The 55,213-nt window shown below is 59.8% G+C and carries 57 protein-coding genes and 3 pseudogenes; 22 read left to right on the forward strand and 38 right to left on the reverse strand.

Translation table 11 applies throughout. The features are described from left to right. Positions 1–400 precede the first annotated feature (400 nt). Positions 401–1,612 carry an MFS transporter gene (locus A6U98_RS01550; protein WP_064647456.1) on the forward strand — a complete coding sequence of 404 codons (1,212 nt, stop codon included), beginning with the start codon at positions 401–403 and terminating at the stop codon, positions 1,610–1,612. 25 nt (positions 1,613–1,637) lie between these two features. On the opposite strand, the gene A6U98_RS01555 is transcribed toward A6U98_RS01550, so the two are convergent. Then, on the reverse strand, positions 1,638–2,261 hold the full coding sequence (locus A6U98_RS01555) for a metalloregulator ArsR/SmtB family transcription factor (RefSeq protein ID WP_064647458.1): 624 nt from the start codon (positions 2,259–2,261) through the stop codon (positions 1,638–1,640). A 101-nt stretch (positions 2,262–2,362) separates the two neighbouring features. Here A6U98_RS01555 and A6U98_RS01560 point away from each other — a divergent pair, with 101 nt between their 5' ends. After that, entirely contained in the window at positions 2,363–3,787 is a 1,425-nt protein-coding gene (locus tag A6U98_RS01560) for an MFS transporter (RefSeq protein WP_064647460.1), read from the forward strand. On the opposite strand, the gene A6U98_RS01565 is transcribed toward A6U98_RS01560, so the two are convergent. The 4 genes and pseudogenes from A6U98_RS01565 to A6U98_RS01580 form a co-directional block, all read right to left on the reverse strand. Continuing rightward, on the reverse strand, positions 3,771–4,766 hold the full coding sequence (locus tag A6U98_RS01565) for an NAD(P)H-quinone oxidoreductase (RefSeq protein WP_064647462.1): 996 nt from the start codon (positions 4,764–4,766) through the stop codon (positions 3,771–3,773). The genes A6U98_RS01560 and A6U98_RS01565 overlap by 17 nt on opposite strands. Positions 4,767–4,892: 126 nt before the next feature. After that, positions 4,893–6,755: pseudogene (locus A6U98_RS01570) on the reverse strand (EAL domain-containing protein). A gap of 113 nt (positions 6,756–6,868) precedes the next feature. Beyond that, positions 6,869–7,108, reverse strand: a complete 240-nt coding sequence (locus A6U98_RS01575) for a type II toxin-antitoxin system ParD family antitoxin (RefSeq protein ID WP_064647464.1) — start codon at positions 7,106–7,108, stop codon at positions 6,869–6,871. A 200-nt stretch (positions 7,109–7,308) separates the two neighbouring features. Continuing rightward, positions 7,309–7,857, reverse strand: a complete 549-nt coding sequence (locus tag A6U98_RS01580) for an HdeD family acid-resistance protein (RefSeq protein ID WP_064647466.1) — start codon at positions 7,855–7,857, stop codon at positions 7,309–7,311. A 137-nt stretch (positions 7,858–7,994) separates the two neighbouring features. Here A6U98_RS01580 and betI point away from each other — a divergent pair, with 137 nt between their 5' ends. From betI to betA, 3 genes are all read left to right on the forward strand, one after another. Continuing rightward, a complete protein-coding gene (gene betI / locus A6U98_RS01585; RefSeq protein WP_197496324.1) occupies positions 7,995–8,630 on the forward strand; it encodes a transcriptional regulator BetI in 636 nt (211 codons plus the stop codon). A gap of 1 nt (position 8,631) precedes the next feature. Further along, the gene (betB, locus tag A6U98_RS01590) at positions 8,632–10,095 is read left to right on the forward strand and encodes a betaine-aldehyde dehydrogenase (protein ID WP_064647470.1); all 1,464 of its coding nucleotides are present in this window, start codon (positions 8,632–8,634) and stop codon (positions 10,093–10,095) included. Positions 10,096–10,290: 195 nt separating this feature from the next. Then, positions 10,291–11,943, forward strand: coding sequence for a choline dehydrogenase (gene betA, locus A6U98_RS01595; protein ID WP_064647472.1), 1,653 nt, complete (start codon positions 10,291–10,293; stop codon positions 11,941–11,943). Here betA and A6U98_RS01600 read toward each other — a convergent pair whose 3' ends face one another. The 5 genes from A6U98_RS01600 to A6U98_RS01620 form a co-directional block, all read right to left on the reverse strand. Beyond that, positions 11,944–12,243, reverse strand: coding sequence for a type II toxin-antitoxin system RelE/ParE family toxin (locus tag A6U98_RS01600; RefSeq protein WP_064647474.1), 300 nt, complete (start codon positions 12,241–12,243; stop codon positions 11,944–11,946). Continuing rightward, a complete protein-coding gene (locus A6U98_RS01605; RefSeq protein WP_003546405.1) occupies positions 12,240–12,521 on the reverse strand; it encodes a YlcI/YnfO family protein in 282 nt (93 codons plus the stop codon). Before A6U98_RS01605 ends, A6U98_RS01600 begins: the two co-directional genes overlap by 4 nt. Before the next feature lie 89 nt (positions 12,522–12,610). Beyond that, positions 12,611–13,084 carry a DUF6644 family protein gene (locus tag A6U98_RS01610; protein ID WP_064647476.1) on the reverse strand — a complete coding sequence of 158 codons (474 nt, stop codon included), beginning with the start codon at positions 13,082–13,084 and terminating at the stop codon, positions 12,611–12,613. A gap of 19 nt (positions 13,085–13,103) precedes the next feature. Continuing rightward, positions 13,104–13,451, reverse strand: coding sequence for a DUF6152 family protein (locus tag A6U98_RS01615; RefSeq protein ID WP_064647478.1), 348 nt, complete (start codon positions 13,449–13,451; stop codon positions 13,104–13,106). Positions 13,452–13,796: 345 nt separating this feature from the next. Next, the gene (locus A6U98_RS01620) at positions 13,797–14,243 is read right to left on the reverse strand and encodes an Rrf2 family transcriptional regulator (RefSeq protein WP_003557582.1); all 447 of its coding nucleotides are present in this window, start codon (positions 14,241–14,243) and stop codon (positions 13,797–13,799) included. Between the two features lie 420 nt (positions 14,244–14,663). Between A6U98_RS01620 and A6U98_RS01625 the strand changes: the two genes are divergently transcribed. The 5 genes from A6U98_RS01625 to A6U98_RS35425 all read left to right on the forward strand — a co-directional run bounded on the left by A6U98_RS01625 (position 14,664) and on the right by A6U98_RS35425 (position 19,867). Beyond that, positions 14,664–15,422 carry a phosphoadenylyl-sulfate reductase gene (locus A6U98_RS01625; protein WP_064647481.1) on the forward strand — a complete coding sequence of 253 codons (759 nt, stop codon included), beginning with the start codon at positions 14,664–14,666 and terminating at the stop codon, positions 15,420–15,422. 114 nt (positions 15,423–15,536) lie between these two features. Next, positions 15,537–16,490, forward strand: coding sequence for a sulfate adenylyltransferase subunit CysD (gene cysD / locus A6U98_RS01630; RefSeq protein WP_064647483.1), 954 nt, complete (start codon positions 15,537–15,539; stop codon positions 16,488–16,490). 1 nt (position 16,491) lies between these two features. Further along, positions 16,492–17,988, forward strand: a complete 1,497-nt coding sequence (cysN, locus tag A6U98_RS01635; RefSeq protein ID WP_064647485.1) for a sulfate adenylyltransferase subunit CysN — start codon at positions 16,492–16,494, stop codon at positions 17,986–17,988. 418 nt (positions 17,989–18,406) lie between these two features. Further along, complete coding sequence (locus A6U98_RS01640; protein WP_064647487.1) at positions 18,407–19,048, forward strand: peroxiredoxin-like family protein; 642 nt, start codon at positions 18,407–18,409, stop codon at positions 19,046–19,048. A 414-nt stretch (positions 19,049–19,462) separates the two neighbouring features. Further along, positions 19,463–19,867, forward strand: coding sequence for a GFA family protein (locus A6U98_RS35425; protein WP_082933828.1), 405 nt, complete (start codon positions 19,463–19,465; stop codon positions 19,865–19,867). Between the two features lie 189 nt (positions 19,868–20,056). Here A6U98_RS35425 and A6U98_RS01645 read toward each other — a convergent pair whose 3' ends face one another. The 8 genes from A6U98_RS01645 to A6U98_RS01680 form a co-directional block, all read right to left on the reverse strand. Continuing rightward, positions 20,057–20,611 (reverse strand): flavin reductase family protein, encoded by a 555-nt coding sequence (locus A6U98_RS01645; RefSeq protein ID WP_156667805.1) that lies wholly within the window; start codon positions 20,609–20,611, stop codon positions 20,057–20,059. A 92-nt stretch (positions 20,612–20,703) separates the two neighbouring features. Then, complete coding sequence (locus tag A6U98_RS01650) at positions 20,704–21,501, reverse strand: GntR family transcriptional regulator (protein ID WP_082933829.1); 798 nt, start codon at positions 21,499–21,501, stop codon at positions 20,704–20,706. Continuing rightward, complete coding sequence (locus A6U98_RS01655) at positions 21,498–21,998, reverse strand: nucleoside deaminase (protein WP_064647491.1); 501 nt, start codon at positions 21,996–21,998, stop codon at positions 21,498–21,500. Before A6U98_RS01655 ends, A6U98_RS01650 begins: the two co-directional genes overlap by 4 nt. Positions 21,999–22,022: 24 nt before the next feature. Next, complete coding sequence (locus tag A6U98_RS01660) at positions 22,023–23,105, reverse strand: ABC transporter ATP-binding protein (RefSeq protein WP_064647493.1); 1,083 nt, start codon at positions 23,103–23,105, stop codon at positions 22,023–22,025. A 12-nt stretch (positions 23,106–23,117) separates the two neighbouring features. Beyond that, complete coding sequence (locus A6U98_RS01665) at positions 23,118–23,933, reverse strand: ABC transporter permease (RefSeq protein WP_064647495.1); 816 nt, start codon at positions 23,931–23,933, stop codon at positions 23,118–23,120. After that, a complete protein-coding gene (locus A6U98_RS01670; RefSeq protein ID WP_082933830.1) occupies positions 23,933–24,859 on the reverse strand; it encodes an ABC transporter permease in 927 nt (308 codons plus the stop codon). The genes A6U98_RS01665 and A6U98_RS01670 overlap by 1 nt, the downstream gene beginning before the upstream one ends. A 30-nt stretch (positions 24,860–24,889) precedes the next feature. After that, positions 24,890–26,023, reverse strand: a complete 1,134-nt coding sequence (locus tag A6U98_RS01675) for a spermidine/putrescine ABC transporter substrate-binding protein (protein ID WP_064647497.1) — start codon at positions 26,021–26,023, stop codon at positions 24,890–24,892. Positions 26,024–26,335: 312 nt separating this feature from the next. Further along, on the reverse strand, positions 26,336–27,202 hold the full coding sequence (locus A6U98_RS01680) for a LysR family transcriptional regulator (RefSeq protein WP_064647499.1): 867 nt from the start codon (positions 27,200–27,202) through the stop codon (positions 26,336–26,338). Positions 27,203–27,271: 69 nt separating this feature from the next. Between A6U98_RS01680 and A6U98_RS01685 the strand changes: the two genes are divergently transcribed. Next, positions 27,272–28,246 (forward strand): quinone oxidoreductase, encoded by a 975-nt coding sequence (locus A6U98_RS01685; RefSeq protein ID WP_064647501.1) that lies wholly within the window; start codon positions 27,272–27,274, stop codon positions 28,244–28,246. A gap of 13 nt (positions 28,247–28,259) precedes the next feature. On the opposite strand, the gene A6U98_RS01690 is transcribed toward A6U98_RS01685, so the two are convergent. The 11 genes and pseudogenes from A6U98_RS01690 to A6U98_RS37460 all read right to left on the reverse strand — a co-directional run. Further along, positions 28,260–28,763, reverse strand: coding sequence for a hypothetical protein (locus tag A6U98_RS01690; RefSeq protein WP_064647503.1), 504 nt, complete (start codon positions 28,761–28,763; stop codon positions 28,260–28,262). 555 nt (positions 28,764–29,318) lie between these two features. Further along, complete coding sequence (locus A6U98_RS01695; RefSeq protein WP_064647505.1) at positions 29,319–30,500, reverse strand: cellulase family glycosylhydrolase; 1,182 nt, start codon at positions 30,498–30,500, stop codon at positions 29,319–29,321. A gap of 16 nt (positions 30,501–30,516) precedes the next feature. Continuing rightward, the gene (locus tag A6U98_RS01700) at positions 30,517–31,896 is read right to left on the reverse strand and encodes a hypothetical protein (protein WP_064647507.1); all 1,380 of its coding nucleotides are present in this window, start codon (positions 31,894–31,896) and stop codon (positions 30,517–30,519) included. Positions 31,897–31,898: 2 nt separating this feature from the next. Beyond that, positions 31,899–32,900 carry a glycosyltransferase gene (locus tag A6U98_RS01705; RefSeq protein WP_064647509.1) on the reverse strand — a complete coding sequence of 334 codons (1,002 nt, stop codon included), beginning with the start codon at positions 32,898–32,900 and terminating at the stop codon, positions 31,899–31,901. Further along, complete coding sequence (locus A6U98_RS01710; RefSeq protein WP_064647511.1) at positions 32,893–33,720, reverse strand: hypothetical protein; 828 nt, start codon at positions 33,718–33,720, stop codon at positions 32,893–32,895. The genes A6U98_RS01705 and A6U98_RS01710 overlap by 8 nt, the downstream gene beginning before the upstream one ends. Then, the gene (locus A6U98_RS01715) at positions 33,717–34,604 is read right to left on the reverse strand and encodes a DUF6492 family protein (RefSeq protein WP_064647513.1); all 888 of its coding nucleotides are present in this window, start codon (positions 34,602–34,604) and stop codon (positions 33,717–33,719) included. The genes A6U98_RS01710 and A6U98_RS01715 overlap by 4 nt, the downstream gene beginning before the upstream one ends. Continuing rightward, positions 34,601–36,700 (reverse strand): hypothetical protein, encoded by a 2,100-nt coding sequence (locus tag A6U98_RS01720; protein WP_064647515.1) that lies wholly within the window; start codon positions 36,698–36,700, stop codon positions 34,601–34,603. Before A6U98_RS01720 ends, A6U98_RS01715 begins: the two co-directional genes overlap by 4 nt. Beyond that, complete coding sequence (locus A6U98_RS01725) at positions 36,687–37,847, reverse strand: glycosyltransferase family 4 protein (RefSeq protein WP_064647517.1); 1,161 nt, start codon at positions 37,845–37,847, stop codon at positions 36,687–36,689. The genes A6U98_RS01720 and A6U98_RS01725 overlap by 14 nt, the downstream gene beginning before the upstream one ends. 26 nt (positions 37,848–37,873) lie before the next feature. Continuing rightward, a complete protein-coding gene (locus A6U98_RS01730; protein WP_018241135.1) occupies positions 37,874–38,647 on the reverse strand; it encodes a glycosyltransferase family 2 protein in 774 nt (257 codons plus the stop codon). 116 nt (positions 38,648–38,763) lie between these two features. After that, on the reverse strand, positions 38,764–40,020 hold the full coding sequence (locus tag A6U98_RS01735) for a polysaccharide biosynthesis/export family protein (protein ID WP_245304475.1): 1,257 nt from the start codon (positions 40,018–40,020) through the stop codon (positions 38,764–38,766). 285 nt (positions 40,021–40,305) lie between these two features. Then, positions 40,306–40,447: pseudogene (locus A6U98_RS37460) on the reverse strand (IS5/IS1182 family transposase); the annotation flags it as partial. Between the two features lie 218 nt (positions 40,448–40,665). Between A6U98_RS37460 and A6U98_RS01740 the strand changes: the two are divergent. Further along, a complete protein-coding gene (locus A6U98_RS01740; protein WP_064647521.1) occupies positions 40,666–41,619 on the forward strand; it encodes an NmrA/HSCARG family protein in 954 nt (317 codons plus the stop codon). Between the two features lie 60 nt (positions 41,620–41,679). Here the strand turns inward: A6U98_RS01740 and A6U98_RS01745 are convergent, their stop codons facing one another. The 3 genes from A6U98_RS01745 to A6U98_RS01755 all read right to left on the reverse strand — a co-directional run bounded on the left by A6U98_RS01745 (position 41,680) and on the right by A6U98_RS01755 (position 44,090). After that, the gene (locus A6U98_RS01745) at positions 41,680–42,600 is read right to left on the reverse strand and encodes a LysR family transcriptional regulator (RefSeq protein WP_064647524.1); all 921 of its coding nucleotides are present in this window, start codon (positions 42,598–42,600) and stop codon (positions 41,680–41,682) included. A 97-nt stretch (positions 42,601–42,697) separates the two neighbouring features. Then, positions 42,698–43,297 carry an NAD(P)-binding domain-containing protein gene (locus A6U98_RS01750; RefSeq protein ID WP_064647526.1) on the reverse strand — a complete coding sequence of 200 codons (600 nt, stop codon included), beginning with the start codon at positions 43,295–43,297 and terminating at the stop codon, positions 42,698–42,700. Between the two features lie 40 nt (positions 43,298–43,337). Next, the gene (locus A6U98_RS01755; protein ID WP_064647528.1) at positions 43,338–44,090 is read right to left on the reverse strand and encodes a 3-oxoacyl-ACP reductase family protein; all 753 of its coding nucleotides are present in this window, start codon (positions 44,088–44,090) and stop codon (positions 43,338–43,340) included. A gap of 112 nt (positions 44,091–44,202) precedes the next feature. On the opposite strand from A6U98_RS01755, the gene A6U98_RS01760 reads away from it, so the two are divergent. Further along, on the forward strand, positions 44,203–45,132 hold the full coding sequence (locus A6U98_RS01760; RefSeq protein ID WP_064647530.1) for a LysR family transcriptional regulator: 930 nt from the start codon (positions 44,203–44,205) through the stop codon (positions 45,130–45,132). A gap of 15 nt (positions 45,133–45,147) precedes the next feature. Here the strand turns inward: A6U98_RS01760 and A6U98_RS01765 are convergent, their stop codons facing one another. After that, the gene (locus A6U98_RS01765) at positions 45,148–46,185 is read right to left on the reverse strand and encodes a LacI family DNA-binding transcriptional regulator (protein WP_064647532.1); all 1,038 of its coding nucleotides are present in this window, start codon (positions 46,183–46,185) and stop codon (positions 45,148–45,150) included. Between the two features lie 552 nt (positions 46,186–46,737). Between A6U98_RS01765 and A6U98_RS01770 the strand changes: the two genes are divergently transcribed. Next, positions 46,738–48,243 carry a DegQ family serine endoprotease gene (locus A6U98_RS01770; protein ID WP_064647534.1) on the forward strand — a complete coding sequence of 502 codons (1,506 nt, stop codon included), beginning with the start codon at positions 46,738–46,740 and terminating at the stop codon, positions 48,241–48,243. Between the two features lie 144 nt (positions 48,244–48,387). Here A6U98_RS01770 and A6U98_RS01775 read toward each other — a convergent pair whose 3' ends face one another. After that, positions 48,388–48,762: a hypothetical protein gene (locus tag A6U98_RS01775; RefSeq protein WP_064647536.1), complete on the reverse strand. Its 375-nt coding sequence runs from the start codon at positions 48,760–48,762 to the stop codon at positions 48,388–48,390. Between the two features lie 69 nt (positions 48,763–48,831). Then, entirely contained in the window at positions 48,832–49,236 is a 405-nt protein-coding gene (locus A6U98_RS01780) for a hypothetical protein (RefSeq protein ID WP_064647539.1), read from the reverse strand. Positions 49,237–49,427: 191 nt separating this feature from the next. On the opposite strand from A6U98_RS01780, the gene A6U98_RS01785 reads away from it, so the two are divergent. The 8 genes from A6U98_RS01785 to A6U98_RS01815 all read left to right on the forward strand — a co-directional run bounded on the left by A6U98_RS01785 (position 49,428) and on the right by A6U98_RS01815 (position 52,866). Continuing rightward, positions 49,428–49,730 (forward strand): hypothetical protein, encoded by a 303-nt coding sequence (locus tag A6U98_RS01785; RefSeq protein WP_018449489.1) that lies wholly within the window; start codon positions 49,428–49,430, stop codon positions 49,728–49,730. Positions 49,731–49,918: 188 nt separating this feature from the next. Then, a complete protein-coding gene (locus A6U98_RS01790; RefSeq protein WP_064647541.1) occupies positions 49,919–50,182 on the forward strand; it encodes a DUF1488 domain-containing protein in 264 nt (87 codons plus the stop codon). Positions 50,183–50,261: 79 nt separating this feature from the next. Next, positions 50,262–50,624: a hypothetical protein gene (locus A6U98_RS01795; RefSeq protein WP_064647543.1), complete on the forward strand. Its 363-nt coding sequence runs from the start codon at positions 50,262–50,264 to the stop codon at positions 50,622–50,624. 71 nt (positions 50,625–50,695) lie between these two features. Further along, entirely contained in the window at positions 50,696–50,842 is a 147-nt protein-coding gene (locus tag A6U98_RS37030) for a hypothetical protein (protein ID WP_017959492.1), read from the forward strand. A 187-nt stretch (positions 50,843–51,029) separates the two neighbouring features. Beyond that, positions 51,030–51,476: a pyridoxamine 5'-phosphate oxidase family protein gene (locus tag A6U98_RS01800; RefSeq protein WP_064647545.1), complete on the forward strand. Its 447-nt coding sequence runs from the start codon at positions 51,030–51,032 to the stop codon at positions 51,474–51,476. Between the two features lie 209 nt (positions 51,477–51,685). Then, entirely contained in the window at positions 51,686–51,922 is a 237-nt protein-coding gene (locus A6U98_RS01805) for a hypothetical protein (protein WP_018241121.1), read from the forward strand. Between the two features lie 120 nt (positions 51,923–52,042). Beyond that, on the forward strand, positions 52,043–52,225 hold the full coding sequence (locus tag A6U98_RS01810; RefSeq protein ID WP_064647578.1) for a DUF3606 domain-containing protein: 183 nt from the start codon (positions 52,043–52,045) through the stop codon (positions 52,223–52,225). Between the two features lie 440 nt (positions 52,226–52,665). After that, positions 52,666–52,866, forward strand: a complete 201-nt coding sequence (locus tag A6U98_RS01815; protein WP_064647547.1) for a hypothetical protein — start codon at positions 52,666–52,668, stop codon at positions 52,864–52,866. A 702-nt stretch (positions 52,867–53,568) separates the two neighbouring features. On the opposite strand, the gene A6U98_RS01820 is transcribed toward A6U98_RS01815, so the two are convergent. From A6U98_RS01820 to A6U98_RS01830, 3 genes and pseudogenes are all read right to left on the reverse strand, one after another. After that, positions 53,569–53,754 (reverse strand): hypothetical protein, encoded by a 186-nt coding sequence (locus A6U98_RS01820; RefSeq protein ID WP_018241117.1) that lies wholly within the window; start codon positions 53,752–53,754, stop codon positions 53,569–53,571. Between the two features lie 272 nt (positions 53,755–54,026). After that, positions 54,027–54,455, reverse strand: a complete 429-nt coding sequence (locus A6U98_RS01825; protein ID WP_064647549.1) for a hypothetical protein — start codon at positions 54,453–54,455, stop codon at positions 54,027–54,029. Positions 54,456–54,462: 7 nt separating this feature from the next. Continuing rightward, a pseudogene (locus tag A6U98_RS01830) lies at positions 54,463–54,692 on the reverse strand (hypothetical protein). Between the last annotated feature and the right edge of the window lie 521 nt (positions 54,693–55,213).

The raw sequence follows: 55,213 nt of genomic DNA on the forward strand, positions 1-55,213 counted from the left end.
ATCGCTCATAAGCACGGTGAATCATCGACGATCATTACCGTCAAGACTAAGTTAGCGCCTATGGGGCTTGACCCGAGGATCTACGCTGGCCTCGACTGGTAGCGGGCATGGATCCTCGGCTCAAGGCCGAGGATGACGGAGAGTGGGGTGAGCTTTGTGGCCAGTACAGCAACGTTAGAGGGAATCGGAGCGGAAGTGCGCCCCTCCCAAGCCTCGAGTTTGGACGCATCGAGACATCTGGTCGCGAAATTCTGAAATAGGGGTTCAGCCCCGCTGCAGGCTCGGACGGACGATCACATCGTCCAAACATTCATCACATAAATTGACCGAAGCAATCTAAAACTGTCGTTTCTCTGATAGGTCCGATGCAGCTAAGAGTGGTGCATCAGGAACCGCCCCCATGCCATCCACCTTTTCCTTGATCCTACGCGACAACAGGATCCGCATCCCAACCGTGACACTCGTCGCGCTCGCCTTTACCTATGCTTCGACCGCGCCCTATCAGTCGATCATCGGGATCAACGAACTCGGCTTGAGCAATGGCGCCTATTCGGCGTTGGTGTTCTTCTCGGCGATCGTCAACGTGACGACGAGCCTGACGCTCGGCATCTGGTCGGACAGGCTGAAGGAGCGCCGGCCGCTGGTGCTGGGGCTTTCCGTCGCCGGCATGCTCGGCTTCGGATCGATCGCGATCATTCATAGCCCCGTTGTCTTCATCTTCTCCACGCTGTTGCTGGTGCCGATGAGCAATTCCACCTATTCGCTGCTGTTTGCCAGCCTACGCGCCAGGACCAACCAGATGGACCGCGGCCAGGGTGCGGCGATCACCGCAACGGTGCGGGCGCTTTTTTCCGGCTCATGGGCGCTGGCGCCGGGGTTGATCGGCCTCTATCTCGTCAGTTCACCGTCGATGACGCCGGCCTATGGGATCGCGGCATTGGCAAGCTGCACCTGCTTCTGCCTGTATTTCTTCTTCGCACCCGGAAATGGCTCAGGCGGCCCTGCCCCCAATCCAGTCGGCTTCCTTGCTTCGCTGAAACGGATTTTCGTGCCGCATGTGCTGTCGCGCGTCATCGTCATGGCGATGCTATTCGGGCTGCAGCGGCTAAACTCCATGCTCCTGCCACTGATCATCATCCATGCCGCCGGCGGCACCGTGGTCGATGTCGGCTTCATGGCCGGCTTGACGGCCTTGCTCGAGATGCCGTTCATGATGATGTGGGGTTTTGCGCAGCGCCGCTTCCGAAGCGCGCATGTGCTTGCCTTCGGCGCGCTGATCTATTGCGTCTATCTGCTGCTGCTCGGCTTTGCTTCCGCACCCTGGCACGTCTATGCACTGCTCCTCTTCAATGCCTGCGGGGCGGCAGCGATCCTCAGCGTGCCGATCACCTATCTGCAGGACCTGATCGCGGACCGGCCGGGGCTTGGAACCTCGCTGATCTCGCTGAACACGTTCATTGGGGTTGGCATCAGCGCCGGTCTCTTCGCCTTCGGCACGGCGATCACCGATTATTCCGGCACCGCCTTCGTCGGCGCGGCCGCGGGTCTCGCATCGATCGGAGTGCTGCTCTATCTCGAAAGCAGCAGGCGGCAGGCGCGACAGCCGGCGTGATACGCGACGTTCCGATCGACAGGCTTCAACCTGGCATGATGCGGTAGGCGCAGCGGCGGGCGCCGGCGAGGATATGTTCGCTGCGCTCGACCTTAGCACCGAGGACGGCGCGAAAGGTTTCGAGTTCGGAGCGGCAGAAGCCGGCACAGGCAGTAGCGGCGGCGCAGATCGGGCAGTGGTTTTCGACCAGCATGAAGGATCCGTCCGCTTGCCTCCAGTGATCGGCCATATAGCCCTCGCGGGTGCGGATGCCGGCAAGGCCTTCGATGCGCGAGGCAAGGTCATGCGCCCCGCTGAGTTCCTGCCGATAGCGCTGCAGCGTCTCGGCCTCGCGGGCGGAGATGACCGTATCGAGGGCTGCGGCCCCGAGCTGTTCGACGAGCGTGCCAAAGAGATTTGCCGTCAGCTCGGCATGGCCATCCGGGAACTGGCGGTTGCCGCTGGCCGTGAGGTGCCAGAGCTGGCGCGGCCGGCCCCTGCCCACGCCGGCAACGGTGACTGGTTCCACCAGCCCCTCCTCCGCCATTTTCGACAGCTGCTGGCGGGCGGCCTCGCCCGATATGCCGAGCGCATCGCCGATCGCAGCGGCGAGCTGCGGCCCGTCGGTCTTTATCAGGATCAAGATCCGGTTGGCTGGGGACTGGCGCATATTTTCCAAGTCAAGTCTTGTTTTAATCGAGGTGGCATGCAATTTTCCAATTTATAACTTGGAAAATAATCCTTCGCCAGCAAAAATCTCGGGGTCCTCCCATGTCGAATATCGACCAGACAGCAACCATCCCCAGCGCCAGCTCCATCTTCCGCCTCTTCCTGCCCGAGCATCTGCCGGCAACATTGATGCTGGCCGGCGGCGTGACGCTCTATGCGGTGGAGAGCTACATCATGGCGACGATCGCGCCTTCGATCGTGCGCGATATCGGCGGGCTCGCGCTGTTTTCCTGGGTCACCAGCCTGTTCGTCGCCGCTGCCGTACTCGGCTCGATCTTCGTCGCCATGCGGCCGCGCGGCATCGGGCTTCGATCCGTCTACGTGATCGCGGCGCTGGTCTTTGGCGTCGGCAGCCTGATTGCCGCAGCCGCACCATCGATGCCGGTCGTGCTGATCGGACGCGCGGTGCAGGGTCTGGGAACTGGCGCACTTGCAGCACTCGGCTATGCCTTCATCCGCTTCGTCTATCCCGAGCCGCTATGGCCGAAGGCATCGACGCTCTATGCGGCAATCTGGGGGGTCTCGACCGTCATCGGGCCGACGCTCGGCGGCTTCTTTTCTTCGGGCCACGCCTGGCGCTACGCTTTCATCGTGCTGGTGCCGCTCGGGCTGCTGATGGCATTCCTGGCGCCACGGCTTCTGCCCGAGGTCGAGGACGACCGCGAGCAGGAGAAGACCCCGGTTGCCCAGATCGGACTGCTGCTTGCGGCCGTGCTGATGGTCAGTGCGGCCGGCGCGATCGAGACGACAGCCACGAAGGTCGCGCTGATCGCGGCTTCGGTCGTCGCGGTCGCCGGCATGATCTTCATCGAGGGCAGAAGCCCGAACCGCCTGCTGCCCTCCGGCGCCGTCAGCCTTTCCCAGCCGATTTCACGGGTCTATCTGGCGATGCTTGCCATGACTGTCGTTCTCGTCAGTGACGTCTTCATTCCCTATTTCCTGCAGACCCTGCACGGGGTGCCAGCGATCGTCTCGGGCTATCTCGTGGCGCTCGTCGCCCTCGGCTGGACCTTCGCGGCCTTCCTCAGCGGCTCGTGGGCCGGCGGCCGAGCCTATTGGGCAATCGCCCTTGGCGCCCTCATCCAGGCGGCGGCGACTGCTTGCCTCGCCGTCTTCCTCGCCAAGGACAATCCCGATGGGCATATGCTGATCATCGTGTCGGCGGCGATCGGCATGTTCATGATGGGCTTCGGCATCGGTCTCGGCTGGGCGCATCTCGTCGCCATGGTTTTGAGGCTCGTCGCCGACAACGAGAAAGACAAGGCTTCTGCCGCGATCCCGACAATGAGTTCGCTCGGTGGGGCGTTCGGGGCCGCCTTTGCCGGCGTGATCGCGAATGGCGCCGGCCTCGTTCATCCCGGCGGCATACCAGGCGCGCTGTCGGCGGCGCACTGGCTCTATCTGCTGATGGCGCTGCCCGGTGTTCTCGCGGTCGCGGTGTCGCTAACGCTCAGACGCGCAGCATGATCTTGCCGACATGGCTGCCGTCTTCCAGCAGCCGGTGGGCTTCGACGACCTCGTCGAAGGCAAAGACCTTGTGGATGACGGGGCCGACGGTGCCGGCTTCCAGCAGCGGCCAGACTTCCGAGAGCAGATCGTCGCGGATGGCGCGTTTTTCTTCCGCCGTGCGCGGCCGCATGGTCGAGCCGGTGACCGTCAGGCGCTTGACCATGATCGGCGAGAGATTGACCTTTTCGGCGACAGCGCCGCCGAGGAAGGCGATGATCGACAGGCAGCCGTCCCTCGCCAGCGAGGCGATGTTGCGCTCGAAATAGGAGGCGCCGATCATGTCGAGGATGATATCGACGCCGTGGCCGGTCTCGGCCTTGATCACCTCGGCGAAGTCCTCGGTTCTGTAATTGATCGCGCGTTTGGCGCCGAGCCTCTCGCAGGCCTCGCATTTCTCCTTCGAACCCGCCGTTGCGTAGACCTCGGCGCCGAAGGCACGGGCGAGCTGGATCGCCGTCGTGCCGATGCCGCTGGAGCCGCCATGGATCAGCACCGTTTCGCCTTCCGTCAGCCCGGCCATCTGGAAGAGATTGGCCCAGACGGTGAAGAAGGTCTCAGGCAAAGCTGCCGCCTTTACCGCGTCATAGGCCTTGGGAAAGGGCAGGATCTGGCCTGCCGGCAGCAGGCAATATTCGGCATAGGCGCCGCCATTGGCGAGGCCGCAGACCTTGTCGCCGACGCCATAGCCGCTGACGCCCGGGCCGACGGCGACAATTTCGCCCGACAACTCCAGGCCGAGGATCGGGCTCGCATCCTTGGGCGGGGGATAGCTGCCCTGGCGCTGGGCAATATCGGGGCGGTTGACGCCGATCGCCTCGGCCCGCACCAGAACCTGCCCGTCTCCAGGTATCGGAAGCGGGCGCCTGCCGATCGTCATCACCTCCGGCCCGCCGAAGGACGGCAGATTGACGAAACGCATATCCTGAGGCAATGGCATGACCGGCTCCTCCCTGGAGCAGTTCAGCTTTTGGTGGAAGTGCGCGGAACCGCTCTGGCTTTTTGTCTAAAACACAGGAAGTAAATCAGCCCCGCAGGCTTGGGAAGACTTGATGTGGCAGAGGCGTCAATTCGCCTCGCCCAGCAGGTGGAAGACCAGGCCTTCCTCGCTGTCTTTGGCGGCCGACTTGATGATGGCGATTTCGGCGCTGACGCGGTTGATATCGTCGATGACGAGGCCTTCCGGCAGTTCGATGACCCCGATCGAGCAGCGCATCAGCGGGAACAAAGCTTCGGCGCCGGTGCGGTCGTGACCGAGGATGCGGCCGGCGGCGCGATCCTCGTCGGAATAGAAATCCCGCACATCGTCGTGGAAATCGCTGATCAGCCGGTCGAGGATCTCCGTCAGCTCTTCCTTGGTCCAGCCGACGACACCGATGAAGAAATCGTCGCCGCCGACATGGCCGAGGAAATGGCGCTCGGCGAAGAAATAGCGGCGCATCAGCGCGGCAAACAGCGAGATCGCATGGTCACCGAGATGGAAGCCATAGGCATCGTTGAACGGCTTGAAATTGTCGAAGTCGCAATAGCAGAAGTGGCGGAGCGCATCGCCGTCACGGCCGGACTGACGCATGAAATCGCGGATGGCGCGATTGCCCGGCAGGCCGGTCAGCGGGTTCTGGTCCTGCGCGGTCTTCAGCTGTTTCTCGTTGATGACCTTGATCAGCGAGGCGGCGGAGACGACGCCGGCATAACGCATATTGTCGGTCAGGATCAGGCAGTTGCTGCCTTCCATATTGGCGAAGATCGCCATCAGCTGCTCGGCGTCGCTGTCGAGGCCGACGATCGGCGCCATCTCGACGAAATGCGAGATGCTGCGCTCGTACATCTTGTTCTTCAGGAGATCGCGGCCGAAGGGCTGGTAGATATATTCCTTGAGGTGATGCTCGTGAATGATGCCGCGCGGCTCGTCATTGGCGTTCAGGACGGGAAAGAAGGCCTGGCGCGGATTACGCCGGAAGAGTTCGAAGACGCTGTCGATGCTGTCATTCTCGTAGACCGTCGGCAGCAGCTCGATCTGTTTGCGAATGAGGATTTCGTCGAGCGACTGGCTGCCCCGCTTGCTCTTGCCGAGCTCCTGCAGATGCGGGAAGGACGGCGCCAGCTCTGAGATATGCGTGGTCGGGCGGGAGATAAACCAGCCCTGGACGAGGTCGACGCCATATTCGCGGCAGGTGATGAATTCGGCCTCGGTCTCGATGCCTTCGGCGATGACGCGCGTGCCGAGCACATGGGCGATGTTGACGATGCTCTTCAACAGATGGCGCTTGCGCGGGCTGCGGTCGATCTCGGCGACGAAATGGCGGTCGATCTTGAGATAATCGACGGCATAGTCGCAGAGTAGCTTCATCTCGCCGTGACCGACGCCGAAATCGTCGATCGCCAGCTTGAAACCGGCCTTGCGCAGCCTGGAAACGAGGCCGGAAAATTCCGGCACGCTGGTATTGTCGAAACGCTCGGAGAATTCGAAGCAGACGGAAGACGGCGGAATATTGGCCTTGCGCAGATGCTGCAGCAGGCTCTCGGCCAGGTGTTCGCCATGCGGGATGAGCCGGACATCGAGATTGAGGAACAGCGTGGACGTGGAGAAATTCGACAGCGTCGCGAATTTGGCAAGCGCGCGGCTGGCGACCATCTGTTCGAGCTGCAGCAGCTGGCCGGCCTGGTGAGCCTCGTCGAGGATGTCTAGGGGCGTATCATAGCCGATGCGTTCCTGGCCGCGCATCAGGGATTCATAGCCGAAAACCGTGCCGGTGCCGGCCTCGACGATCGGCTGGAAGGCATTCTCGACCACGAGCTTGGCAAGGGTGCGATCTGATCGCTGGCGTAGCGGCGCAGGACATCCGGCGCGACGGTGGCAGCCAAGGACATGCTGGTCTTCATTGTGGGCCGATCTCCACTGTGACTTGTTCTTTTTCGTCCGGAACATGCCGCAGAAGGATCAATGAACTCTTTCGCCAGTGTGAAAGTTTTATGAAACGCGCAAGAGCATCCTGCGCGTTCCGCGTTTATTCAATTTTTCCAATGCAATCAAATGCTTGTTCAGGCGGAGCGACGGCGCTCCGCTTCGTGATCGGCGAACATGTCGGCGACGCATCTGCCGCCGGATGGAGCGCCGTCGTCGAGAACATCGTCCCGGAACTCATTGAGCTTGCGGTTGGTATCCCACAGGCGCAGCGCCTCGCGGACGACCTCGCTGCTCGAGGCATAACCGCCATTGTCAACGGCGGCGCGGATGCCCGCTGCCTGTTGCGGAGAGATGGAAACGGTGACCATCGGCATGAACTTCCTCCCTTTTCTGATCAGGCAGAACCCTGCCTCTGGGGGACGCATGACCATTTTCAGCATTCTCGGCGATCTCGCCGGTGCCTTGGTGCATTCGCACATAGGACCGTCCGCGTGCGCTGGGATCGGCCCATAACCCCTTAAGTCTAATCCCCTGTCATAGTCTTGTCAAAAAAGAACGGCCGCTCTCCACAATCTCAACTGCGGATGCCGAGGGCGAAGGCGATCATCGTCGAGCCCTGGACGATGAGATCGGCCGCCAGGAATAGGCCGAGGATCCACAGGCTGTTCACCGGCCAGCCGAGCGCGATGACGAAACCCGCAAGGGCGGTGATGACGCCGCTTGCGACTATCCAACGCCAGCCCTTGGTGGGCTTCATGCGCATGCCGACCCAGGTGCGGAAGACGCCGGCGATGACCAGTGCGAGCGAGAGAAACAGCGTCAACGCCGCCGAGGTCAGGATCGGATTGACAAAGGCGCAGATGCCGGCAAGCACATAGAGCAGGCCGCTCAATATCCAGAACAGCACATGATCCCAGCCGCGCACCTGGAAGGCATGGACGAGATAGATCACGCCGCCGAACAGCATCAGCATGCCGACATAATAGACCGAGACGACAGTGGCGAGCATCAGATTGCCGAGCGCGATCAGACCGCAGACGAGCAGCAGCACGCCGAGGCCGGCGAACCAGACCCATTTCGACTGCAACGAAGATGTCGGTGTTCCCTCGAAGACATCGGCCATGATCCACCTCCTGAGATTCCGAATATGTTGCAGCAATTCGGCAGGGAAAGATCTGCGCCCGGTCAAATCGCGAAAGATTTTTATTGATTGATCAGTCAATCAAAAATAACCTGCCGCTGATTTCAAGGAGTGGTTTGTTGCCGAAGGTCGGAATGGAGCCGGTGCGCCGCAAGGCGCTTGTCGATGCAGCGCTGCGGGTGATCGGCGATCACGGCTCGCTTGCCGTCACCATGTCCGACATCGCCCGGCAGGCCGGCGTGTCGCCAGCCCTGGCGCATCATTATTTCGGCAGCAAGGAGCAATTGCTGATCGAGACCATACGCTCGCTTCTAAGACAATTGCGCAACGATACGGTGACGGCGCTTGCGGCCGCCAGGACGCCGCGCGCCCGGCTTTCGGCCGTCATCCGCGTCAGCTTCCACGCCGATCAGTTCGCGCCGGAGACGATTGCCGCCTGGCTTGCCTTTTATGCCGAAGCGCAGCGCTCGGAAGAGACGCGGCGCTTTCTGGTGATCTATGCGCGGCGGCTGCGCTCCAATCTGCTGGCCGACCTCAAGGCCCTGTTGCCAGCTGACGCCGCAGAACGCATCGCCGAAGGCGCAGCGGCGATGATTGACGGGCTCTATATCAGGCAAAGTCTGAAATCCGCGCCGATCGGCATTGAAGCCTCGATCGCGCTGACGGAAGATTATCTGAATGCGCTTTTGGCCACCGCCTCCCCCTCTCCCGGAGGGAGAAGGAACGACCACATCGAACCACCCAAGGACAAATGACATGAAAGCCCAGCCGAAAGCCTCGCACTTCATCGACGGCGAATATGTCGAGGATACAGACGGCACCGTCATCGAGAGCCTCTATCCCGCGACTGGCGAGGTGATCGCCCGGCTGCATGCTGCAACGCCCGCGATCGTCGAACGGGCGATCGCCGCGGCCAAACGCGCCCAGCCGGAATGGGCGGCGATGAGCCCGATGGCGCGCGGGCGCATCCTGAAGCGGGCAGCCGACATCATGCGCGAGAGAAACCGGGCGCTTTCCGAACTCGAGACGCTCGACACCGGCAAGCCGATCCAGGAGACTGTTGTCGCCGACCCGACCTCGGGTGCGGATGCCTTCGAATTCTTCGGCGGCATCGCGCCGGCCGGTCTCAACGGTTCGCAGATCCCGCTCGGCCAGGACTTTGCCTATACCAAGCGCGTGCCGCTCGGCGTCTGCGTCGGCATCGGCGCCTGGAACTATCCGCAGCAGATCGCCTGCTGGAAAGCTGCGCCGGCGCTTGTCTGCGGCAATGCCATGGTGTTCAAACCGTCCGAGAACACACCGCTCGGGGCGCTGAAGATCGCCGAGATCCTGCACGAGGCGGGCCTGCCGAAGGGGCTTTTCAATGTGATCCAGGGCGACCGCGACACCGGGCCGCTGCTGGTCAACCATCCTGATGTCGCCAAGGTGTCGCTGACCGGCTCGGTGCCGACCGGCCGCAGGGTCGCGGCGGCTGCCGCCGGCAACCTCAAGCACGTGACGATGGAGCTCGGCGGCAAGTCGCCGCTTGTTGTATTCGACGACGCCGATCTCGATTCCGCGGTCGGCGGCGCGATGCTCGGCAATTTCTATTCGACCGGCCAAGTCTGCTCGAATGGCACGCGCGTCTTCGTGCAGAAGGCGATCAAGGACGAATTTCTCAAGCGGCTGAAGGTCCGCACCGAGGCGATGCTGATCGGCGACCCGATGGACGAGGCGACGCAGGTGGGCCCGATGGTCTCCTGGGCGCAGCGCGAGAAGGTGATCTCCTACATCGAGAAGGGCAAGGCCGAGGGCGCAACACTGATTGCCGGCGGCGGCATTCCGAACAACGTCTCCGGCGAGGGTTATTATGTGCAGCCGACGGTGTTTGCCGATGTCACCGACGACATGACCATCGCCCGCGAGGAGATCTTCGGCCCGGTCATGTCAGTGCTCGATTTCGAAGCCGAGGACGAGGTGATCGCGCGCGCCAATGCCAGCGAATTCGGCCTTTCCGCCGGCGTCTTCACCGCCGACCTCACCCGCGCCCACCGCGTCGTCGACCGGTTGGAGGCGGGCACGCTCTGGATCAACACCTACAATCTCTGCCCGGTGGAAATCCCCTTCGGCGGCTCGAAACAATCCGGCTTCGGCCGCGAGAATTCGCTGGCCGCGCTGGAGCATTATTCCGAGCTGAAGACGGTCTATGTCGGCATGGGGCCCGTCGTGGCGCCTTATTGAGGAAGTGAAGACCCCTCCCCAACCCCTCCCCACAAGGGGGAGGGGCTAGCCTGCGGCACCGTCGCACTTCGACCGCACCCGCCGTTGCGTTGATCGCGTGGCGAGGCGGCGCGGCAGGTTAAGCCCCTCCCCCTTGTGGGTAGGGGTTTGGGGCGGGGTCTTTGGCACCGTTGCAAAAGAATCTAAGGGAACGTCATGCAACAAGCAGATTTCGTCATCATCGGCTCGGGCTCCGCCGGCTCCGCCCTCGCCTACCGCTTGTCGGAAGACGGCAAGAACAGTGTCATCGTCATCGAGGCGGGCGGCAGCGATTTCGGGCCGTTCATCCAGATGCCGGCAGCGCTTGCCTGGCCGATGAGCATGAAGCGGTATAACTGGGGTTATCTGTCCGAGCCGGAGGCGAACCTCAACAACCGGCGCATCACCGCGCCGCGCGGCAAGGTGATCGGCGGCTCCTCCTCGATCAACGGCATGGTCTATGTGCGCGGTCATGCCGAGGACTTCAACCGCTGGGAGGAGCTCGGCGCCAGCGGCTGGGCCTATGCCGACGTGCTTCCCTATTACAAGCGGATGGAGCATTCGCATGGCGGCGAAGAAGGCTGGCGCGGCACGGACGGGCCGCTGCATGTCCAGCGCGGCGGCTTCACCAACCCGCTGTTTCGCGCCTTCGTCGAGGCCGGCAAACAGGCGGGTTTCGAGACGACGGAGGATTATAACGGCAGCAAGCAGGAAGGCTTCGGGCTGATGGAGCAGACCATCTTCGGCGGCCGCCGCTGGTCTGCCGCCAATGCCTATCTGAAGCCGGCGCTGAAGCGGGACAATGTCAGGATCGTCTACGGCTTTGCGCAGAAGATCGTGATCGAGGACGGACGGGCGACCGGCGTCGAGATCGAACGCAACGGCAGAACAGAGGTGGTGAAGGCAAACCGCGAGGTGATCGTCTCTGCCTCCTCCTTCAATTCACCCAAGCTCTTGATGCTGTCGGGCATCGGTCCCGGAGAACACCTGCAGGATATGGGCATTGCGGTGAAGGCCGACCGGCCGGGCGTCGGCGCCAATCTGCAGGACCATATGGAATTCTACTTCCAGCAGGTGAGCACCAAGCCGGTGTCGCTCTATTCCTGGCTGCCGTGGTTCTGGCAGGGGGTGGCCGGCGCGCAATGGCTGCTCTCGCGCGGTGGGCTCGGCGCTTCCAACCAGTTCGAAGCATGCGCCTTCCTGCGCTCGGCGCCGGGGCTGAAGCAGCCCGACATCCAGTATCACTTCCTGCCAGTGGCGATCAGCTATGACGGCAAGGCGGCGGCGAAGAGCCACGGCTTCCAGGTTCATGTCGGCTACAACCTGTCGAAATCGCGCGGCAGCGTGAGCTTACGCTCGGCCGACCCCAAGGCCGATCCGGTGCTGCGCTTCAACTATATGAGCCATGCCGAGGATTGGGAGAAATTCCGCCACTGCGTGCGCCTCACCCGCGAAATCTTCGGGCAGAGCGCCTTCAACGACTATCGCGGGCCGGAGATCCAGCCGGGCGAAGGCGTGCAAAGCGACGAGGAGATCGACGCCTTCCTGCGCGAACATCTGGAAAGCGCCTATCACCCTTGCGGCACCTGCCGGATGGGCGCCAAGGACGATCCGATGGCGGTGGTCGATCCGCAAACGCGGGTGATCGGCATCGAGGCCTTGCGTGTCGCCGACAGCTCGATCTTCCCGCACGTCACCTATGGCAACCTGAACGGACCGTCGATCATGACCGGAGAGAAGGCGGCCGACCATATCCTCGGCAGACAGCCGTTGGCGCGCTCGAACCAGGAACCCTGGGTCAACCCGCGCGCGGCCGTCAGCGACAGATAGTCAGTGGTAATCTTCTTCGCGCTGGTGACGGACGGCGAGGACAATGACGCTGGTTTCGCTCATCAGTTTGAAAAGAATGACATATCCGGCTGAACCGAATGGTACGACTAGCTCGCGCAGCAAAGGATCATCCGCAGAGGCGCGTCTGGCCATAAGCGGGAAATCCTGAAGTATCATCAGAGCTTTCTGGATGGCGTTGATGGCACGTTCCGCCAAATCCGGATCACGTTCGATCAGAAAATCGGCGAGCCGGTCCAGATCTTCATGGAAGGTCTGGGTGTACTTTAGCTCGAAGGTCATTTCTGCTGTGCAGCTTTACGGGCTTTCGCCTTTTCAAGCTTTTTGCGCATCAACTCCTGAATGTCGTCCGTTGTATAAAACACACCGGTCCGCTCTGCGTCCGCCAAACCAGCCAGACCCCGCGCGATGAACTCCGCTTGGGTCTTTCTGTAATCGATCTGGCGGCGAAGAGAGTCCTCTATCAGCGACGACAAGCTCTCGCCTTCTTTGAGAACGCTTTCGGCGGCAGCGCGCAATTCAGGATCTACGCGAAGGGACGGGAGAGATGCCGTTTTCATGACGTTCCTCATGCGTTGCAATTGCAATGCAATATGATGGACCATCGTGTTATATTCAACTCCCCTGGAGAAAATCGGGAGCGATCACATCAGAGAAATCCGATCCAGCGTCCCGCCACAAGTGCGGCGATCCATGTCGCCGCCGACAGAGCCGCCGAAACTCTTATGGCAGGGTGTAGAATGCCGACCGTGGTTGCCGTTCGCCAGCCCTGCCCAGCGTGTACCACCAGCACGTTGAGTAATCCGAAGGCAATCAGCCCGAGCTTGGCGAGGAAGGCGGGATTGGCGGCGTATTCGACCGCCCGGACGCTGAAGAGGCAGAAGCCGGTGACAATAGCCGCGGTAAGGCCGACGCCGGCGCAGCGTGACAGAAACGGCGCGACGATCTCGACCGGCAGCTTGCGGAAGAAGCCGGCGAGCCTCAGATCGAACGGCAGGATGGCGCCGATGAGAAGGCCGATCGCCAGGATATGGGCTGCGTTGACGAACATGTAGAGCGTGCCGGAGCGCCGGAGCGCGACCGCAGGTGTCGTTGCCGACAGCCATTCGAGTATGTCGATCACAGCTCGGTTCGCCCAGAGGTCAGTTCGTCTTGATGCGGTCGGGATAGATGTCGTAGCGCTTTTCGCCAATGGTGAGACGCACCGCCTTCAGCCGCTTCTCTTTTGGATCCTGCGAACGGTTTCCAAGGACCACTACCTGGTCGCCGGGCTTGGCCACACCTTCGACGAAGCCGGAGCGTTCCGTCTGGCGCGGATTGCCGAGCTCGACGAGCCAGGCGCCGTCATCGGCGGTGGCGATATCGAGCGTTGGATGCGGTCCGCCCATGGAGATCTTCTCGATGGTGCCGCGCAGTTCGATCTGATCCGCCTCGGCCCAGGACCAGCCGTGATGGGCCATTGCGCCTGTGGCGAAAGCCACAGACAGCATGACCGCGGCAACTAGAGTCTTTCCGTTTTTCTTCGAATCACGGAAATGCTCTATCTTTTTGTTTTCACGCAATTCCGGACGCAAAACCGCTATGCACTTTTGCTGGAATTGCTCTATCCGCCGTGCTGAAATTACAGACATGATGTCCTCCCTACTGCATACTTCCTCAAATCGGAGCCGATTTGAGGAAGTATGCAGCAATTCAAAGTGTTACAGCGTCCTTTGCGCGTCTAAAGACGCGCGGCGCTGTAGACGCATGGACAGGCAGGTGGAGCATCAAGGCTGGAAGAAAAGGGATTTCACCAAATCTTGAAGAAAGATGCGGGCGTCAGTTCACCCTGATGCTCAGGCCAGCAGACGGGTGACTTCGGCGCTGTGCGTTGGGGCGACGGCATCGGCGATGGTCGTCGAGAACAGCACCTTGCGGGTGGCGTCCGCCACCTTGGCGAAGACGTGGCGGATCTGGCAGTTCTGTTCGCCGTCGCAATCGTCGCACCTTCGATAGGCGGTGATCGACAGGCATGGAAGCGGAGCGAGCGGGCCGTCGATGATGCGCAGGATCTCGCCGAAGGTGATGGTGTGTGCGGGCTTCAACAGGAGATAACCGCCCTGCTTGCCGCGACGGCTGGCGACGACACCATGATGTTTCAGGTCGAGCAGGATCTGTTCGAGGAACTTCTTGGGGATCTTCTGCTGCGCCGCGATATCGGAAATCATCACCGGTTCGTCGGCATCGGCATCAGCCAAGACCGTGAGCGCCCGCAGCGCATATTTCGCCTTTTGCGTAATCATTTTTGACCATCGACACACACAGGCAGTGCGAATCTCCGCACTGCTACGGAAGTACTTTCACCTCTATGGCACAACCAGCATGAACGGAATTTGAACGCGCCGGAGAAAGCCTTGAGAGACAAGCGTTTTGGCCTTGTTTTTCGCCCTCGGCCAAGCTCTCTTAATCTATGCTAAAACCGCGCCTTCTGCACCATTTTCGGCATCACTTCAGATTTCGGATTGACAGGCTGCGTGTAACTCTACTATTTCTATAGACATTCGAGCTGCCGATGTGGATTTTCATCCGCATGCGGCTGCTTTTCTGCATTGCGGTAGCTTCTGAGAGATATTTGCTCCTCCGGCCGCAGCTTTCGAAATCCCTTTTTCTGTCCGATCCATGCGTGAACTGCGATACTCCCGTCAACAAAGGACAGGATTCTCATGACTGCTATCAATGCGATTGCGGAAGAAGGGCCGATTGCGGAAGCCGAGGCGCTGAATGACAGACTGGCAGGCCTCGATCTTGCCGGACGTCTGTCGCTGGTCTCCGGCCTTGGCGGCCGCGTGGTGTTCACGACGTCACTCGGCATCGAGGACCAGGTGATCACCGCCGAGATCGGCACGCACCGCCTGCCGATCGATATCGCCACGCTGCAGACCGGCCGGCTGTTTGCCGAGACGCTGTCGCTGATCGAAGAGACAGAAAGCCAGTACGATATCCATATCCATCGCTTCGAGCCCGAGAAGGCCGATATCGACGCCTATGCGGCGCAATATGGCCTCAACGGTTTCTACGAGAGCGTCGAAGCCCGGCATGCCTGTTGCGGCGTGCGCAAGCTGAAGCCGCTTGCGCGTGCCCTGGAAGGCGCTGCGATCTGGATCACCGGCCTGCGCCGCGGCCAATCGGCCAACCGCGCCGAAACACCCTTTGCCGAATATGACGCCGAACGCCACCTGTTGAAGGTCAATCCGCTTGCCGACTGGGACCTGGAGGCGATCAAGGCCTTCGTTTCCACAAACGGCGTGCCGGTCAATCCGCTGCATCAGCGCGGCTATCCCTCGATCGGCTGCGAACCCTGCACGCGGGCGATCAAGCCCGGCGAGCCGGAACGCGCCGGCCGCTGGTGGTGGGAGCAGGACGAAACGCGCGAATGCGGCCTGCATGTCGCCGAAGAGGCCGCAGCGATCGCCGCACAGTAAATCACCCCACGGCTTTCCCAATCAGGGCGCGGCGACCGCCGCAGCCTTGGGAAAACCAACATCAAGGAATTGCTTTGCGGGCACCCGCAAACGACCGATAGCCTGGAGTAAGACATGCCCGATAGCCGTCCGGATACGGAACTCAGCAATCCGCAGAGCGCCAAGGCGCCGCTCGACCCGCATCTGAAAGCGCTGGAAAACGAATCCATCCACATCTTCCGCGAGGTTGCAGCCGAATTCGAGCGTCCCGTCATGCTCTATTCGATCGGCAAGGACTCCTCGGTGCTGCTGCATCTGGCGCGCAAGGCCTTCTATCCCGGCCGTGTGCCCTTCCCGCTTCTGCATGTGAATACCGGCTGGAAGTTTTCCGAGATGATCGCCTTCCGCGACGACACCGCGAAGAAGTATGATCTCGATCTGATCGAGCACATCAATCCGCGCGGCAAAGCCGAAAACATCACGCCGTTTACCCATGGATCGGCTGCTTTCACCGACATCATGAAGACCGAAGGCCTGCGTCAGGCGCTCGATGCCGGCCAGTTCGATGCCGCTTTCGGCGGCGCGCGGCGCGATGAGGAAGCCAGCCGCGCCAAGGAGCGCATCTATTCCTTCCGTACGCCCGATCATCGCTGGGATCCACGCAACCAACGGCCGGAACTCTGGAACATCTATAACGGCATGATCCGCAAGGGCGAGAGCGTGCGCGCCTTCCCGCTGTCGAACTGGACCGAAGTCGATATCTGGCGCTACATCCAGGCCGAGGACATTCCGCTGGTGCCGCTGTATTACGCCAAGAAGCGACCCTTCGTGGAGCGCGACGGCATGATGATCCTGGCCGAGGATCCGCGCCTGGAACTGCTGCCCGGCGAAATCCGCCAGGAAGGCATGATCCGTTTCCGCACCCTCGGCGACTTCCCGCTGACCGGCGCCATCCGCTCACAGGCCACCACCCTCGAAGAGGTGATTGCCGAACTCGAAATTGCAACGGTGTCCGAACGCCAGGGCCGCGCCATCGATCGCGACCAGTCCGGCTCCATGGAAAAGAAGAAGCGTGAAGGATATTTCTGAGATGGCCGCAGCCCAAACCGCCGTCTCGGCCGCCACCGTCGTCAGCCTGCCCGCAGCCGAGCCGCTCAAGGCTCAGCGTGATACCAGGCCGCTGCGCCTCATCACCTGCGGCAGCGTCGATGACGGCAAGTCGACCCTGATCGGCCGCCTGCTCTGGGACACTAAGGCGGTCAAGGAAGACCAGGCCGCCACCCTGCAGCGCGATTCCACCGGCAAGCAGAACGATCTCGGCCTGCCTGACTTCGCGCTGCTGCTCGACGGCCTGCAGGCCGAGCGCGAACAGGGCATCACCATCGATGTCGCCTATCGCTATTTCTCGACCGACAAGCGCTCCTTCATCGTCGCCGACACGCCCGGCCATGAGCAATATACCCGCAACATGGCGACCGGCGCCTCGACCGCCGATCTCGCCATCCTGCTGGTCGATGCGCGCTTCGGCATTCTCGAGCAGACGCGCCGTCACGCGACGATCGCCTCGCTGCTGGGGATCAAGCAGTTCGTGCTTGCCGTCAACAAGATCGACCTGACGGGCTACGACCGCGCCGGCTTCGACAAGATCAGCCATGACTTCCGCGAATTTGCCCTGTCGCTCGGCGTCAAGCAGATCACCGCCATTCCGATGTCGGCGCTGAAGGGCGAAAACGTCGTCTATTCCGGCCAGGCCGCCATGCCCTGGTATACCGGCCCGTCGCTGGTGGAGACGCTGGAGCTTGCCACCGTGCGCTCGTCGCAGACGGTCGGCTTCCGCCTTTCCGTCCAGCGCGTCTCGCGTCCCGGCGAAAGCTTCCGCGGCTATCAGGGCACGGTTGCCGGCGGCTCGGTCAAGCCGGGCGACAGCGTCATGATCCTGCCGTCCGGCATGGTCGCCAACGTCTCGAAGATCGTCACCTTCGATCTCGTCCGCAATGCCGCCGTTGCCGGCGACGCGATCACGCTGGTGCTCGACCGCCAGGTGGATGTGGCGCGCGGCGATATGATCGTCTCGATCGACGCCCAGCCGCAGGTCGGCCTTGCCTTCGACGCGCAGATCGTTGCCTTGCAGCCTGAGGGTATCGAGCCCGGAAAGCGCTATTGGCTGAAGAGCGGCAGCCGCCGTCAGCGCGTTCAGGTGCAGCCGCTCAGCCAGCTGGAACTGAAGACCGGCACATGGAACGCCGCCCAGCGGCTCTACATGAACGCCATCGGCAAAGTCCGGCTGGTCTTCGACGAAGCGGCGATCTTCGACCCCTATGAGCAGAACCGGCTTTCCGGCTCCTTCATCCTGATCGATCCGGAGACCAACAACACGGTCGCCGGCGGCATGGTGACCGGCAAGCGCACCGAACTCGGCGGCCTGCACAATGGCGAAGCCCGCGTCATCCTCTCGCTTCCGGCCGATCTTGCCGAGCAGATCATGGCAAGCGAACTCTTCGCCAGCCGCAGCCACGAGGCCGAGGTGCGGCGCATGACGGCCGCCGAAGCGGCCGACCTCTGGTCGAGCGCTGCAAGCGATATCTGACAATGGATAAGGGGTAAGGGGCCGGCAAGACTGGCCCCTCACCGAGGCCGAACCCGTTGGCTGTGGGTCGGCGGATACCCTGTCGAGCGGCAAAGAACCGATCAGAAGCTGAGACTTTGCGATAGGGGCTTTCCGCTACGCGGCCCCCCGCTGCTTGAACGCAAAATTGGCAGGTCTCCCCGTTCAATTTTCTGTGTTGGCCTCTACGGCCGCCAAAAAAAACCAGAGTTTGCAGAAAACGGACTTTTCCAATTCACGATTCGCTGTTTACCGCTTGCCCGCGGGCCAATGTGGGGCCATTCTTAGATCGGATCCTGGCGGTGCGGTAAGACGAGAGGTCAGGCCTTGCAACGCTCAATCTCGACCTCGAAGTACGTGGCGCCTTTTCTCGACTGATCCCCGAGCGAGGAGGTTGTCCATGTCCACGCCCTATGTCGACCATCCGCTGCAACCGGGCGACCGGGTCCCGAACGTTGTGTTTGATGCGATCTCGCACGAGGGGAAGATCGCACTTGATGATTTTCGTGGCCGCAGCCCATTGTTGATCGGTTTGTTTCGAGGCCTGCATTGTCCGTTCTGCCGGCGCCATGTCGCGGCCATGGCATATCTCAACCCGATGCTGCGTGAGAAAGGCGTCCAATCCCTGGCGGTGGTAAACACCCCGGTCGAACGCGCAAGACTCTATTTCCGTTACCACCCGATACCCGATCTTCTTGCTGCTTCCGACCCGGTACGGGCTTCGCACCAAGCCTTCGGCCTACGCGAGGTGGGGATCGACACGGCCATGGCGATAGTGATCGATCTTCCGGGCGAGTTGCCCGAGCCTATGGGCGTGATGGCAATGGACGAATTTCTCAACAACAAGGAAGGATATCAGGTTACGGAAGCAGATCAGCAGATGATGACTGCCGACCACGGGCAGCTTGTCGGTCAGTTCCTAATCGACCGGGAGGGCATCGTACGCTGGAGCTTCACCGAAGTTCTGGAGGCTGGGCTCCAGACATTCCAGGCACCGAATTCCGAGGAATTGATGTCGGTAGCTTCCCAAGTCGTACATTAACAACGAAAACTCGATCGACGCGCAGCCACAGGTCGGCCTTGCCGGTGCGGTGCATGACGCCGCTGAGGCGGCCGACCTCTGGTCGAGCGCTGCAACCGATATCTAACTAGGGATAAAGGATAAGGGGCCTGCAAGACTGGCCCGTCACCGAAATGCGGGATCACCGAACCCGCTGGCTACAGGGACTGGTCAGAACCTGAGACTTTGCGATGAGGGCTCCGCATCCGCTCCGGCCTGAAGCGGTCAGATGGCATTCCTCTAGACTTCGGCATCCGCGATCTACATTTGAGCTTCTGTGAGCCTGAAATTATATCAGCTCTCAGCCCATTCGCATCGCCCACCCTCACCATTTGCGGTTCGGGCCTGCGCTTCACCCCCCACCGCAATTTCACCGCGCAAGCGGGAGGAGTTTCCATGGCCAATGCCCAATGCGCCTGCGGCGCTCTGAGACTGATGCTTAGCGAACCACCACAATTGACAGCTCTCTGTCACTGTTTGGCTTGCCAGCGCAGAACGGGTGCGCCGTTCAGCGCAAATGCTTTCTACTCGATGGGCTGTGTCGAAATATCTGGAACGTCTACAGAATTCATTCGCACTGCCGAGAGCGGTCGCAAGGTCCGCATGCATTTTTGCCCAACTTGCGGCTCGACCGTCTATTGGAAGGCCGATGCTGCGCCGTCCTGGATCGGCGTGGCGGTCGGTTCCCTTTCCGACCCGGCCTTCGCGCCACCTGCCCTATCAGTCTTCGAGCAATCGAAACATCATTGGGTGCAGCTTGACGAAGCGGTAGAGCACTTTCAAGGTTCGGTGTCCGGGTGACCGACCAGACAAGTTCCTTATGGCGCATTCCGTCCTCTCTCGGCCGAAAGCGGTGCCCGGCGCAGAGGGCGATGTCCGGCAGAATAGGCTTTGGCTTGGCTTAATCGTCTTTTCCCGAAGCGATCTCATTTCAGGGCTGCGCGCGTCCGCTTCCGGCCCTTGCGGACCTTGAAGGGTATCGGTTTATTTTTATAGCTTAGGCGTCAGCATCTCAAACCGGTCCCTAATGGTGGAGCAGGTGTCGCCGCCAAGACGGGCGATGGCATCAATTGCATCGGGATCGACCCGGAGCCGTTCATCGACCGCACCTTCGCGATAATGAGCATAGATAATCTCGCCCATGATGATCTGCCGTGACTTGCCGAGTTCAAGCGTGATGTGGCGGCGGCATTCGAACGATGCAGGAGCTTCGGCAATCCAGGGCGAAGCGACCTTCACACCCGGCATGGCCGTCAGTCCCGCCTCTTTAAGTTCATCGATGCCGCGAGGGTACTTCGCTGCGCAGGTATGCATGGCTTCCGCGATGGCCACGGAGACGATGTTGACGGTGAAGACCTCGGTCATTCGAATATTATGCCCGGTGTCCTTGAAGGACATGTCCGGATTGTTTTCGACACCCAGTGCCAGGATAGGCGGATCGGCCGACAGGCAATTGAAGAAGCTGAACGGTGCGGCATTGATACGGCCATCTTCATCGACGGTCGTGACGAGGGCTATCGGACGAGGAATGATCGTTCCGATCATCAGCTTGTAGCGTTCGCGGGCGGTGAGCGTGGTGAAGTCGAATGAAGTCACCCCGCTGTTTGCAGGGGCTTCAGCAATCTGTGCTGTCATTGTCAGAGACCTTTTATCCGAGCGGCATAGGGTGCCAGAAGATCGCGGATGTCGCGTTCCTGCCTTGCTTCGAGCATGGCTCTTCCTGCGACCGACGCGAGATGGTGGTCCATCAGCTCGTTGGCGCGCGAGGCATCACCGTTGACCAGCGCCTGGACGATTTGACGATGTTCGTCCACTCCGCAATCGGCCGAATGGGGTCGGCCGTACATGGCCAGGATCAACGAGCACCGCGATACCACTTCCGTGACATATCGGATGAGAAGCTGGTTCCCGGTCATCCGCGCAAGCAGCAAATGAAACGCGCCCGCAAGCCGGATCGACTCCCGATCATCGACGCCGGAAACGCTGTGTTCCTTCTCGATGAAGCAGTTCAGCGCGTCGATCTCGCCTGGTTTCAGCTTTCCGGCAAGCAGGCCGGTGACGGTGCATTCGAGGCCTCTGCGAACCATGAAGGTATCGAGAGCTTCCTCCAGCGATGGATTTGCGACGTAAGCGCCCTTGTTCGGTTTCAATTCAACCAATCCTTCCACGGCAAGGCGTCCCAGCGCCTCCCGTGCAATGGTGCGGCTGGTTCCGAACGTTTCCCCGATTGCATCTTCGGGCAGACGTGCGCCTGGCTGTAATTTCTGTTCCATGATCGCCTGGCGAAGAGCGTCCTGGACGGCTTCCGTTCGCGAGGTGGGTGCGGCTGTTCGAATTGCTGCAGTCCCGTCGTTGGCGGGTGGGCCTTTGCCCTTGGCGGTCGGGTCGTTCACCGAACGAGCCGTCCCACCGCTCTGTGCATTGCGAGTGATCATTTCCCTGCCTTCTTCATTTCCACCCACGTATTGAGAATATCCGTGGCTTCCCTATCCATGCTTTGCGCACTGGGCATCGAGCGTTCGTTGACCAACGCACCCGCGGCTTTGCGGACCTTGTCGACATCGATGGGATGCCGTTCTTTCTTCGTCAACCCCTCGAATGCTTTCCCGGCCTGATCCATCGAGGCCGCATAAAACAGGCGTGAAATGCCGGCGACCTCCATGGTTGCCACACACATCGCACAGGGTTCGCAGGAGGTGTACATATCGGCCCCGGTCAGGTCGACGCATTCCAACCGACGGCAGGCATCGCGCATTGCTTCGACTTCACCATGTGATGTCGGATCGAAGTTTGCCAGGGAGTGGTTCAAACCTTCCCCGACGATTTTTCCGTTCAGAACGACGACCGCACCGAAAGGCTCGGTACCGGGTTTCGTCAGCGCCTGGCGCGACAATTCCACGGCGCGTTGCATGAAGTCTTCATTGTAGGTCATTGGGTCTCCTTCCTTGGATGTTTGTCATGCCGCTTCGGGCAGAAGCCAGGCATGCTGGGGCTGCCAGTTCAACGTCAGTTCCTTGCCCGGCGTCAGGTCGAGTGCATCGATCTCGTGCTGTTGCTTCTGGACGCGGAATTCCTTGCCTTTCACGTCGAAGAAGATCGTCTGGGTTGATCCCACGAATTCGATGCCGATGACACTGCCTGTCACGCCTTCTCCCGCCGTGCCGCCTGTTGAGGACAGGCTGATGCGATCGGCTGCGATGACGAAGCTCGCCTTGTCCTGCTCGGCACCATTTGTCTTCGTCGGCACCGTGAACGTCCCAAGCGGACCGTCGATCCGCACTTTGCCTTCGTCATGTCCAGACACTTTCCCGCTGACAATGTTGTTCATGCCCATGAATTCAGCCACGAAAGCGTTGGCAGGTTCGCGGTAGACGTCCTGTGGTCGGCCGATCTGCTGTATCGCCCCATCGTTCATCAGCACGATCCGGTCAGCCAGAGCGAAGGCTTCCGACTGTGCATGTGTCACGTAGACGAAGGTGATGCCGAGTTCCTTGTGGAGGCGGGAGAGTTCGGTCTGCATCCGGACCCGGAGATGGGCATCGAGCGCGCTGAGTGGCTCATCGAGCAGGAGGATCGAAGGCTGCGTCACTAGCGACCGTGCTATTGCCACGCGCTGGCGCTGCCCGCCGGACAGTTGAGCGATGTTGCGCTCAGCCATACTGCCCAGCCCGAGACGTTCGAGCCATTCCATCGCCCGTCTGCGCCGTTCCTGCTTGCCGATTTTCTTCATCCGAAGTGGAAACTCCACGTTCTCGACAACGGAGAGAAACGGAAACAGAGCCAGGCTCTGCCAGACCATCGGCGTGTCCCTCTGGAACGCCGGGATGCCGCGCATGCTTTGCCCACCGATCCGGATGTCGCCGCCGGTCGGCTGGTCCAGTCCTGCCAGGAGCCGAAGGGTCGTGGACTTGCCGCAGCCCGATGGCCCCATCAGGGCGATGAACTCGCCGCCTTGGATCTCAAGGTTGATTGCCTTCACCGCGTGGTGGGTTGCGTAGCGTTTGTCGAGGTTTTCCAAGGTCACGAATGCATTCGACATGTCTTCTGCCTTTCAGGGATTGGAGGAAGCGGTCTTGCCTGCACGAACGCCTATGAAGCGTTGCGCCACAAGGACAAGAACGATGCTGATGATGAGGACGATGGTGCCGATGGCATTGATCTTCGGGTTCACCTGCCCCTGAAGGAGGTTGAGGATGCGCACCGGCAGCGTCTCGTTGACGCCGCCGACGAACCAGGCGATCAGGAACTCGTCGAAGGAGACGGCAGCCGAGAGGAAGAACGACGCGATCAGAGACGGTTTGCAAAATGGCAGGACGACCGTGAAGAGTGTTGCAAACGGTGACGCGCCGAGATTCCAGGCGGCGGGCTCCAGGTCCCGAGAAAACTCGCCAAGGCGAAGCCGGATAATTGCCATGGCAAAGGACGTGGCGATGGCGACGTGGCAGGCGATGATGGCTTCGACGCTGCCGAACAGGCCGATGCGCGACAGGAATGCCAACATTGCCATCCCCATGATGCTGACGGGAACGGCTGGCGGGATAGCGACGAGGAGCCCGAACAAGGTCTTTCCGCGAAACATGTAACGGTAGTCGATGTAGGCGGCAGCAAAGCCGAGAACGGTGGCGATGACCGCAGTCCCGAAGCCGACAATCAGGCTGTTGAGGAAGGCGTCGCGGATCATGCTGTCGGCGAGGACTGCCTGGTGCCATTGCAGGCTGAAACCTCCCCAAGGGATCGTCGGAAAGCGATTGGCATCGAACGAGAAGACCGCGATGACCAACATCGGGGTTGCGATAAAGAGAGCAATTGCCCCGATCAGGCCGAATTGCAGAAAGCGCGACAGGCGGGTGATGAGCGGCTGGGACATCAATGGCCTCCCTTCCGGGTTCGGCGGTCGTGGCCGAGGAAGCCCGCTGCCAGGAATACAAGCGCCAGGATCGCCAGCATGGTGACACCGATGACGGAAGCGCGTGGCCACTGCGACCCCGACTTGACAGTATCGACGATCAGGATGGAGAGTGTCGGCGGCTTGCTGCCGGTCATGAACAACGGACTGATATAATCGCCGAACGACATCAGGAAGGCCGTCGATCCCGCCAGGAAGATCGCATTGCGGATCGAGGGAAGCAGGACATGCAGGATGACCTTGCTGCGGCGGCAACCGAGGTTCTCGGACGCCTCGACCAGCGTGCGATCAACGCCGGAGAAGGCCAGAACCAGGATCAGGATCGCCACAGGAAGGGTCAGCGTCAGCAAGCCGACCTGAAGCGAGAACTGACCGCCCAGCAAAGGCAATCCGGTCAATCCGGCACGCTTGACGATGCTGTTGATGACCCCGTCGGGGCTCAAGACGATCTGCCATGCATAGATGCGCAACATGTAGCTTGAGAAGACCGGTACAATGAGAAACGTGACCGCAAGATCACGCATTTTCTGGGTGAGCCGGAAGGCGATGGTGTAGGCGGCGGGAAGCGCGATCACCAGCGTCAGAACAGTGCAGGTTACAGCAACTTCGCCGGTGTAGACCAAGGCCCTCTGGAAAGGGGTGGAGAACAATATTCGCGACCAGTTATCCAGCGAGAAGTCGGGCTCCAGCCGGAAAGACCTGACGCGCCAGAAAGTGACGACGATCAGGAAGATCAGCGGGGCTGCGAAGAACACGATCTGCCAAAGCAGAACGGGAAGCCCCAGAATGGCAGGCATGGTTGCAGGCGACGCGGCGGTGCGGGCACGGAATGAACCGCGCCCGGCCCCCTGGCCAGCCTTCAGCATTGATGCATCGATGTCTGTCATCCCAGGTTCTCCAGGTTAGAGCCTTTCCGATCAGAGGCTCTTGAATTCGCTCCACACGTCATTCCAGTCCTCAATGGACTGTTCCGATGGCAACTGGCGGAACTGGATTTTCTTGGCCTTGTATTCATCCATGACGTTCGGCTGATCGAGCTTCATGCGCAGGATTTCGGCATCCCTCGGCATCGTCTCGTTGAGGAGCTTCCAGCCGGCGATTGACGGGATCGACTTCTTGTTGTCGACCTTGGTCGCCATCTTCACCTGGCCCTGCGGGGAGGTGGTGTACTGGATGAACTTGCGGGCAAGGTCCTTCTTGGGCGTGCCCTTGACGATGGAAAGCGACTCCGTCCACTGCAGACCACCTTCCTCCGGAATGATCGTGTCGACCGGCACGCCGTTCAGCCGCAGGCCAAGCGTGATCCACTCGCCAATACCCGGAACAAGCTGGGCTTGTCCGTTGGTCATGGAGGAGAAGATGTCGGCAATGGTGTAGAAACCCGAAGCCTGCGGTTTCAGCGTGAAGAGCTTCTCCTTGACGGCTTCAAACTTCTCTTCCGAGATGTCGAACGGCGGAAGGTTGCCGTTGGAGAGACTGATCGAACCCATGGAAGGCAGATACCAGTCAAAGAAACCGACCTTGCCCTTTGCCTTCTCGCTCCACATGGCAGCGTAAGACTTGACCTCTTCGGGCCTGAACGTGTTCGTATTGTAGGACAGACCGAGATAGCCGAAGTCGGTCATGACACCGTAGAGCTTGCCATCAAACCAATGCAGCGGGAATTTCTGAAACTCCGGCCAGAAATCCTTGATCGGGTAATCGTCCGGATCGAGCGGTTCGATGAAATCAGATGCATGCAGCAAGTGCATGTACTCGGCATCAGCTAGCACGACATCGAAGGAGCCGGGAGGCGATTGATTGATGACGGCGAGCATCTGGTCGCCGCCGACGTATTCCTTGATCCGAACCTTTACGTTGTTCTCTTTCTCGAAGTCGGCAATCAGATAGGGATCGGCATTGCCGGGCCAGGACAGGTAGTTGAGAACATTCGGATCGTCTGCGTAGGCGCTGGACCATTGATTAGCAGCAGCAAAGGCGACGCCTGCAGCGCCAGCCTTCAGGAAGCCGCGTCGGCTGATGTCGCGTGACATGAAAGATGGGATGCGCATTTTCTGTTCCCTTCAGGCTTGGTTAAATCGTATGCATTAAGTGCGTGCGATATCAACTATGCAAAGGGCATGCCAGTTTTCGACTTATGTGAAAAGGTATCGTTTTCAATGTTTTGTGTTGAGAGGTCGTATCCCAACATTTGACCTGCTGTGCAAACTTCTGGCACGAACTCAACTTCGTGACTATTTTGCATGCAATTAAAGTGACAGATCGCATGCGATTACCTAGCCGCAGCCGGCCTCGTTGTCTGTTGGACAGGGAAACGCCAACGTCTCGATTTGCCGCTTTGCGGCCCCGGCCAACTGAGCGGACTACGTCCCGAGAGCATTCTTCAGCGCCTCGACGACGACGCGGACGGAGGGGACGTCCGTGATATCCGAATGGACAACCAGCCAGACCTCTCTTGTCAAAGGCCGTTCGGTCTCAATGCGCTGGAGACCGCTTGACCCCACGACCGCGAAATCGGGGAGCATGACGACACCTGCGCCAAGGCTTGCGGTTGCGGCCTGAAACTCCAGAACGGATGACCTCACGGCGATCGGCCGGCCGGCGGCGAGTTCGATCAGCCGCAGCTGTTGCGGTGAGGTGTTCATGGTTTCGTCGTAACCGATGAAGGTCCAGTCCGACGGTGGAACCGTTTCGAGATAGGTCTTTGATGCGTAGAGATGGAAGCTTGTCTCGCCGAGCTTGACGATAGAGTAATCGCCATCCTCCGGACGCGACATTCGCACGGCGATATCCGCCTCTCGTCTGTTCAGGGACGCGAGGCGTTTTTCTCCGACAAGCGTGATCTCAACACCGGGATGGTCTCGCCTGACGGCCGCGATCGGCTTTGCGAGCAGCACACTTGAGAGAGCGGGAGGCGCGCTGATCCTGACATGGCCACGCAATTCCGTGGCGCTGCTGCGGCCAAGCTGCTCGATTGCCGCAGTCTGCGCTGCGACGAGAGCTGCATGCCTGGCAACCTGCTCTCCGTCCGAGGTCAAAACGATGCGCCGTCCGCGGCGGTCGACCAGCTTGCGTCCCAGACTGGCTTCAAGCGACGAAACGCGCCGACTGATCGTCGCGTGTTCGACGCCGAGCTGCTTTGCGGCACCAAGCAACGTTCCGGACTGCGCGAGCGCCAGGAAATGCCGAAGGTCGTCCCAGTCGAGCTTTGTGAATTCTCTCCCAATCATTGTGAAGTAATAGGGAATTTTCACACATCACGCCATCGCCTAATTTGTGCCGATGAAGGAGCACGAGAGATGACCAACCAAATCGTATGGCTGAATGCCCCAGGTGACGTCACCCAGTTCCATGTTGAGGAGCATCACCGTTGTGAGCCTCCCTGTCATGGCGAGATAAAGATCCGCCATGAGGCGATCGGAACCAACTTTCTCGACGTCTATCACCGAAAGGGCCTCTACCCGATGCCTTCCTACCCCTCGGTGATCGGTGCCGAGGCGGCGGGCATCGTCGACGACGTCGGTCCCGGCGTCTCCATGTTCCAGAAGGGTGACCGCGTTGCCTATGCCGGGCCGCCGGTTGGAGCCTATCGCTCCACCAGGAATATTGTCGCCGAAAGGGCGATCAAGCTTCCCGATGCCGTTTCGGCGAAAACGGCAGCGAGTTCGCTGCTCAAAGGCATGACCGCCTACATGCTGTTGAAAAAGACCTATGATGTGCGCGCAGGAACCCAGGTTCTGATCCATGCGGCCGCGGGCGGGCTCGGGAGCATCCTCGTTCGTTGGGCCAGATCGCTCGATGCCACGGTGATCGGGACGGTTGGCTCTTCGGAAAAGGCCGCACTCGCCGCATCTTATGGGGCCGATCACCTTATTGTTGGACGAGGCGCCGATATCGTCGCCGAAGTGAAGCGGCTCACGAACGGGCTTGGTGTCGACGTCGCCTATGACGGCATCGGCGGCGACACGCTTCTCAAAAGCATACGCTCTGTCCGCCCATTCGGCATGGCTGTCACCATCGGCCAGGCCGCCGGTGCTATCCCACCGGTGCCTGTCGAGGAACTTCGCCCGGGCAAGGCGCTCTGCCATCCGAGCATCATGGCCTGGTGTGCTGACATCGGACAGTATCGCGAGGCTGCTCTCGCCGCAGTCGGCGCAATGGAAACAGGGATCGTTTCGCAGATCGGTGCCGAATATCGTCTGGCCGATGTTGCCAAGGCGCACGAAGAGATGGAATCCGGACGCTCGGCCGGCAGTATCCTGCTGATACCTTGATCGTCAGCGTCCGTTATTTCGGCTTACGGAGATCGAGAGATCCAGTCGGAATAGGAACCACACTGGCAAGTCGTTGGCCTACCACCGTACCGATTGTGGCAACCCCGGACGTATTCCTGGATGCCGGCTCGATCTGGCGAAGAAACAGTCCGCTATCATCTGCAAGAGATCCGATTGTAATCATCGGTTCATCGTCGACGAAAAGTATCAATCCAATGCCGGATCCAACCTTATCCTCCACCCTGCATGGCAGGGCTCGCAGTACGGTCTCCGCGTTTGTCGAAAACAGGGATTTCACAAGCCCGCCAAGCGCTTCGACCTTATTGACGAACGGCCGCACGACAAGCGTGACCGCTTCTTCTTCAGATAGAGTGAGTTCGACGGAAAACTGAGCCGGCGCAGAACCGGTTGGCAGGCAAGCACTATAAAGCTGAAAAATCGCGGCGCGGGCGAAATTCAAGCGTGTATCATGGGATTCGGCTTCGACGATTGATTGGAGAAAGCGTGAAGAGTTCACTGCCGAAATCCCTCTTTCGAATCGGGATAGCCCGATGATGAGTCAATATACGATACCGCTTCTGCGAGCGAGCCATCCGCATTATTCATATTACCAACTGCCGACCTTCGAAAATCTCCAGTTTGTCCCCAGTATCCTGGATATACCGCGAATATTTGGCGAAGCTAGAGACCCAGTTTAGATCGCAACAAAATATGGAAGCATTTAGGTCAATACTCTGACGTGTTGAGATCGCTATCACTCGTCCGTTCGCGCAACCATCCCGGTTCGCGGGCGCGCTTCCGATCGTCGTGTCACGCGTGTTTTCGTCTTGAAATCGGTTTCCGCCTTCGAGCTATATGCCACATGTTGTTGGCAGCCATCAAATCGAATGGCAACACCCGGTGCCGTAACCGATCCATCGCTCGAGACGACTAAAGCGCGTCGCGATCTTTCAGATTCGCTCCTCGCGCTTTAGGTCTTTGTTTTTACGCATGCCGTTGTCGCAAAACCGCTGCACACTTTTGCGCGACATGCTTTAATGCTGAACGGCGGAATGGCTCCGGTGGCCCCTGATTATTGAAGCTTGAGGGCGGCGTCGCGCAGAGCCTGCCAAGCAGGGCTTCCATCGTTATGGATGTCGAATTTGTCGTAGTCGTCCTGGGGATAGAGGCCCGAGTCCTGGGTGCTGGTGAGCCGCCAGACCACCCAGCCTCCGCAATCCGAGGTGGCGATCGTGTTCAGCCACGTTCCATAGGCGTTTGCCTGATCGGCATCGGATCGCGGAATTCCAAACTCCTCCAGGATCACCGGTTTTCCGATATTTCGTCCGATCGCGCAGTATTCGCGAATGCGGGCATCGAAATCGGAATGGCTCATTTTGACGTAGGATGGGTAGCCATGCCACGTGCCGAAATCGACGCTCGGAATGTTCATATCCGCCAACTTCTGATCCATGTTCCCATGGCCCGTCGTTACCAGCTGTTTCGGTGCCAGGGATTTGACGTAGGCTGACATTTCCGACACCCACTCATGAAGAAGCGGTTTGGGATGGATGTCAGGTTCGTTGGCCAGATCCCAGGCAAATATGGTGGGGTCATCGGAATAGCGGACACCGGTAATCGTGTTGACGCGCGACAGAACATGCCGAACCCATGCCTTGTAATCGCGCCGGGTTCGCGGATCAGCGGCAAAAAAAGTGTATTTATCCGAACTCCCGTACCAGGCGTTCATCTGCTGGGCACCGCCCGTGTAGGCCCAGAAATCGACGAATGCGAGGATCAGCTTGAGCTTGCGCTTCGCCGCTTCCGCGATGAGGTAGTCGACCTTTTGCAGGCCGTCAGGTCCGTCGTTGGGAACCATCTTGTTGGTTATCGGATCCCAACTCATCATATAGATGCCCTTGGTTCCCAGATTGCTGGAATCGGCCGTGCTTTTTGAATTCCAGATCGTCGGTACCCGGCCGTCCAGCGACCCTATAACCGGTTGCAGGAAGGTGCGCACCACATTGGCACCCATTGCCGTGGCATCGTCCAACACGCGGGTGACCTCGCCTGACGAGCCAAATGTCAGATAATGGTTGTTTACGCCGGCCACGCGAAATGGCTTGCCGTCCAGCATGAAGCCCCCCTCTTTCGTCGTGACGAAAGATTGTTGCGCAGATGACTGCGCGTCCGCAGATCCGACTTGAGCAGAGCAAAAAAGCGCCAGCGCCATAGCGCCGACAGCGAAATTCCGGAAATGGTGAACACGTCTCATGCGAAGACACTCCCTTTCAAGCCCGTGACGCAATTCCGATTTGGTCTGTCTCGTCGAGGGAATTGCCGTATGTCGAGACACCGACAGCCGCTGATGGCGCGATGGTGGACTGCGTCGCAGTGTGCCGTGTGGCCCAATACAATGCCGGGCACAGAAGCAGGCCTTCCAGCGAAACAGCAATGACCCAGAAGTTGGCTGTACCGGCGATCCCGAATTGCGCACCACCGACGGCGGCCGCGATCTCCAGCACCGCACCGCCGGTCAGAACGAGCGTAGCAAAACCCAGGCGCCGTCGGACACGTTGAACCGCCAAATAATGATACTTCAATGCCATTCCGAAGGCGGCAACGCCAAGAAACTGGAGGCCATTTCCTGCAATCACGGCATAGGTCGGATTGAATATCCAGAGCATGAAGCGCGACAGGAACAGGAACGCCAAGGCGGTCGCCGCGCAGGCCAGCATCGACAAGCCGAGCGACAGGCGCAGGCGCGCAGGAAATAGCTCCGGCTCCCGCAAAGCGATGGCAAACAACACCGAGGCGAGTGACGCAGGGACGAGAAGCGCGACGTTCAGCACCGTCCAGGCGGCATAGAAGGCGGCGTTAATCTCAGCGGACAGCATCACCGTGACGACGAAGGGCAGCAGCAGCGCCGGCGCCTGAACAGCCATGCTGAGCGTATGATGGCCGAAAACCTGTCCGAGCACCGGGCGGAAGGCGTGGATGTCCGGCCGGTGGAAAACGCGCCTGCCGGCATAAACAAGAAGCCCGGCCACGACGACCAGCGAGACAAGCTGCCCGGTAAACCAGGTGGTGAAGATCGCCAATTCGCTGCTTGCGCGGCCAAGTGTCAGGCCGAGAGCGATCAGTAGAAGAAGCTTGCTGGCGGCGAAGACAACATTTCGGGCCAGTTGAAGGCCGCTGCGCAGAAGGCCGACCAGGGCCTGGTCGAGCACGAGGGTCACGGCCGTCAGAGCGCAACCAGCGATGAAGAAGAGATCGGTGACGGAGGAACCGACGATCGAGCCAAGCTGCGTCGATGTCCAGGCAGCGATAACAAGATAGATCAGCCCCACGACGATGGAGGCGCTGAACGAGGCCAGGAGGGCGCCCGTCAGAAAGGGGCCTGCTCTTTTCTGACGGCCTATCTCGCCCATCAGGAAGGGCCCGAGACCGACTTCACCGAGATTCGCGAGGAGATTCATCAACGATATGGCGGCGGCGGCGAGCCCAACAGCCTCGGCCGAGAAGGAACGCGCCGCGAACCACCAGTAGACGAAGCCGAGAATGGCCGTCATCAAGGTTCCAAGCCCCAACATGCCTGCATTGAGGAGCAGGACCGCCTGATTCATCAGGAGGCTGCGGACCTTGGTCATGGCGGCGCTGAGGGTCAACATGCCTATTCCACCGGTTCGAGCGCGCGAGCAGGAACGGAGGTGAACGGTCGCGTAAGCGCAGCGCGGGTCCTGCCGAGAGCGAAGCCGGCCGCAGTGGCCGCCAGGCCGGCGCCCAGCGCGACGCCGCGAAGAAGGCCGCTCGGCTGGCCAAGCAACATATCAGCGAATCCCCGCATAACCCCTTGCGGCAACGTCCTCGTCATATAGGTCTTTTCCGACGCCAGCGCCTCGCCGGAGCCTGCGATCAACGATAGGCTGGCCTTTGAAAGCCCCTCGGCCCAGCAGCGGTGGAGGAAATATTTCCACGTCGCGCGATCGGCGGGTATGGCGTGATCGCTGCCGCTCGATGGCTCGAAGACGAAACGGCCATGTGGCAAGGCCTTGGTTGCACGGATGCAGAGTTCGGTTTCCTCGCATCCGAGCGGCAAAGCCTTGGCCGTTCGGCCCAAGCCGGAATCGAAGCCGCCGGCATGATCGAAGACGTCGCGGCGGATGCACATGGACGCGCCGATGAGGTTGCGCACCGGCCCCGGATGAAGGCCGCGATAGGTGCAGCCGAGGGTCCACAGGAATTCGTCGGGAAACCAGGACGGACGGTCTGTTTCCCACAACGGCCGGATAGCGGAAACGGCGCCCAGAACGGAGGGATCCTCCAGTTGCCGCCCCAAGGTCGCCAGCAAATCTTGATCCGACACAGCGTCGTCGTCGAGAAACAGGATGACCTCGCCGCGGCTGACTGAAATCCCGGTGTTGCGGGCACCGGAGAGGCCGGGCGGATGAATATTCTCGACGATCCTGACCGGGGTTTCGAAGCACTTGGCGCGCAGACGCAGCGCCAGTGCCGGATTGTGATCGACGATGACGACGATCTCGTCCGCGGCCGGGACCTGGCGCGCTGCCGCCGCGATTGCTTTGTTGAGAATGTCCCAACGCTTGTCGGAATAACAGCAGATGACGATTGCCGTCGTAAGCTTGCCGGGCACGGGGTGCTGGAAATTATCCATTTTTCGTCTCCGGAGCGAACTGAAGGGTTATTCCGGTCGGTGCCGCGGACTGGAGCGTGTCGATGGTCATCCAGACCTTGCGGTAGATCGTTCCCCTGTCGCCGCCCTTGTAGAGCCAGGCTTCCAGCCGTGCGGGTGGGCGCGTTTTTGTGGGTACGGAGAATTCGAAGGTTTGGCCGGAGGAAGGCGCCAGTTCAAAGGTTGGCATCTTTCCAATCAACGTGCCGCCCAGAACAAGGTCAAAACTGTAAAGCGTTTTGGCGTCTTCCGAATTGCGCACGCCGACCGTTACCACATTGTTCGTCCAGTTCCATTTGGGCACCATCCAAAGCTCGGTGAACTGAAACGGCTTGCGTTCAAGCGCGACCGGGCGCGCCACGAGGACGGAACTCGCCGCCAAGATCATGGAAACTGCGAAGATCGCAAAACGGCGGCCGGGCCAAGCCCAGCGAATGGCTGGAACCGGCCTTGCGAGCCGCAAAACGACATTCAGCCACCGAACGGCGATAGTCGTCAGGCCCAGCGCGTATACCCAGCCTCGCGCATCGAGATGCCCAGCGACATGCAGCAGAAGCCCCAAAAAAATGCAGATCGCGAAGCTCAGGAACACCGCGAACGTCCCTCTCGTGACCACATCGCCCTCGATGCGCAGGGTGTCCACCAGCATGCGGCCCGGGAAATACAGTATCAGCGGCGCGCAGAGCGCCAGACGGACTGCCTTCTCCCAGGTCGAAAAGGTTTCGGGCAGCCACGTTACGGCCAACGCAGCGGCAAGAACCCACAGCGGAATGATTCCCAGAAAGACACGGCGGGCCATCATCGGGGACGAGCTCCTGCATTCGCCCATGCCGTCGCGCCGATGATCTGAGCGGCGCCCGGGTTCACCTTCACGAGCTTCTGGCGGATCACGTTCGGGTCGAAGGACTTCTGGACGAGATGGACGATCTTGCTGTCCAGCCGGCTCAGCGTGAGGCCGAGGCGGCTATGGATCTGCGTCAGATAGGCCCCGCGCGCATCGCGCATCGTCGGCGACTGGTGCATCACATCGAGCAGAAAGACGGAGTAGAGTGTCCATTCTCCGAACCGTGTCTGGTCTTTTGACGCACTCAGACCCTTGAGCAGCTCGACGTAGGGTTTTGAGCCGTATTTCGACGTGATGTAGTCATTCAGCGCCATGAGCCATTCGCGCTTGAAGCAGAAGAAATCGTTGATGAAATCGACGTAGCGAAAAGACCGGGCCGGCTCGACGCCGAGGATCTTTGCAACATTGCGCAACCGTTTCTTCTCGAAACGGTAGTGCAGATCGGGAAGCCTGTGGCTGGAATAATAGAGAACCGGGTCGCGCCGGTCGATCAGATCGGTCGTCGCGATGGGCCGCAGCAGCAGTGTATCCGCACCGAGATTGCAGAAATGCTCGGTGCGGCAGAATTCGAAAGCGCGCAGCTTGATGATCTGTTGCCGAAACCAGCCGGGAAGCTCCAGTTCGCTGGCCGAAAGCCAGTCGTTGTCGCCGGTGACGGCAGCGCCAGGCACGAGACCCTTCGCGTCGAGGAAGGCTCTTAAAGCCGCCGGGTTGTCGGTGACCATGGTTAGGTTTCCCTTGTCGGGGAAATGCTGCTGGTAGGAGCGAAGGGACGCTTCGAGCAAATATTCGATGTCCCGCGAATGGACGCACATGAAAGCGTCGATACGGCTATCGATCATCGCAAATCTCCGTCTGGTCGTCCCAGGGATTGCACCGGCTCTCCGGTCCGCCTAGGAGGGGCGGCGGGCTGCCGTGTTTTCCCGAGCCGCCCGACATCGAAAATGACCATGAAGCCGTTGTCGAAGGTGCGGTCGACATCGGGCTCGGAATTGAACTTGAGCAACGACGACGCCTGGAGGGGGACCGTGTGGTTTCGGTCCTGCGCGCCGCCGTCGAAATAGACGCCGACGCCGGGCAGGCCGGTGGTCATGCGCAGATCGACCATGACGAAACCGACGCCCGAGTCGATCAGCAGCTTGCGTTCCATCGGGCCGAGATCGCCAGCGGTGATGGCCATACCTGTATCCTGCCCGCTCTCAAGCGTGGTCGAGACCTTTTGCCGGCCGTAGGTGGACAGGAGCAGGCGATTGATCCGGTCGGTTGCGAAATGCTGCTCGCCGCCCAGCCATTCCCTGGTCCATTTTGCAGCGCTGATCCCCATCGGTTCTATCGACGAGGAGTCGGCCGAAACCTCATAGCCGGCCGGAACCAGGATACGTGGCCCCTCGGAGCTGATGACGCCAGCGATCAGCACCGTCGTTGCGGCGGCGGCAAGCGCCGTTGCGCGCAGCCAGCCACGCGAGGCGCCGTGCCAGAACGCCGCGACGGCCACCGCGACGACAATTGCGACGCCGAGGAAGGATAGCGAGCCGATGCGGTTGCCGATCTCCCACCCACTGCGCGTCAGGCGGAAGATGATACTGACGGGATAGGCCAGCGTCACCAAAACGAGGATCTCGAGAAGGCTTGAGCGCCATAGGCGCCATCTGGTCGGCGGCCAGAGGATACTCGCATTCCGGTGCTGCCCGTTGAAAACGAGCGAGCGGAGAAAACCGGTGAGAAGTCCGAGACAGATCAGCGCGACACCCGCCATCGTCAGGTAACGTTGCCAAGCAGGCGCCAGGGCTCCCGTGTCCGACACGAAAAGCTTACGCGTCGAGGTCGAACTCGATACGAGTTGCACGACCTCGTGTATGCCGCCCGCCAGTACGGGAAGGATGTAGCTGCCGGTGGGGTTCCCGACGATCTTCGACCAGGCGACCGGAGCAATCACGGCGATCGAGGCCAGCAGGATCGCCTGCCGCCTCTGCATAGCGGAAGCGCCCTGCCTCAGGCATTCCATCACCGCCGTGCCGCACAAAAGGGCCGTGCAAAAATAGGAGGTGAGATGATGAGTAGCTGCGAGCGCCACGATCAGGACCATGGTGGCGACGAACGTCGGCCAGCCTGCCGTATGCCCTCGCTCCAGGCGTCGGCTTTCCGAAGCCAGCAGCACCGCCGCAAGCATGGGGATCGCCAGGCTTTCATAGGAGTAGTGGACGTCGAACAGCAAAAACGTGGACGAGCCCATGTAGATCAGGCAGGCGATGGAGGCGATCCGTGCCGAGCCCGTGATCTTCTCAAAGAGCAGGAATAGCGTGAGCATCAGCATCATCCGTGCCGCCGCCAACACGATGAGGCCTGCCGCGAAAACGGACAGTCCGGACAGGTTGACCAAGGCGGACGTTATGAGCTCTAGCCCGGGATAGAGGGGGCTGACCGGCAAAAGCGGATTGGGCAGGAACAGTCGCCCCGCCTCCAGAATGTCGTTCACCGTCGCCCAGTGCAGGAATTCGTCATGATCTATGAAGGCGACGGGCGCGCGGATGAGGCGTACTACGAAGAGGGCTGAGGTCACGATGACGATGAGCGCCAACCGCTCCAGGCGGCTGGCCCCCGGATGGATGATTCGCGCCGCAGCGGGAAGAAAGATCGCAGCGATGGCGCAATAGAACGTGGGAACCGCCCAGCCCTCTCCCAGCCGACTGGCATTTGCAGCAAGAGCGGCCACAATAAGGGCGCAACTGCACAGGAAGGCAAAGACCGGCGACATCCCCAGCGACGAAGGATCGGCAACGCCCCCGACCGCGCTGTCCTGCCTGCGCAGGCCCAGAAATGCGGCGATCCACAGATCGATGCGTGGAATAGAAACCCTTACCGTACAGCCATGACGACAAGCTCCGTCCTGGTAGGCCTTCTGCTGGTCTGGAGACGTCCGCCCCTCAACAACGGTCATCGTGCTTCAAATCTCCAAGCAGTGCCTGACCGGTTCGCAGTTCAGGCTGCGGATGCGAAAGTACGCGTCTGTACACCAGCAGCAGCCGGTCCGTGCAATCGTCCCAGTCCGGCAAGCTCGTCTCAACCGAGATCGGCCCCGCCTCCATGGCGGCGAGCATTTCACGCGCGGTGAAGTCTGGCGAAGCGTTGAGCGGAATGGATCGCACGAGGCCCTCCTCAGCCAGCTCCCGAAAGCCGGATGTGTCGGTGGTCAGTACGGGAGCCTTGACCGAAAGCGCCTCCATAACCGCCACGGGATGAGCTTCATAATCGCTGAGGAGCACGACAAGTGCGGCCGAAGACAAAAGATCGGCCATTGCGGACCGGTCGGTCGGCGGAATTGCCCCGATCTCGACACGGTTGCCGAGCCCGAGCTCGGCCACCTGCTGACGCAGCTTCGCCTCATAGGGCCCCTCTCCCAGGATCCGAAGGCGCATATCGGGGAATTTCGTTGCCAGCACATTAAATGCAGCAAGCGCCCGATGATGACCTTTGTAGCGCTCCAGCCTGCCGAGCGAGACAATCAGCGGCCTGTCGTGAGGTGAAGCCGGTCGCCGCCCGGACTTTTCCGGCAGGCGCGCGCCATTGGGGATAACGATGAACCGGTCTCTCGCGATTGCCATGTTGTGGCTGAATAGATCCGCTTCGAACCGCGACACGCCAATGAGTTGTGCTGCTCTGGCGGCCAGAGGCGCAAGCATTCTATGTTGGAAGCGCCGGATCGAGGACCGAAATCGTGACGAATGGCCACCACTGTGAAAGGTGACCACGAAAGGAAGCCCCTTCCGCGATGCGGCCGTCATTCCCAGCGGTGCCAGGAAGGTGTGGTAGCCCTGAACATGCATCAGGTCCCAGTCACCTTCGGCGATCGCCCTGAAGACGCCGGGAGCGAAGCACCAATCCCGCCCACGGGGAAAGGTCTTCAGCCTGACAATCTGCACGCCGTCTCGGCATTCCGCTGCCGGAAGAAGGCCGTCGGGATTGCCCGTCAAGACCGTCACCGCATGCCCCTTGCGCACGAGCCGGGTTGCGACCTCGCTTACATGGGTTTCCGTTCCTCCGGCAAAAGGCAGGTATCTCGCGCTGAGCATCAAAATGCGCATCATGCGGCCTCGCCCATTAAATCCGGACCTCAGGACATGCCCTGCTCGAGGACTTGGACGCCCGTCGGCGTACTGACGCGTTCTCGGAAGATCGTCTTCAGCACGCGCCAGCCGTCCGGAAGGGCACGCAGATTGCTGACGCCGTAGATACGCTCCGATTCAAAGCTCGCGACTTCCATGATTTTGAGCTTGTTCTTCAGGGCCCGCAAATTGATTAGCGTCTCAATTTCGAAGCCGTCGCAATCGGCACGCAGCAAGGGAACATGCCGTTTCCAAAAGCCCATGTAGCCGTAGCACAAATCGCTGAAAGAGCTGCCATAGAGCATCCGGACCAGGAGGGTCAGGCCGAGATTGCCGAAACGGCGGATGACCGTCATGTCGCTGGTGCCGCCACCCTGCATAAAGCGAGAACCCTTGACGAAATCCGCACCTGCAACAAGAGCCGCGACGAACAAGATGATTTCGTAGGGATCCATCGAACCGTCAGCATCAAGCATCACGATCATATCACCCGATGCGGCTTCGAAGCCGGTCCGCAATGCGATGCCTTTGCCCTTCTTGGGCTGGAGTACGATCTTGACATCGTCGCGCATGCTTCGCGCTATGTCAGGCGTTCCGTCTGTCGATCGCCCATCGACGATGATGATTTCATGCACCCAGGTCGGTATGCGGGGCAAAAGCAGCTTAATGTTTTCCGCTTCGTTCAAGGTTGGAATGACGAGCGAGGTCCTGGGCAAATTGAACATCGGACCCTGGACCGGCATTGAGGAATGCGAGGATTCTAAAGCTTCGATTGTAGACATAAGCTCTCCATGGCGTTTTGGACCGCGTGACAAATCGCAAATCGACGATGCCCCTGAGCTCTTTGGCCGAGAGGAGGACTAATCTCTCCCCGTCGGGAGGAGTATGCGGCTAAGTCTCAATGTACTTTGATCAGATCGCCAGGCTGTAAGACCGTTTCTTCGGTCGCAGGTTCGACGATGACACCATTCGGTCCAGGCCGAACGATTTCGAATTCAACATCGGCGGTATCCTTCGACGATACCATGGACCGGAAGATTTCAAGATCGCTCTCGGTCGTCTTCAACGCCGTGGATAGGCCTCTTTCGGCATCCGCTGCTGACTTTTCGAGCTCGATCTTGCGTTCGATACGATCGCGCTCGACGTCCTGTTTCGCTGCCGCCAACCGTTGCTTTGCGCTCTCGACATCGATGACGGCCTGCTGCTTTCGATCTTCAGACTCAGTCAGTTCGCTTTGCGCCCGGGTCAACTCGATACTGGTGACAAGCTTGTTTTTGGCCAAATTCTCGATACTTGCCAGCCGATCCTGACGGACCCGAATTGTGGCATCATAATTGCCGACGCGTGCCTGACGCAGATCGAGATCTGCCTGGGCATCGGTAACAGATTTTGCGTAAGCACTGCTCTGCGCATCCTTGCTCGTTGTTACCAATTGGCGCTGCCATGTCTCATCATCCAACAACTGTTGTGCATCGGGATCGGGACCAAGAACAGGTGTGCCAATACTGGCAATTTGCACGGAATCGCGCTTCGCCCTCAGCACCTCGGTTCGCGACGCAAGCCGCTTCAGATCGGCCAGCCCAGCCTTCAACCGCTCGATCTGGCGTGTAATCTCCACACTCTGCCATGGCTCGATAGTCTTCGCCGTCATGCCACCCGCTTGCGCAACGGCATGCAGAACAGTCATGCCATCAACATATTGAAACGAGCCTGGGTTACGAACCGGGCCGGTAATATAAATCGGCTGGTGCTCGATCCTGACGACGTCGACGAACCCCTTTCTGCCGACCAGACTTTCGTACGAAGGAAGAATTATCGCCTCCACATCCGCCGGAGGAAGCCCTCGAACCGGGAAGCGTCCCAAAAGCGGAAGCGAAATGGTTCCGTCCGCTTCAACGACGTATTCGCCAGTGAGCTCGGGGCGCTGGTAAAAGTTCCAGGGAACCGTGCCCCGTGAGCCCGTCCAGCGATCTTCTACAGAGGCCAAGCTTTCGTAAAATGCGAGATTCAATTTATCGCCTGAGCGAAGACCATCACGCAGCGATTGAGGCTGCCGGGCCGAAGTCTCGCCAGAGGTCACAACCGGGGCCGAACCTGTGGACGCAGGTAAATCTTCCGCTGCTGAGGTCAATGGAACAATTGCTGCAAACACCATGCACAGTATTGTTTGATGTAGGCGAGAACCGATTCTCGACCTATATTGAGGCATCGCTGGCGATATTATCTTCGAAAGCTTCATGTTTCGAATTTCCGCTTTGAAAGCGCTGAACGCTCTCTGATCTCTTTAAGGTTAACATAATATTAATCATATTCAATAGTACTTACCAATGATTAATACATCTGCCGGACAGGCCGAGAGTCTGCGTTGAAAAGAAATCAATAAAAGTAATATCTTGCGTCGACTGGGCAGCACTTCGAAACCTTTGGCCTTATCGGTTTATTTGACGATCTGCAGGGTGAACTTGCGTCTTTGCCATGCAGCTCTCAGCATTAGTCCATCAGAGCCGCCATCGGCGAAGAGATGTCTGAACCAACGCCGGCATTTGAGAAGTGGTTTCAAGAACGGCACTTGCGCCGTCGCGATGGATGGCGAACCGATTTGTATCCGGGCCCAGCCGGGACGCCATTTATCCAGAAAATGGCATTACGTTATGCATTTCAGATATCTACAGCCCCAGAACCTGTTACGATAGGGTGCCCGCCATCGAGGTGGGCTCTCGGCACAGGCCGACCGCTCTCCCGCAAAAACGACGCTTGGCACCGCAGTCGGCGTCGGTGACAGGGAAAGGTTTAAAGCTCTATGTCTGCAGATGAAAAGCCACTGATCGCGATTGCCGGTGCAACGAGCAAACAGGGGCGCAGCGTCGCCGCGGCACTCCTAGAGAGCCAACGTTTCCGGGTGCGTGCTTTCACCCGGAAAAAGGATTCGCCTGAAGCTTTGCATCTGGAGAAACGCGGCGCTGAAATCGTAATCGTCCCTCTCCAACTTGGCCGTCAAAAGGACCTCGTCGCCGCCTTCAAAGGCGCGGATGGCGCATTTCTGATGACGCCTCCGATCGCCCCGCCGGAGATAATCGAGGCTCCTCTCGGCCGGCAACTCGCGGACGCCGCCGTGGAGGCCGGCGTCGGGCATATTGTTTTCAGCACGCTTGAGAATGTCGACAAGATCACCAATGGGACGAAATATGCACCGCACTTTACCGACAAGGCGCGCGTTGCAGACCATATTCGCGGCCTGCCAATCTCTCATTCCTTCGTCATGCTGGCGTTCTTCTACACCAATCTTCTCGAATATTATGTGCCGCGCATGGAGGGCGATACGCTCCTCCTGCCGATTTATCTTCCTGAAGATTTCCGCGCGCCGTTTGTCGATCCGCTGACGGCGGCCGGGCCGGTCGTCCTCGAAATCTTCTCAAATCCCGAGCGCTACAACGGCAAAACGCTGCCGATCGTTGGCGACATCATTTCTCCGCGCGAGATGGTCGAAACGTTTCAGCATGTGACCGGGCTCAAGGCCGCGTATCGAAACGCTTTCTCCAGGGACGGCCTGCTGCACTATTTTCCAGAGTTTGCCGCCAACGAACTTCTTGTTCGAGAGCTTCTGGGGATGGTCGAATATGCTGTCGACCATGGCTATTTCGGCAAGGAGCACGACCTCGAATGGAGCCGTCGCCTGAACCCCGACACGCTCAATTGGGAACACTATCTCAGGACGACGGGGTGGCGTGGCGATAAGCGGTCTTTCGGACTTTGAAGCATGTCGCGCAAATGTGTGCAGCGGTTTTGCGATAACGACATGCTTGAAAACAAGGGCTTACGATGGCCGAATTCCCGGCAATTTGGAAACCTCGGCGACAAGAAAGTCGACGAGAAGCCGAACGCGGGCAATGGCGGCACGCTCTGGAACGATCAGCAAGCTCACCGGAACCGGTAAAGGACGATAGTCGCCAAGCACGACCTCGAGCTGGCCGTCGTCCAGAAGATCGTGGACCAACCAGAGATGTGCAGGACCAATGCCGCGTCCGGCGGCAAAGGCTTCGCGCGCCGCAAGCCCGTGATCGACGCGCAGCTTGCCACTGACCGGGATCATCAGGCTTGCGCGATCGGGAGAGGACAGAACGAGCTGGTCGCTGCCGGCCACATTGGACATCACCACGGTTTCGCAACGTGACAGATCGGCTGGGCGCTCCGGCCGTCCGTGGGAGGACAAATAGGTCGGAGCGCCCACCAGCAACCGATGGCTTTCTCCGAGCGCATGAAGTTTCATCGCGCTGTCGGCGAGAGGCCCAAGACGGAGTGCGACGTCAACGCCTTCGCGAACCAGGTCGATGCGCTCATCGGTCAGGTTGAGGTCGACCCGGATGTCAGGATGCCTGTCCTGGAAATCAAAGATCAGGCGGGTGATGTGCATCACGCCGAGCGCTGCCGTACAGGAAAGCCGAACAGCGCCAGCGGGGGCCTGGCGGGCATCTCTCGCTTCTTCAGCAGCCTGTTCGACCAGGCGTAATATCTGCAGGCAGTTCGTATAATAGCGGCTGCCTTCGTCGGTAAGGGTTACGCGTCGCGTGGTTCGGCTGAGAAGCGGTACGCCGACAGCCTCTTCAAGTTCATTGAGGTGCCGCGTCACGGTGGATTGACCGATACCAAGCTCTCTAGCGACCATCGACAGGTTGCCGCGTTCGGCGACGCGGACAAAGGTGCGCATTCTGTCCAGAGACAGTCCCGCACTATCCATTTTTCAGCACAGTGATCCTCATTCATTCCATATAGGGAATAATCTCGGCTGTGCCTAGTTCAAGCAGATCGGCCGGATTGATCCGGCCGATCGCTGTTCATCCGAATTTGACGAGGTTGAGAACAGGCAACGGCCCGCCGGGGAATTGCGCGAGCTTGCCGCCGATCGAAATCGGCCCGAGATCGATGCCGGCAAAGCCCAGTTTGGAGATCAGCGCACCCACTTCGGCCTTCGATGACGCATCGTCACCGGAGTAAAAGAGCACGCGGCTACCGCCCTCGGCGCGGGGATCGGCTGAAACCAGATGCGCCTGGAGATGGTTGAACGCCTTTACGACGCGAGCACCGGGCACCAGGCCGGCGAAGACCTCCGTCGACAAACGACCGTTCAACTCGGCCGGTTTGAACAGCGGCCCTTCGATCGGATTGTTGGCGTCGATCACGATGCGGCCCGCCCAGTCGGGAAGACCCGCCAATGCCTCGGCAAGCTTCGACCAAGGGACGGCGACAAGGACGAGGTCGGCTTTCGCCGTCTCTTCGATCGTCCCCGCCGTAATGTGCGGCGACAGTTCCTCGATCAGGTTCTGCAATGTGTCGGGGCCGCGACTGTTCGAGATCGTGGCGGCGATGCCGTTGCGGGCAAGGGCTCGGGCGAAGGCGGAGCCGATATTGCCGGCGCCAATGATGCCGATGGTCATTGAAATTCTCCTTATTGGGAATGATGGTTTGGGAGGATGGTCAGGCGGTGAAGCCGCCGTCAGCGACGATATCGGCGCCGGTCACGAAGGCCGCTTCGGGGCCGGCGAGATAGGCGACGAGGCTGGCGATTTCATAGTCCTTGCCGTAGCGACCAACGGCCATGCCGGGGCCGACGATCTGCGAGACCGGGCCACCGTCCGGGTTCATGTCCGTGTCGGTCGGGCCCGGATGCACCGTGTTTACGGTGATGCCCTTCGGTCCTAGATCGCGCACGAGGCTGCGGTTGAAGCCAGCGACGGCACCCTTCGTCAGCGTATAGAGCGAGGCGGTCGGGAAGGCGGCATAGCGGACCATCGAAGAACCGATATGGATGATGCGGCCGCCCGCTTTCATGCGCCGCGCGGCTTCCTGAGTGCCGATGAAGACGCCCGTGACATTGACGGCGATCATCCTCTCATAGTCTTCGAATTTGATCTCGTCGATCGGGCCGCCGAGGGCGATGCCCGCATTGTTGACGAGGATGTCGAGCGAGCCGAATGTCTCTTCCGTCTTCGCGACTGCGGCCCGGACCGATTCCGGATTGCCTGAGTCTGCATGGATGGCGACGGCGCGGCCGCCGGCATCCTCGATTTGCTTTACGACCGCAGCGGCCTTGTCGGGCGATGCGCTATAGGTGATGGCGACGGCTGCGCCGTCGGCAGCAAGGCGTTTTGCGATTGCCGCGCCGATCGAGCGAGATCCGCCCGTGACGAGAGCCGCCTTTCCGGACAATTTCCGAGAAGTGTCGGGCATTGCGATAACTCCATTGTTTGGTTTCGATGGAGTGAATATCGCCTTGTTATTCCCCTGTGATTAGACGGTATTGCCTGTTATTAGTTTCAAGCATTCATTGAAAGTCATAGCTATGGAGACACTTGCAAACCTGGAATCCTTTGTGCGCAGCGCCGAGCTTGGGAGCTTCTCCTCGGCGGCACGGCGGCTCGGCATGACGCCAGCGGCGGTCAGCCGCAATGTCGCGGCACTTGAAGGCAACCTGAAACTCAGGCTGTTTCAACGAAGCACCCGAAGTCTGACGCTCACGGAAGCAGGCGAGCGTTTTCTGCATGCAATCCGTGACCATCTGGAAAACCTGCAGGGAGCGATCTCCGAGGCATCGAACGAACAGTCCGAACCATCCGGCGTGCTGAAACTCAGCATGAGCCCGACACTCGGCATAGGCTACATCCTTCCGCTATTGCCGGAGTTCATGCAGCGATATCCGATGATCCGGCCGGAATGGATGTTTGAAAACAGACAGGTCGATCTGATCGCCGAGGGCTATGATGCTGCGATCGGCGGGGGTTTCGAGTTGACGCCTGGTGTCATCGCCAGGCCATTGGCGCCTGCTCATATTATCCCCGTGGCATCGCCAGGATATATGGGCGACCGGGTTCCGCCTCATGATCCATCCGGCTTGCACGAACTCGACGGTATCGTCATGCGCTCGATGCGGACAGGTCGAATTCACCAGCGGCAGATGCGCAATCTTGCTGGAGATGAGCAGCATTCGGCCTTGAAAGAGAAGATCGTCGTCAACGATCCCGCGGCCATGCGATCCGCCGCACTTCTCGGCCTTGGTGTCGCGATGATCGCCAAGGCGGATGCTCTTGCCTATCTGGAGAGCGGCGCGCTGATCCGATTGATACCGGGGTGGTATGCCGATGCAGGCCCGATTTCGATCTATTATGCAAACCGCACCTTGCTGCCCTCCAAGACAAGGGTGTTCATCGACTTCCTGACGGAGGTTTTTCAACGTGAGCGGTGGCCGGAGCGATTTGCAGGAACACTGGGCTGATATCGATGTACCGGCTTACCGCGTCGAGCCGCGCGGGATGATGGAGAAGCCGCAATCGACCTTGTCTTCGCCGGGCGGCTCGTCGCGGACGGCGCGCAGCAGCATGTCGGCGACGCGATAGCCGATATCGTAGCGCGGTATGTGCACCGTCGTCAGCGACGGCTCGGTGAAGGCCGAAAATTCCAGATCGTTGAAGCCGCAGATGCCGAAATCCTGCGGCACGCGAATGCCGCGCACGCCGCATTCGATGAGGACGCCGAGCGCCAGATCGTCGCTTTGGGCAAAGACGGCATCGATATCCGGCACGCGCTGCAACAGGCGGGCAAACAATTCCCTGCCGAGGCCGGTGCTGCTTCCCTCATCTCCGCCAATGGCGAGATCAGGATCGAGACGGCCGGCTTCGCCCATCGCGGCCTCATAGCCTTCCTTCCGGCGACGCGAGCGAATATCCGTGCCGCGGCCGATGAAGCCGATCCTCTGATAACCCCTCGATAGCAGGAAGCGGGTGGGTTCGGCGCCGGCCGCATGATGATCGAGGCCGACGACCAGCCTTTCCGGCTCCTGGCTGAGATCGGTGATATGGGCGATCGGACAGGCGGCGTTTTCGATCAGCGGCAGAAGATCATGATAGGATTCGGCGCCCGCGATAATGACGCCGGCCGGCTTCTGCATCAGGAAGGATTTCAGTTGACCGGCCTCGCCGTCGGCATGGTGGAGCGTGTTGGAATACTGCACGCCGAATTCGGTGGCGCGCAAGCGATCCTCGATGCCGATCATCAGGCCGGCGAAGCCGTACTGGTGCAAAGCGGGCGTGATGACGCCGACAGTTCCGTTGTGGCGGCCGGCCAGCGCCCGGGCGGCAAGATTGGGGATGTACCCCATCTCGTCTACCGTGCGCAGGATGGTCTGGCGCAGATCCTCCGAGACGATTTCGGGATTGCGAAGCGCCCGCGAAATCGTAATGGGGCTGACCCCCACCTTCTTCGCCACATCGCTCAACTTCACCTGCGCACCGCGCCTGGCCTTCCGCCCCCGCTCCACTGCTGCCCTCATCGCCCCGTTATATCCAGCCCGCGCGACTCGTTTGCCCTCGATTCGCGGTCTTCACTTTCTGAAGAAGAAATAATTTAGAGTCTACTAACATTTTATATTTGCAACAGGATCCGGGAATATATCGTCCAGAAGGAGCAACAAGATCGTCTGTCGGCAAATTACGGACGCATGCGGCAAACGGATCACCGCCTCCAGGAATAAGTCCATTTATTTTCGAATGAAAACATCGCGGAGAACGCAAAGCGAGGCGCAATCAGGCCGGAATTTTTGCGAAGCTCCAACGCTGAGTGAGCAAAGATTAAATTCCGGTCATATCTTACAAATCGGCAATATAAACATGATCAAACTTTAATTTGTAAATCCGCTTGGCGGGATCATATGAATCCCGAGCGCCAATTCTTCTCTCCCCCGGTCGCCGCCCTTCGACGACTGCGCGTTCCCAAGAGGAATGGGCGCCAAACGCCATCCGACGCCAGGTCCCAGGACATGGAACCACGACGCCATCAAAAGCCAACGCTCTCGCAAGGGATCATCACCCAAGGGACCACCACCATGTCACACATCCTCCGCAACCATCGCACCGCAGCGCTCGTCGGGGCCGCCATCTTCGCCGGCGCAGCCTGCCTGCCCTTCGCCATCAACGCCTCCAATGCCGTTGCCGCGCCGTCGGATACCGGCGGTGTTCTCGCGCCCAGCGGCTCCTTCGCCTCCATCGTCGATGCCGACAAGCCTGCCGTCGTCACCATCACCACGACAATGAAGGCGACCGATGTCAGCGCCGACCAGCAGGAATCACCGATGGACGAGCAGTTCCGCCAGTTCTTCGAGGATCAGGGTATCCCGCTGCCGCGCCAGGCACCGCAAAAGCGGCCTTCGCAGCAGGCAATGGCGCTCGGCTCCGGCTTCATCATCAGCTCCGACGGGGTGATCGTCACCAACAACCATGTCATCGACAATGCCGTCGACATCAAGGTGACGCTCGACGACGGCACGGAACTGCCGGCCAAGCTGATCGGCACCGATCCGAAATCCGATGTCGCCGTGGTGAAGATAGAGGCGGGCAAGCCGCTGCAGACCATTGCCTGGGGCGATTCCGACAGGCTGAAGCTCGGCGACCAGATTCTGGCGATCGGCAACCCCTTCGGCATCGGCACCACGGTGACGGCAGGTATCGTCTCGGCGCGCGGCCGCGACCTGCACAGCGGCCCCTATGACGATTTCATCAAGATCGATGCGCCGATCAACCATGGCAATTCCGGCGGCCCGCTGGTCGACCGCAGCGGCAATGTCGTCGGCATCAACACCGCCATCTATTCGCCGAACGGCGGCAGCGTCGGTGTCGGTTTCGCCATTCCTTCCGATGAGGCCAAGGCGATCGTAGCCAAGCTGCAGAAGAACGGCTCGATCGATCACGGCTATCTCGGCGTGCAGATCCAGCCGGTCACCAAGGATGTCGCCGATGCGGTCGGCCTCGATAAGACCGGCGGCGCATTGGTTGCCGCCGTCACTGCCGATACGCCGGCCGCCCATGCCGGCCTGAAGCCCGGCGATATCGTCACTTCAGTCGGCGGTGAGACCGTCAAGACGCCGAAGGACCTGTCGCGCCTGGTCGCCGATCTTTCGCCGGGCGCCAAGGAAGCGCTCAGCGTCTGGCGCGACGGCAAGACGATCGATCTCAACGTCACCGTCGGCACCAATGAGGAAGGCCAGAAGCAGGCCGCGGCCGAAAGCCCCGCCGGCAAGGACGAGAGCAGCGGCCAGCCGAGCCTCGGCATCGGCCTTGCAGACCTGACACCCGACGTGCGCCAGCAGCTCAACCTGCCGCGCTCTGTCAACGGTGCGGTGGTCGCCAGTGTCAATCCGGACAAGTCGGCCGCGGCCGCCGGCATCCAATCCGGCGATGTCATCGTCTCGGTGAACGACAGACCGGTCCACAACACCCGCGACGTCAAGACGGCAATCGCCGATGCCGGCAAGGCCGGCCGCAAGTCGGTGCTGCTGCTCGTCGAACGCGGCGGCAACAAAACCTTCGTCGCCGTGCCGTTTGGGGCGGCCTGACGGTCGCCCGAGCTTTTGCCGGAAACAGGAAAGCCCGTCTGAGGCGGGCTTTTCGACGGACCGGAGCGGAAAGGCCCTGGAGCCAAGCACCGCTCAGTCAGCAAGAAATCTATAGGGCGCGCCGTCCGCTCCTTTATTTCCTGCTCAGGGAGATTTCAGCTTCGCTGTCTTTGCGCGCAGGCGGGATTTGCCCTTTTGGCGGTTTGCCTCTTGCCGCTTTATCGCGTCGGATTGGCTGCGTTGCGCGGCCTCCAATTGTTGCCGGGTCGGGAGATCATGGTCGTAGGTGGAAGCGCTGAATGCCGTCGCGTTGTCGAACGGACCTTTGTGCGGACGCGCCAGACCATAGGCTTGCTTATCAGCGCTATCGATCCCCTGCTCCGCCGACGGTGAGCGCGCTTGACGAGCCTGCGTTATCAGATCGTCGGCGGTCGAGCTTAACGTCGCGCTTTTCCGCACGGGGGCGATGATCTCGCGTTTCCTGGCCCGGTCCTTTTGATCGGCGCGAATCCCAGACATGTCATCTTCCTTGTTCGTCATGTCATCGCGGCGATCGATGGGGGGCCGTCGACGTCGCGGCAGGCCCGTTCACGGGATCTCGGACAATCGTTCAGGCAGCCTGGTTTTGGGAAAACGATAGCCTGGCGACCGCAGCGGTGCGTCCGCACGACCAGACGCCGTATACCGCGCGATCCGATAGGCTTTCACCGGGGCGCCGCCGTCATCCTGCCATCTGGCAAAGGAACCGTCTTCCATGGCCTGCGGAAGTGGGCCTGAACTCAACTGTGTCGCCAGATACATTTTCAGAGCCGATTTCAACGCGGCCTCATCGACGATCCCCATCTGGAAACAATGAATGAGGAAACTCGTGGCGCTGATCTCGCCATCATCGGTCGCGTAGGTTTCGCCACCGCGAAAGCCGGCCTTTCGGAGGATACGGTCCAGCATTCTCAAATTATGGATATCGAAAAATTGATCTGATGTGGAAGACATGATGTCCTCCTTCGTTGGGGCTAGGGTTCGCTGGCGCCAGGGTTTACTGGCGCGCCCCAAGCAGCGGTGCCCGTATCGTGCCCGCCGATAGTTCAGTTTGCGCTCTTTGCCATCTGACCGCAACCTCATTCGGCGGCAGCCATTGATAATGGCGTGGCGGAACCCATTTTAGGGAGAGGAGGATACGCATCATGCAGTTCAACGGTGAAGCGACCCTCACAAAGCCGTCGGCATTGGCGGTTTCGGAAAGGCGTGCGCTCATAGATCACCTCAGAGAGGTGATTGCAGGCCTGGCTCACGGGCTGGCCGCCGACGGATTGCTGGACCTTGTGCCGCCTCTGCTTGAGATAAACAAAGTGCTCCGCGATATGACGGATGAAATTTCTCGTGCGGACCCGGTCTATTCCGACGAGATCATCACTGGTACGGTGCGCTTGATCAAGACATCGCAGGCTTTGCTCGATGACCGGGTCATCGTGCAGACGATCCATTAAGACTGACGATCGGAAGACTGGCGATCGGAAGGCTGGCGATCGGAAAGACTGGCGATCGGACATGCCGGCAGGCTGATCGCCAACCCTCTGGCATCAAGCTGCCCGTTCAGGCCAGCCGTGCATCGACAATCATCGCCGGGTCCGAGGTCCGCACAGCGGCTCGCGCCCACTTTCCAAGGACAACCGCAATGGCACTTATCTTTCCCAACAGAAGCCGCAGCTTCGACGAAGCGCGAAAAGGTGTCCGCTTCACCGGCTATGACGGCATGTTCGAGGTCAGGTTTCTGGTCGAAGAAGCAGCGCTCGGCAGCGCGGTCACGCCCAGTTCTTCCGAAGCCGCCTATCTCAATGCCTTTGATGCAGCGCGTTCTGCCATTCAGGAGGCTGCATCGAGAGTCTATCAGCATCGACGCGGAAACAACTTCACGCTCACGGCTGCAGATTTTCGCTGATCGCGAGAAGGTGTGCGGCCGGCGGACTGAAACGGCCACCATCCTGCTGCTGCCGGATGAGACAGGGGGAACAAAGCATATGGTTTCCACACGATACCGCCCGAAAGACCTGAAGCTGGCGCGTCGCCATATCGTGAAGGCGGCGCATCGCGTTGCCGATCAGGAAATGCTGATCAGGAAACTATTGCGCAAAGGCAGACCCTCCGGATCGGCCTATGCGCTGCTCAGCAGGCTCTATGACGATCAACGGCGGAAACTCGATCGGCTGAAACTGATCGAAGCAATGGTTGAGGTAGAAGTGCAATCCTGTATGGACGTGCCCCACAATCCTGGCACCTCCGCGCCGGCCCTTGCCATCGTGCACAGCAGCGAGATCTCTCTGCCGGACCGGCAATCCGCCACACCTTGTAGCGCAGATGAGTGGCGCCCATATTTGGTGTAGTGGCAGTTTGTGAACGGGCGCTGCTTCCCGCGGTAATCAGAGTTATCCGGCCCCAACCAAAGGAGGGCATCATGTCTTCCACGGTAAACATCCATTCGTGGAAACGCCTCGCCCAGCATATCGGCAGGTTCCGGTACATCGACTTTCTGGTGAAATCGACTCCGGCCATCTGTCTGGCCTTTATCGTCTATATCATTCTCAACGATGTCTTCTGGTAGGCGCTGCAAGACTGTTGCGGCAAGCCAAGACGCTTTGCTGCCTAGAGCAATTCCAGGAAAAGTGCGAAGCGGTTTTCCGTCCGGAATTGCGTAAAAACAAAAGGATAGAGCGGTTCTGCGCTTCCGTTAAAAGCTGAACCGCTCTATCGAACGAAGGGCTGAAACGCTGACGGGATTGGATAATGCGATGCAATTGCGAGAAATGGGTGAACAAGACTGCCTCGCCTTTCTGGCAGGCCACACCCGTGGCCACCTGGCGTGCCTCGGAGAAAAATATCCCTATATCGTTCCCATTCAGTATGCCTATGAAAAAGACCGGCTTTTCATATTTTCCATGCCGGGCCTGAAGATTGATCTGTTGCGGGCCCATTCTCCCGCCTGTGTTCAGGTTGAAGAATTCGGCGAAAATCATCGAACGTGGAAGAGCGTGCTTGTTCAGGGCACCTACGATGAGCTGACCGATACGCCGGCCCGGCATGACGAACGCATCCACGCATGGGCTCTCCTGCAGAAGCAACCGTTCTGGTGGGAACCCGGATCGTTCGCCTTAAACGCGGAAAGCGAAGACAGCCCTGCTCCCTCCATATTCTTCGGCATTTCGATTGAGATGGTATCGGGAAGGCAAGTGGTTTAACATGCGGGCGTTCAGACCCGCAGCGCCTTGATCCTTGATTCGCAAGGCGGCGCTGCTGCATGATATATGGAACTCCAGACAGACACCTCCAGCTAAACGCTGTCCGATACCAGCCTTTCCCATAGGGGCGCGGATTGCTTGATGCATCTTACCAACGTGGCCTGCCGAACCGGCACTGCGTTGAATGCCACGCGACCATAGGGAAAACGATGACAGACGCACCTGAGAATGAAGCGCTTTTCAACATCACCGGGCACTATGTGCAGGAATTGAAGGCCGTCCTTCAAAGCGAGAGCATTGTCGAAGGCACCGATTACGAAAACAGCGCCTTTAACGAAAAACGACGGGCGGAAGGACTGCACCTGCTGCGCTTCCACAAGACCGGCACGGCAGCGCAGGCGACCCAGATCTGGGAAAAGCATATGACGGCCCGAGCGCATCGATAAGACGGCACCAAGCCAATTCTTCGATTGATGCCGAGTTGAGAGCGCCGCTTCTCCGATCCTCTGTTCGGAGATGACGGCGTTTGCACGTCCGGCTCCAACATTTCCATGGAAGGAAAAATCATGACCAATGACAAAACGAAAAAGATCCAGCCCGCCAAAGAGGCCGTCACTGAGGCGCCCTACGAAGTCATCTACTTCGCCAAGAAACATCGCATTTCCAACGAGGATGCCAGGGACATCATCGAGAAGCACGGCGCCAATCGCAAAGAGGCTGACAAAGCCGGCCGCCGTATCAGCGTCTAGGGCAAAATAGCCTCGCCGGCACTAAACTCTGAGGGCTTTACTGGATGCATGTCATTATCCCAAAACCGCGTACACTTTTGGGCGACATGCTTTATTTGATGCATGTCGTTATCCCAAAACCCCGCACACTTTTGGGCGACATGCTTTATTTGATGCATGCCGTTATCCCAAAACGGCGCACACTTTTGGGCGACATGCATTAGCCGCGGTTGACTTTGCATCTGCTGGCGATGCCACGATGCAACATCGGCGGACGAATTAACCCTACTGGCTTACCTTAATATCAGCACGCGCTTGAATACATCCGCTGCTATGCCATCGTAGCTTCACGACAACACTTCTGGTTCCTGAAGCAGCTCGCCGGAACCGCGGCCCGCCTTTCCCTGGAGAGGCCGGCTTGCCTTCATAGGGCCTGAGCTCAATCGAATGGAGGGTGCGCCATGAACAACGTCTTGGAATTTCGTGCAAAATGCCCGCATGTCGAAAGCCTGTCCGACTGCCGGGAAGCTCTTGAACCGGCCGTGATGAAAATCGTCAGCGAGGCCATCGGCAAGGGCTACACAGCCGCGGAAGCCGCCATGGTGGTTGCCGATATCGCCGACGATTACATCCTCATGCTCTCGCGGCAACCACGGCATTGACACGCTTGCGGGCGCACAGCTGTGCCTTCTTGAGCCATCGCAGGTGCTGAGCTTGGCGCGGGTCTCTGCGTCTTTGCAGGTTTGGATCTTCGAACACGCCAGGTGACGGCCGACAGACTGGCTTCGACTGCTGCCGAGAGCCGCGAGCAAGCCCTTCCGTGAGACGCGTGCATCAGTGGATCGCGCAGCAACTGCAGGGGTAGCAGCGGGGTACAGGAGACGAGACCTGCCGCGCGATCCGCCGGCAAAACCCCTGATATTGGCGGAAGTTCCCGGCAGAGATACGGCACTTCGACTCCGAAAAATCCACCTGGGGATCATCGACAACCTGTCCGGGCACATCGCGACCGTCACACCGATCAGCTCCCGCCGGGCGAAAACCGACAGACACATCACAACGCCAACGAAAAACCCCGCCGGAGCGGGGCTTTCAGCAGGTCCAAGTGGAGGAAGCCGAACATTCGGCCCACGTCTTAAACAAGTTCGATCATTTCAAAACCGGCAAAAGCACCTCTTCGCGACTGTTCGCAGCTCTGGTCCATTTCGCTCAATCTTTGAATCACTGTCGTAATGCGGCGTGAAAGGAGCGCATGCGCCGCCTTCGCGATCCCTTATGGAATTAGAGCGGTTCAGCTTTCATGGAAGCTGAACCGCTCCAACCTTTGTCTTATGCAATTCCCGGGATACCGTTTCGCGCTTGGACTAACGCCACCTTGGCTGCCGCGGCGGAGCATTGGCCTGGATTTCATGAAGCGGCGCCCGAGACCCGAGAAGTTTCTTCAGCTTCTTCTCCTCGGCCGGGCCGATGCCGAATTTGCGGCAATGTTCCGCAACATCGTGCTCCCGCGGGCCGGGAATGCGAACTTGGCGATTGCTCATGGTTTTCATGTCTGTTTCCTCCTGAGAGAAAAACCAGCAGGCCGCCATTTTGTTCGTTAGCAAATCCTAAAATTTAGGGGTTTTTGTTTGCGTCGATTTGGAGCGAGTGAACTTGCTGGCGCCCAGGTTCTCGAATGGGGGCAAATGAGGGTTCCACCTTTCTAAACGTAGCCCCCGATCCATTGATCGAAAATGCGGTCAAGGAGATCGGTCATCTCTGCTTGAAGAGCGCCTGTCTTCCTCTCCCTGTCTTCCTCTCCAGGGATTACAGATCGAGCCGATCAATTGATCTTCAACCAATGCCTGAGCGCCGCCACCGCGCCATCGCTCGCATAGGCGATCATCCCCCCAATCGTCAGGCCAGCGAAGGCGATCAGGCCCGATATCCCGTAGCCGATCGTCTTCATCCGCTTCCACTCTTCAAGCGCCGAGCCCACCGCCTCCTGGTTCTTCTCGACGGTCTCCTTGAGGCTTTTGATCTCCTCGCGGATCTGGGCGTCGACGCCGCCGCTGATCGCCACCCTGGTATCGAGAAAGGCGATCTGCCTCCCCTGCTCGTCGAGCCGCTTGTGGATCACGGCGCTGAAGTCATGGGCGTTGGCCTTTTCGTCGCTGACTTCTTTGCGCAGAAGCGCGACGTTGTCCTCGATCCCGGTCAGCCTTCCCTCGACGCGCCCGAGAGCGCGCAGGATATCGTCATTCGATGTCATCTTTGCTTCAGAACAACGCGACGATGTTGGTTGCCCGGTCAGCGCCACGATGGCGGCATGAACCGGCAGGATCGTCCCGGCCGGCACGCTCTTGAAGATGACAGGATCCATGTCCCGACGCGGCGCAATGGCAACATCGCCGGCCGTGCCGATGTAAAGCGCGCGCGCGCCGACGCTGGCGGTATCGTTCGGGGTCACCACCGCGGCCCGCGAGGCCGGAGCAATCGAAGGGTCCATTGCAGTTCTCCTTGGAAGAGGCGAGCGCTACCCGGCCCGATCCCGATGTGATCGAAGATGAGAGGTCAGGCGGAAGAGGATGGGGGATCAACCGGACGTCAGAGATGACCGGTTCTCAAGCCTTGGCGAGTGACACATTCGATGGGAGGGCGGCGTCGATTTTATCGACATCACCTCTGGACTCAAATTTCGCAGCTTGGATTTACGGTAGTGATAAATGATCTGCCAGGCGGTGATCAAGGACTAATTGTGGGTCTCGCGCCAGTTCGACCAAATGGGCGGCAAGATTTGCCGGAGCACCACCCCACCCTCCGTCATCCTCGGCTCAAGACCGAGGATGACGGAGGGTGGGGTAAGCTCTGTGGCAAATCCGAGGTGATGGCGTCAGTGATGCTGACGAATATCATGGCTCGATCAGCGTGGACTTGGCCGGCTCGCGATCTGGTTCGGTGTGTCAGCGTTCGGCGGGCGGCGCCGATTTGGTCGACATCACCTCTGGATTCAAATTTCGCAACTTGGAT

It is taken from the genome of Rhizobium sp. WYCCWR10014 (assembly GCF_001657485.1).
Classification (GTDB): Bacteria; Pseudomonadota; Alphaproteobacteria; order Rhizobiales; family Rhizobiaceae; genus Rhizobium.

Bases quoted from the DNA above. Each gene is read 5' to 3' on its own strand.
- A6U98_RS01550 (WP_064647456.1), top strand. From the start codon at position 401: ATGCCATCCACCTTTTCCTTGATCCTACGCGACAACAGGATCCGCATC.
- A6U98_RS01555 (WP_064647458.1), bottom strand. From the start codon at position 2,261: ATGCGCCAGTCCCCAGCCAACCGGATCTTGATCCTGATAAAGACCGAC.
- A6U98_RS01560 (WP_064647460.1), top strand. From the start codon at position 2,363: ATGTCGAATATCGACCAGACAGCAACCATCCCCAGCGCCAGCTCCATC.
- A6U98_RS01565 (WP_064647462.1), bottom strand. From the start codon at position 4,766: ATGCCATTGCCTCAGGATATGCGTTTCGTCAATCTGCCGTCCTTCGGC.
- A6U98_RS01575 (WP_064647464.1), bottom strand. From the start codon at position 7,108: ATGCCGATGGTCACCGTTTCCATCTCTCCGCAACAGGCAGCGGGCATC.
- A6U98_RS01580 (WP_064647466.1), bottom strand. From the start codon at position 7,857: ATGGCCGATGTCTTCGAGGGAACACCGACATCTTCGTTGCAGTCGAAA.
- betB (WP_064647470.1), top strand. From the start codon at position 8,632: ATGAAAGCCCAGCCGAAAGCCTCGCACTTCATCGACGGCGAATATGTC.
- betA (WP_064647472.1), top strand. From the start codon at position 10,291: ATGCAACAAGCAGATTTCGTCATCATCGGCTCGGGCTCCGCCGGCTCC.
- A6U98_RS01600 (WP_064647474.1), bottom strand. From the start codon at position 12,243: ATGACCTTCGAGCTAAAGTACACCCAGACCTTCCATGAAGATCTGGAC.
- A6U98_RS01605 (WP_003546405.1), bottom strand. From the start codon at position 12,521: ATGAAAACGGCATCTCTCCCGTCCCTTCGCGTAGATCCTGAATTGCGC.
- A6U98_RS01615 (WP_064647478.1), bottom strand. From the start codon at position 13,451: ATGCTGTCTGTGGCTTTCGCCACAGGCGCAATGGCCCATCACGGCTGG.
- A6U98_RS01620 (WP_003557582.1), bottom strand. From the start codon at position 14,243: ATGATTACGCAAAAGGCGAAATATGCGCTGCGGGCGCTCACGGTCTTG.
- A6U98_RS01625 (WP_064647481.1), top strand. From the start codon at position 14,664: ATGACTGCTATCAATGCGATTGCGGAAGAAGGGCCGATTGCGGAAGCC.
- cysD (WP_064647483.1), top strand. From the start codon at position 15,537: ATGCCCGATAGCCGTCCGGATACGGAACTCAGCAATCCGCAGAGCGCC.
- cysN (WP_064647485.1), top strand. From the start codon at position 16,492: ATGGCCGCAGCCCAAACCGCCGTCTCGGCCGCCACCGTCGTCAGCCTG.
- A6U98_RS01640 (WP_064647487.1), top strand. From the start codon at position 18,407: ATGTCCACGCCCTATGTCGACCATCCGCTGCAACCGGGCGACCGGGTC.
- A6U98_RS35425 (WP_082933828.1), top strand. From the start codon at position 19,463: ATGGCCAATGCCCAATGCGCCTGCGGCGCTCTGAGACTGATGCTTAGC.
- A6U98_RS01645 (WP_156667805.1), bottom strand. From the start codon at position 20,611: ATGATCGGAACGATCATTCCTCGTCCGATAGCCCTCGTCACGACCGTC.
- A6U98_RS01650 (WP_082933829.1), bottom strand. From the start codon at position 21,501: ATGATCACTCGCAATGCACAGAGCGGTGGGACGGCTCGTTCGGTGAAC.
- A6U98_RS01655 (WP_064647491.1), bottom strand. From the start codon at position 21,998: ATGACCTACAATGAAGACTTCATGCAACGCGCCGTGGAATTGTCGCGC.
- A6U98_RS01660 (WP_064647493.1), bottom strand. From the start codon at position 23,105: ATGTCGAATGCATTCGTGACCTTGGAAAACCTCGACAAACGCTACGCA.
- A6U98_RS01665 (WP_064647495.1), bottom strand. From the start codon at position 23,933: ATGTCCCAGCCGCTCATCACCCGCCTGTCGCGCTTTCTGCAATTCGGC.
- A6U98_RS01670 (WP_082933830.1), bottom strand. From the start codon at position 24,859: ATGACAGACATCGATGCATCAATGCTGAAGGCTGGCCAGGGGGCCGGG.
- A6U98_RS01675 (WP_064647497.1), bottom strand. From the start codon at position 26,023: ATGCGCATCCCATCTTTCATGTCACGCGACATCAGCCGACGCGGCTTC.
- A6U98_RS01680 (WP_064647499.1), bottom strand. From the start codon at position 27,202: ATGATTGGGAGAGAATTCACAAAGCTCGACTGGGACGACCTTCGGCAT.
- A6U98_RS01685 (WP_064647501.1), top strand. From the start codon at position 27,272: ATGACCAACCAAATCGTATGGCTGAATGCCCCAGGTGACGTCACCCAG.
- A6U98_RS01695 (WP_064647505.1), bottom strand. From the start codon at position 30,500: ATGAGACGTGTTCACCATTTCCGGAATTTCGCTGTCGGCGCTATGGCG.
- A6U98_RS01700 (WP_064647507.1), bottom strand. From the start codon at position 31,896: ATGTTGACCCTCAGCGCCGCCATGACCAAGGTCCGCAGCCTCCTGATG.
- A6U98_RS01705 (WP_064647509.1), bottom strand. From the start codon at position 32,900: ATGGATAATTTCCAGCACCCCGTGCCCGGCAAGCTTACGACGGCAATC.
- A6U98_RS01710 (WP_064647511.1), bottom strand. From the start codon at position 33,720: ATGATGGCCCGCCGTGTCTTTCTGGGAATCATTCCGCTGTGGGTTCTT.
- A6U98_RS01715 (WP_064647513.1), bottom strand. From the start codon at position 34,604: ATGATCGATAGCCGTATCGACGCTTTCATGTGCGTCCATTCGCGGGAC.
- A6U98_RS01720 (WP_064647515.1), bottom strand. From the start codon at position 36,700: ATGACCGTTGTTGAGGGGCGGACGTCTCCAGACCAGCAGAAGGCCTAC.
- A6U98_RS01725 (WP_064647517.1), bottom strand. From the start codon at position 37,847: ATGATGCGCATTTTGATGCTCAGCGCGAGATACCTGCCTTTTGCCGGA.
- A6U98_RS01730 (WP_018241135.1), bottom strand. From the start codon at position 38,647: ATGTCTACAATCGAAGCTTTAGAATCCTCGCATTCCTCAATGCCGGTC.
- A6U98_RS01735 (WP_245304475.1), bottom strand. From the start codon at position 40,020: ATGGTGTTTGCAGCAATTGTTCCATTGACCTCAGCAGCGGAAGATTTA.
- A6U98_RS01740 (WP_064647521.1), top strand. From the start codon at position 40,666: ATGTCTGCAGATGAAAAGCCACTGATCGCGATTGCCGGTGCAACGAGC.
- A6U98_RS01745 (WP_064647524.1), bottom strand. From the start codon at position 42,600: ATGGATAGTGCGGGACTGTCTCTGGACAGAATGCGCACCTTTGTCCGC.
- A6U98_RS01750 (WP_064647526.1), bottom strand. From the start codon at position 43,297: ATGACCATCGGCATCATTGGCGCCGGCAATATCGGCTCCGCCTTCGCC.
- A6U98_RS01755 (WP_064647528.1), bottom strand. From the start codon at position 44,090: ATGCCCGACACTTCTCGGAAATTGTCCGGAAAGGCGGCTCTCGTCACG.
- A6U98_RS01760 (WP_064647530.1), top strand. From the start codon at position 44,203: ATGGAGACACTTGCAAACCTGGAATCCTTTGTGCGCAGCGCCGAGCTT.
- A6U98_RS01765 (WP_064647532.1), bottom strand. From the start codon at position 46,185: ATGAGGGCAGCAGTGGAGCGGGGGCGGAAGGCCAGGCGCGGTGCGCAG.
- A6U98_RS01770 (WP_064647534.1), top strand. From the start codon at position 46,738: ATGTCACACATCCTCCGCAACCATCGCACCGCAGCGCTCGTCGGGGCC.
- A6U98_RS01775 (WP_064647536.1), bottom strand. From the start codon at position 48,762: ATGTCTGGGATTCGCGCCGATCAAAAGGACCGGGCCAGGAAACGCGAG.
- A6U98_RS01780 (WP_064647539.1), bottom strand. From the start codon at position 49,236: ATGTCTTCCACATCAGATCAATTTTTCGATATCCATAATTTGAGAATG.
- A6U98_RS01785 (WP_018449489.1), top strand. From the start codon at position 49,428: ATGCAGTTCAACGGTGAAGCGACCCTCACAAAGCCGTCGGCATTGGCG.
- A6U98_RS01790 (WP_064647541.1), top strand. From the start codon at position 49,919: ATGGCACTTATCTTTCCCAACAGAAGCCGCAGCTTCGACGAAGCGCGA.
- A6U98_RS01795 (WP_064647543.1), top strand. From the start codon at position 50,262: ATGGTTTCCACACGATACCGCCCGAAAGACCTGAAGCTGGCGCGTCGC.
- A6U98_RS37030 (WP_017959492.1), top strand. From the start codon at position 50,696: ATGTCTTCCACGGTAAACATCCATTCGTGGAAACGCCTCGCCCAGCAT.
- A6U98_RS01800 (WP_064647545.1), top strand. From the start codon at position 51,030: ATGCAATTGCGAGAAATGGGTGAACAAGACTGCCTCGCCTTTCTGGCA.
- A6U98_RS01805 (WP_018241121.1), top strand. From the start codon at position 51,686: ATGACAGACGCACCTGAGAATGAAGCGCTTTTCAACATCACCGGGCAC.
- A6U98_RS01810 (WP_064647578.1), top strand. From the start codon at position 52,043: ATGACCAATGACAAAACGAAAAAGATCCAGCCCGCCAAAGAGGCCGTC.
- A6U98_RS01815 (WP_064647547.1), top strand. From the start codon at position 52,666: ATGAACAACGTCTTGGAATTTCGTGCAAAATGCCCGCATGTCGAAAGC.
- A6U98_RS01820 (WP_018241117.1), bottom strand. From the start codon at position 53,754: ATGAAAACCATGAGCAATCGCCAAGTTCGCATTCCCGGCCCGCGGGAG.
- A6U98_RS01825 (WP_064647549.1), bottom strand. From the start codon at position 54,455: ATGACATCGAATGACGATATCCTGCGCGCTCTCGGGCGCGTCGAGGGA.